The following is a 57,671-nucleotide window of genomic DNA, read 5'->3' as shown; positions in this document are numbered from 1 at the left end:
CTTACCTCATCAATCAAGTGAGTGGACAAGATAATGGTTCTGGGGTATTTACCGTAATCCTCTATCAATTGCTGGTAGAACAAGCTTCTAGCTACGGCATCAAGTCCCAAATAGGGTTCGTCAAACATGGTAAGAGGTGCTCGGCTTGCTAGTCCGACAACAATGCCTATGGATGATAACATTCCTCTTGATAATTTCTTGATTCTCCTTGTTAGAGGAAGTCCGAATAGTTCGATCAAAGTGTGAGCATAGTCACGATCCCAATTCGGGAAAAAGAACGAAGAGACTTCGAGTAAATCATTAATGCGATAGTTGTCCGGATATTTCTGACTTTCCTTGATGAAGCAACATTGGCTGAGCACCCGATTATTCTCATAGGGATGCTCACCAAAAACTTGTATATCCCCACTTGAAGCAAATTGTTGTGCGGTGATTAAATGCATAAGGGTCGTTTTACCGGCTCCATTTCTTCCAAGCAGCCCATATATTTTGTTCGATTCTATCGAGAAGCTAACGTCTTGAATCGCGTTTACATTTCCATAGGTTTTGGTAAGCCCTTTGACTTTCACTACAGTGCGCATTATGATTTATCCCCTCTCCGAATCATATTTGTCAATTCCTCTGCTGTGATTCCAAGCTTCTCAGCCTCCCGAATCATTGTCACGACATACTGTTCGAAAAATTGCTCTCTACGTTTCTCCATCAATTTCATACGTGATCCGGACGCAACGAACATGCCAATTCCCCGTTTCTTATACAGAATTTCTTGGTCTACTAACAGATTTACACCTTTTGCAGCTGTCGCGGGATTGATGAGATAGAAAGACGCGAATTGATTCGTTGAGGGGACTTGTGATTCTTCTGGTAATTGCCCTTGAATGATATCATTTTCAATTCGTTCGGCAATCTGCATATAAATCGGTCTGCTATCATCTATTGAGAATCCCATTACATCACAACCTCCATATTTGTTCACACCTAAGATCAGGTTAGTTACTTATGTAATTAACCATACAAGCAAATAAGGTGATTGTCAATACATTCCTTTTATATAAAATTAGACCGAAAGTTAACTAACCGCTGAATTCCTTCTATTTGATGGAGTGACGATTATTTTATTTCTGTACTTATAAAATGACATAATTCATCCGATATCTATTAAAAGCGTGATGATTATCACATCTATCAATATTTAGACACAGCAGAGGGGTTATATCGGATGAAGAGATTTAGAGAATGGAATCAGAGAATGAGGAATGTATCTTTAAGAATAAAGCTTCCTCTGTATGTCAGTATGCTTGTTCTTATTGTACTAGTTGGAACAAGTTCCGTATTATATTTGGCGGGATCAAATTTACTTCTTAATAAAAGTAAAGATGAAATGAATGCGAATGCGGATCGTATTGGGGAGAATTTATTCTCAACGGTAAAATTAGAGAAACAGTCAACATATGTACTATCTCTTCATAATTCGTTTAAAGATTTACTGAAAGCAAGAAATGAGAGTAAACTACCTGACAAGGAATTCCTGTCATCACAAAATGAATTATTCACGAAATCGAATGACATTCTAACGAAAAGTATAAAAGGAACTACGGGTATTCAGACATTAGTTCTTTTGGATAAAAAAGGTATTGTCGTTGCAAGTAATAGTCCGAAGTCGATTGGGATTAACGCCGTTGAACGGGAATATTTTCAGAAAGCGATAAAGGGGGAATCCTTTGTTAGTGATGCACTTTTATCTAAGTCGACTAATAGTTTAATCGTTGTATTCGCACAACCCATTAAAGATGATGATGGTACAATATTAGGTGTATTAACTTGTAATATAGACGCATCCCTTTTCGTTAATGAGCTCGAAGGTATTAGCATCAACGAAGAAGGAATTATATATATCCTAAGTCGCGAAGGAACTGTAGTATATCATTCCAAAGATGAATCAGCTGTAAGTAAGAAAGTGGAAGCAACCGAAATAGTAGATTTAATGAAAGAAAAGGCAACGGAAACCATATTACGAGATAATATTGATCACCCTGATAAATATATGCGCTACTCCAAAATCCCGATTGCAGATTGGACGGTTGTCGTCGAGGATAGTTATCAGGATATTGAAAAACCATTACAGCAATTGTTCCGACAGATTGCTGTAGTCACTATATTTGCTCTTATACTTGCTTGTATAGTTGGAACTATCATATCTAGGATCGTTACTAAACCGATCGTAAGACTTACGAACTTATTCAAAAAATTAGCTTCTGGGGATTTAACGATTTCAGCAGAGGGAAGGTACAACAGTGAGTTCAAGGAGCTAGCTGATAGTTTCAATGTGATGGTGAATATGAATAGACAGCTCATTTCTAACATGAACAGTACAATAGATGTTCTAAATATGAGCACGCAAGAGTTGGAGAGAGCATCCAAGCAAACTGCGAATTCCATTGAAGAGACGGCTACAACAACGATGGAGATTGCCAAAGCGACTGAATCTCAATCTAATGACACAGAGCAAATCGTAGATAGATTTAATGAGATAGGTGACAAGATCAATAATATCAATACGAGATCACAGTCTGTTAAAGATAGTGCAGAGGATATTATTGATGTCTTTAACCGCAATAAAGAGGTTATCGGTCACTTGATTCAGAATAATCAGAAGAATGAAGAAGAAGTACGTAAGATTTCTTCTATTACATCTAAGCTTGAAGAGAGCTCAAGGAACATCAATGACATCACAGGGGCGATACAGAATATCGCAGCTCAGACCAATCTACTCGCACTAAATGCATCGATTGAAGCAGCAAGAGCAGGGGAGTACGGAAGAGGTTTTGCGGTAGTTGCTACAGAAATTCGTAAGCTGGCCGAACAGAGCTCGAAGCAGTCGGGTGAGATTAATGCAATTATCGAACAAACACTTCAGTACGTTGTTGCGAATAATCGAAGTGTGGTAGAAATTAGAGATATCTCAATCAAGCAGAATGAATTTGTTAGTCAAACGGAAACGGCATTTGATACGATATGGCGCAATGTTACTGAGATTACAGATCAAATCAGACCGATGGCTGAAGAAATGACTGATATTGAGAATAACAAGAACACGGTGTTAGAATCTGCACAAAGTCTATCAGCTTCGGGAGAAGAAGTGTCTGCATCCGTAGAAGAAGTAACAGCTACGATCAAGGATCAATCAGCTATGGTACAAAATTTATCAGATATGGTCGTAACCATTGACAAAATGAGCCAAGAATTGATGGAAGCAGCGTCTCGATTTAAAATAAAGTAACTTGATGAGACAAGTGTAAATGTAAAAAGGTTTACAAAAATATAAGTTTTCCTTATAATTAGAACATAAGCTTAATTATATGTTTGTGTTGATTTACGGAGGAGCCTGTCACCAAGGGCTCCTCCTGTTTATTTTTGAGGAGCCTTGGTTTTAAGGGCTCCTCTTTTTTGTTGTTTCCAACCTCATAAGAAGCAATATTTGAGGGCATTTTAGTTATAGAGAGGGAGATGGAGTATGGAATTTGTTTTGTATCTTGTACTTATTTTATTCTTTACGAAAGTAGCGGGAGATCTATCTGTTCGATTAGGTCAGCCATCTGTATTGGGTAAACTGATTATTGGTGTTGTATTAGGGCCAGCGTTATTAGGTTGGATTCCAAATGATAGTAACTTTATTCATTACATGTCGGAAATCGGTGTGTTGTTGCTGATGTTTATAGCCGGGCTAGAAACGGATGTGGATCAACTTCGGAAGGATTGGAAATCAGCTCTTGCTGTTGCGGTAGGGGGGATATTCCTTCCCTTTGTCGGAGGGTTTGCTGTCGCTGAACTATTTGGGTTCCCAAGTAGCTATGCGCTCTTTATGGGGGTCATATTTAGTGCTACGTCCGTTAGTATTTCAGCTCAAGTACTAAAAGATATGAATAAGCTGAATTCCCGTGAAGGTACGACCATACTGGGAGCTGCGGTAGTAGATGATGTGCTGGTTGTTATTCTGTTAGCCGTAATGATGAGCTTACTCGGAACGGGAGCAGATGTGAACCTAGGTTTACTTATCGGTAAGAAAGTATTGTTCTTTGTCATTATTATTGTCGTTGGCGCATTCCTTGTGCCGAAGATTATGAAGTTACTCTCAAAGCTGAAAGTAACGGAAGCCACGATTACAGCAGCTTTAGTGATTTGTTTTGGTTTTGCTTATTTTGCAGAAATGATGGGTATGGCAGGTATTATAGGTTCATTTGCAGCAGGCATAGCGATTTCACAGACATCATTTAGACACGCTGTGGAACAGAAAATAGAACCCATCGCGTATTCCATATTTGTCCCTGTCTTCTTCGTAAGTGTTGGACTTAATGTATCCTTTGTAGGTGTTGGACAACAAATTGGATTTCTAATTCTTCTCTCATTGGTTGCTATTATGACCAAATGGATAGGTGGAGGACTTGGAGCACGTATCACTGGATTCAGTAGACAGTCTTCGATTGCCATAGGAGCAGGAATGATATCAAGAGGTGAAGTAGCTTTAATCATAGCGGCAACAGGCTTGGAGGCGGGTCTCCTTTTACCGGAATATTACACTTCAGTCATCATCATGGTTATTCTCACCACGTTGGTAACTCCTCCATTATTGAAATACTTTTTTCGTGAGCCGGTCACTGTAAAAGAGAAATAAGTATCGCATACTGTATCCAATGTTCCAGAAACAACCTCAATCTGATCTTTAGATTGAGGTTGTTTTTTATAGTTCTTCAAGATTGCTATCGCAATCAAAATGTCATTTTTTACATTCTGATGATGTATTTCACTACAATAGAAACTATAATATTAACGATAGTTAATTACGATATATGGGGGTACGGAGGATGAAGAAGGTAATCAACTATGCGCATCGAGGTGCATCAGCAGTATGTCCTGAGAACACAATGGCCGCCTTTGTTAAGAGTCTTGAACTTGGGGCAACAGGGATCGAAACGGATGTTCAAATGACCAAAGACGGACATTTGGTGCTCATCCATGATGAAGCGATCAATCGAACTACAAATGGGTCAGGTTATGTGAAAGACATGACATTTGAACAATTATCTGTATTAGATGCTGGTTCTTGGTTCGGAGAGTCCTTTGAAGGCGAAAGAATACCTACACTAGAAGAATTGTTGAGATTGCTTCATCAACGTGACACCATATTAAATATTGAATTAAAAAACGGCATTTTCATGTATCCAGGCATGGAGGAAAGGGTCATCGATCTTGTACGGAAATATGAGATGTCTGATCAGGTTGTGTTCTCAAGCTTTAATCATTACTCTTTAGCGTTCTGTAAAAGTATTGCACCAGAAATTCGGACAGGAATTCTATATATGGAAGGGTTATTCCGTCCGTGGGATTATGCTGCCACATTAGGTGCAGATGCCCTTCATGCCTATCATTATGCCGTGTTACCTGAGTTTGTGTTGGAAGCTACGGAACATGGTAAAGAATACTGTCCTTTTACTGTCAATGAGCCAGAGCGGATGAAATTATTGATTGAAGCTGGTGTCTCAGGGATCATAACAGACTACCCTGAACGATTAGCTGAATTATTATCCACTAAAGGAGAGTGAGCGTATGAAGAAAACGTGGCTCCTGGGTTTTGGATTCTTTAGTATTAGTATTACATGGGCATTATATAATGCCTTTGTTCCTTTTTTTCTTGAACATTACGTACAAAGCGTAGCTGTCGTCGGGTTCTTGATGACCATCGATAACTATTTTGCGTTATTTCTACAACCATGGATAGGGAACAGAAGTGATCGTACAACAACGCGATATGGTAGAAGAATGCCATATTTACTCATCGGAATGCCCTTGGCTGCGATCTTCACAGCTATTATTCCCTTCCATACGGGACTCTTCACGCTCTTACTATTTATGATACTGATGAATCTGTCCATGAGTTTGTATCGATCGCCTACGGTGGCATTGATGCCAGATACTACATTAGAGGATAAGCGTACCAAAGCAAATGGGATCATTAATTTCATGGGTGGTGTAGGTGCTGTCATTGCATTTGGAGTAGGCTCCATATTGTATGACTACCATCGATCGTTACCCTTTATTGTTGCCGGATTGTTGACCCTTATCTGTCTATTGATTGTCTCGCGCACGATACGGGAATCAAGAGATTCTGTGATAACACCACCTTTGGATACACCTGTCCTTGGAAAAAAACCTCGTATATCATTGAAGGGGCAACTCGACCGCACAACGTTATTTTTACTAGCAGCGATCTTCTTCTGGTTCGTCGCCTATCAAGGGGTTGAAACGCTATTTACACTCTATGGAAAAAATTATTTAGGACTTAGCGAGAAGGCTTCTTCTTTCTCTCTGACCTTCTTCTCATTAGCATTTGTAGTGTTTGCTATTCCAAGTGGCTTTCTAGGTAATCGATTTGGTAAATTTAAAATGATTATTACGGGCATATGTGGTCTGTTTGTTGTCTTTGGTCTCGTGATATTTGTGAAAGATTTGCTACTCCTTCGTCTTCTATTGGTCCTTGGGGGTATGTTCTGGGCATGCATTAATATCAATTCGTATCCTTTCATCATTTCAACGGGCAAAGAAGAGAGTATTGGTACGCGGACGGGGCTGTATTACTTGGTATCCTCTTTAGCAGCAATATCCTCTCCACCACTGCTAGGGTTGATGATTGATAGCTTTGGATACGCCATATTATTCTATTGTGCATCGGCAAGTATGCTGGTAGCGTTAGGGTTTATACTTATGGTTAGACATCCAGAAGAATCCTTGAATATGCCAAGCAATGAACTACCTACAAAGGCTGTTTAACTATTTTTAAATTATTCACTGTAAAGGAATTGGATTAAGAAGGATTTGAAGTTATAATTAAATAACAGGACAATCATGCTTGCATATTCTTATATTGACCACGAGAGGGAGAGAATAATTATTATGACGAAGGTTCTTATTTTTGGACACAAAAATCCAGACACAGATACAATTTGCTCGGCAATTGCCTATGCTGAACTAAAGAAAGCATTAGGTGTAGATGCGGAACCCGTACGCTTGGGTACGATTAATGGCGAAACACAATATGCACTCAATCAGTTCAATGTGGAAGCACCTCGCCTTGTTGAGACGGTATCTAATGAAGTAGAAGAAGTTATTCTAGTAGATCATAACGAGCGCCAGCAAAGTGTTGGTGATATTGATAATGTTCGTGTAATTGAAGTTATCGATCACCATCGTATTGCGAACTTTGAGACGAGTCATCCTTTATATTACCGTGCAGAGCCAGTAGGCTGTACAGCAACCATTTTAAATAAAATGTACAAAGAAAAGGGTGTAGCGATCCGTAAGGAAATCGCAGGATTAATGTTATCTGCTATTATTTCAGATTCCTTACTCTTGAAATCCCCAACTTGCACAGATGAAGATGTAACAGCAGCGAAAGAACTAGCTGAAATTGCTGGTGTGAACTTGGAAACGTATGGTCTGGAAATGCTTAAAGCAGGTGCAGATCTTAGTGAAAAGACAATCCAAGAATTAATCTCACTTGATGCGAAAGAATTTCAAATGGGTAACTACAAAGTTGAGATCGCTCAAGTCAATGCGGTGGATACAAATGATGTATTGGTGCGTCAAGCTGAATTAGAAGTTGCGCTAGCTAGTGTAGTGTCTGAGAAGGGCTTGGATCTATTCGTATTTGTTGTTACAGATATTCTTAATAACGATTCCGTAGCATTAGCAATCGGAAGTGTAGCACATGCGGTTGAACAAGCGTATGATGTCCAATTGGTTGATAACAAAGCCTTACTTAAAGGTGTCGTATCACGAAAATTACAAGTTGTACCTGTGTTAACTGAAATTTTAAATAAATTGTAAGCAAAAAGAAGAAGAAGCGTAGTCATAGCCCTTTCAGGGTGTGATTACGCTTTTTTGTGTGCTCTAAAATGAGTAGAAAGCCAAAGAGTTGGGTTGGGATTTATCGTTATGGAGCATACTGAGTTTGCAAAAGGATAAATAATCGGTATGATAAAGTAAATATGTTGTGATCATGTGAAATTTGTCATTGCATAATTCATAATAAAATGATTCATACTTAGGGGGAGCGACAAAATGGAAAGAATCCAAACAGAAGAACAGTACCGTCAACTGACACAAGGTGATGAATGGACTGTCATTAAATATGATGCAACGTGGTGCCCAGATTGTAAAACGCTAGATAAATTTATGGACGGCATTATTGAGAATAATCCCGACAAAAAGTTCTATGCACTGGATGTTGAACAATTCCCTAATATTTCTGAAGAAAATGATGTTCGTGGAATTCCAAGCTTGTTAGTGTACCGAAATGGCGAGAAGAAGGCGCACTTACATAGTAAATTCGCCAAAACTCCGACTCAGATCACAGAATATTTAGATTCAATTGAGTAAGCTTAACGTCTAGATATATGATACCCCTATCCTATGGATAGAGGGTATTTTCGTTTATTGGTACATAATATAGAGGGTATTTGAAGGACAAGAATAATGGTGAAACTATAGGAGGCTTTAATTATGAACCAACAATCTATTTCAAGAATGATTGACCATACGTTATTAAAGCCTGATGCAAAGAAGGAAGATATTCAGAAATTAGCTGAAGAGGCCAAAATTCACAACTTTGCTTCCGTGTGTGTGAACCCGACGTGGGTTGCAACCGCTCATGCCATATTGAAGGATACACCTGAAGTGAAAGTATGCACAGTCATTGGGTTTCCACTGGGCGCTTCTACACCTGAGGTTAAGGAGTTCGAAACATCCAATGCGATCGCAAATGGCGCAGGTGAAGTGGATATGGTGATTAACATTGGCGCTTTAAAAAGTAACGATGATGCATTAGTGGAACGAGATATTGCGGCGGTTGTTCAAGCGGCGAATGGAAAAGCACTGACGAAGGTCATCATTGAGACCTGTTTGCTTTCGGATGAAGAGAAGGTACGTGCCTGTAAGTTAGCTGTTAAAGCGGGTGCTGATTATGTCAAAACCTCTACAGGTTTTTCTACAGGTGGAGCGACAAAAGAAGATATCGCATTGATGCGTGCTACGGTAGGCCCTGATATAGGTGTTAAGGCATCAGGTGGTGTGAGAAGTGCTGAAGATGCGCAAATCATGATACAAGCTGGTGCAACGAGAATTGGTACAAGCGGGGGCGTAGCTATCGCTAACGGAGAACAATCGCAAGGAAGTTATTAATATTTGGATGTACAGTGTACAAAATTAAACTGTTTTCCTGCTCATATGAGAAGGAAGCCAGTTTTTTTGTTTTGCGAATGTGATGTAGCTTATTGTATGGAAAGAATAATCTAAGTTTATCTGATGTGTTTAGTATGAATTTGTCTGTTCAAATCTACTTATTTATGAGAAAATGTGGAAGTGTACAGTAAGTGTATTATACCATCATTACTATGATAGATAAGGGAGGATTCATCATGTCCGAAGAAAAAAGCTTATCGTTTGAAACCTTGGCAGTTCATGCTGGCCAGCAGATTGACCCTACTACGTTATCGCGTGCAGTTCCATTGTACCAGACGACATCTTATGGATTCCATGATAGTGAACATGCTGCGAATTTATTCGCGCTTAAGGAGTTCGGTAATATTTATACTCGAATCATGAATCCTACAACGGACGTGTTCGAGCAACGGATTGCTGCTCTAGAAGGCGGCGCAGGTGCATTAGCTACAGCATCGGGTCAAGCAGCGATTACATTCTCGATTCTTAACATTGCTGGAGCAGGTGATGAGATCGTTTCTTCGTCTAGTCTATATGGAGGAACGTATAATCTATTTGCTAATACATTAGCGAAATTGGGAATCAAGGTTCATTTTGTAGATTCTAATGATCCAGAGAACTTTCGTGCAGCGATTACGGATAAGACCAAGGCTCTTTACGCAGAGACGGTAGGTAATCCTCAAGGAAATATCCTTGATGTAGAAGCAGTTGCGAACATCGCTCATGAACATGGTCTTCCGCTGATCGTTGATAATACATTCCCGAGTCCTTACTTGCTACGTCCAATTGAACATGGCGCCGATATTGTTGTTCACTCAGCAACGAAATTTATTGGAGGTCATGGTACATCTATTGGTGGTGTCATTGTTGACGCTGGTAAATTCGATTGGAAAGCTAGTGGTAAATTTCCAGGTCTTACTGAACCAGACCCAAGCTATAATGGCGTAGTCTATACAGAAGCTGTAGGTCCTATTGCTTATATTATCAAAGCTCGTGTTCAATTGCTAAGAGACTTGGGTTCTTCGATATCCCCATTCAATTCTTGGTTGTTGGTACAGGGTCTTGAGACGCTTCATTTACGTATGGAACGTCATAGTGAGAATGCGCTTAAGGTAGCGCAATATTTAGAGAATCATGCTGACGTATCATGGGTCAGCTACGCAGGACTTGAAAGTCATCCTTCACATGAACTCTCTAAGAAATATTTACCTAAAGGTCAAGGCGCAATCCTAACATTTGGAATTAAGGGTGGTACAGAAGCGGGTCGTAGATTAATCGAGAATGTAAAACTATTCTCCCATCTGGCGAATGTAGGAGATTCGAAGTCACTGATCATCCACCCTGCAAGTACGACACACCAACAATTGTCTGAGCAAGAACAAGTAGCAGCTGGTGTTAAGCCAGAAATGATTCGTTTGTCCGTTGGAACAGAAAATATTAATGATATTCTGAATGATTTGGAACAGGCCATTCAAGCTAGCCAGAAATAAGTGAGTGTCACTTAGGCAATGCAGTCTGGTGTTCATTCATAGAAATTAATTCATATATGTTGGCGCTTTTCCTCTCCGGAAGGAGTGGGAAGTGCCTTTTTTTATGTATAAATGGGGAATGGCTGTATATTTTTAATATTGGCTTAATACGCTTATGTATGTTCGTTATTTCGATGTGAAAAGAGGGTGGACAGCGATTATGAACGGTAAAGAGGATCACTATCCTTACAGGGGAACAACAGGATGTTCAAGTATCGGCAATATGAAAGCGCTATACTCCCTAAGTGGTCAGGAGCAAGCTGTGGCTGAGAATGAACAGGGTTGGGTGCAAGTCGATGATTTGTTCCGAAGTGAAGGGGACCTTTACAGTACACTTGCTGATCATCTAGCTGTCAAAGCAAGTTCATTATCCGAGATGCGCTCACTTGTTGAGCTCGTTGAGATAGGAACTATATCTCGGGAAGAAGCAATAATGTGTATAGATACTGATTGCATTCGTACGATTGTAGGAGATATCGTCAATTCTGATCAAGGTTATGAAGACATGTCGCCCTTTCAGAAGTTACTCATATGGAGTGATCAAGTAAGAAGGTTGAAGGTATTTACTGAAGGGATAACTCTGAAGGAGATGTGGGTAGGGAAATTCAGGGGCGTTAGTGGGTTAGGATTAGTACGTTGTGAAGAATTATTGAAGGTAGAACACTTAAAGAGCATTGTTCCCAACGGATGGATAAATGATGAGAGAATCGCTGAGCCTCTGCAACGACGATTATTATGTCTGCTTCAAGAACAGTGGGAATCGATATTGCATGAACTTCAGGGTGTACCCGTGTCAATAAGCTTGATGCCGACATTCAATTTCCCAACCTACTCGTATTCTTCTGTTGGTATTCAAGATATTCAGATCGAAGCTTTATTTCGGGCGATGCGCGTGTGTGAACAACAGGGAATCGATTGTAACGTGGATATATTAGTGACACATCCAGCTAGTGCGGAACAATTTGCGAATGGTATTTATTTCATTGATCAAGTTGCAGAACAGACACTCGGACATATGCGCCGTTCAATTAAATATAGAGTAGGGGCATTAATCCCTTGGAATATCCGATCAGCCATTGCGTCAGATCTGGCACGTGTTACGAACTTATTGGTAGTGGAATGGGACGAAAGACAAGGGACCTCTCTGGTTGATTCAACAAACATAGGAATCTTTCATCATATTCGGCAGATTCATCCGTGTATTCATATTAGAGCCGTAGGGCATTTAACGAGTGGGGATCTTCCTGCGATCTATGCTCTCGGAATGGATCAGATTAGTTGTGATCCTCAGGAAGTACCGGTTATGCGCATAGCTGCGGCACAATTTGAATTAATGGTGAAAGTGATAGGAATTCATTTATAGATCTATAAGAGGGACCTGAAGGTGAGAACGTTGTCTGTGACACGTTGATCAACTTCAGGTTTTTTAGAACATATGAACAAATTTATGTTACATGGATATATTACTGCTTCTTGCGAGCGTAGAATGTTGCCTATTTACTTGGCATCTATAAAGGAATATAATACAGCTATAAAGTTGCCATAGGGAAAAATAATTGTATGTGTACAAGAAATGATTTTCATTCTCATTTACCATGCTGCTCCGGATACCCGGAGCAGCATGTGTCATTTTTAGGGAGATAATAATGCAATTCATTCTCAAGTGAAAGGTGATTAATATGGACAATACTCTGAAAGTTTTAACAAGGAAGGTGCCGTTTGTTGCGCGGAAAATGGGTAATCAGCCGAATCCTCATAAAAGGGGAAGATTTGATCTACGTAGTATGCTGCGCAATAAGGAGATGCTTGCTGCATTAGGAAGTGGATTGCTTACTTTATTAGCATGGTCAATCGGACATTGGGCCGAATACCTATCCGTTCTTATGTATGTTGCAGCCTATGCAATAGGCGGATGGACGACAGCACGAGAAGCGGTTCATACGTTAGTCAAGGAACATGAACTCGATGTGAATCTACTTATGATTGCCGCAGCATTGGGTGCAGCTACAATCGGTTACTGGAATGAGGGTGCTTTGCTTATCTTTATATTTGCATTAAGCGGCGCATTAGAGAGTTACACCATGGAGCGGAGTAAGAAAGATATTTCTTCGCTAATGGCACTGAAACCAGAGACCGCTCTAAAGATTGAGAATGGTGAGATGATTCAGGTAAATATTGAAGAGCTACAGATTGGAGATTTGTTTCTGGTTAAGCCCGGCGAATTGGTTCCAGCAGATGGTTGTATTCAACGGGGATTCTCTGCGGTTAATCAAGCATCTATCACAGGTGAAGCTATTCCTGTCGATCGAACGACTGGGGATATTGTCTTTGCCGGTACGCTCAACGGCGAAGGTGTATTGTATGTCGAAGCGACACAATCGGCTGAATCTACGGTGTTTGCCAAAATCATCAGACTTGTCGAGGAAGCGGAAAGTGAAGTACCTCAATCTCAGCGCTTTATTAAACGATTTGAATCGTTCTATGCACGTGTTGTAGTTACGGTAACGTTAGCGATCATCGTGCTACTACCTATCGTGCTTGGATGGAGCTTTGGAATGGCATTCTATAAAGCTATGGTGTTCCTTGTCGTGGCCTCTCCATGTGCATTAGTCTCATCGATTATGCCAGTTATGTTATCGGCGATCTCCAATCGTGCACGTAAAGGGATTCTCTTTAAAGGTGGAGCTCATGTGGAGAACATGGCGCTGACATCTGTGGTAGCTTTTGATAAGACAGGGACATTGACGATGGGAACGCCACAGGTGACAGATTTTATTGTGGATGAGCGTTACGAACGTGATGATTTACTTGCCATATGCGCCTCTGTAGAACAGTTATCTGAACATCCGCTTGCAAAGGCAATATTGCGAAAAGCACAGGGAGAGGGACTCCAATTGAAAGCTGTTGATAACGCTCAATCGTTGACGGGTTGGGGAATGTCTGCCGAGGTCGATGGAAGCCTGTGGAGAATTGGCAAATGTGATATTCTAGATGGTTCTACAGATAAATTGAACTCGATCTGGATAGATCAGAGAAGTCGCCTCATTGCGCAAGGGAAGACCGTATCTATTATAATGGAGGGTGATCAAGTAGCGGGGTTGATCGCATTACAGGACACGATACGACCACAGGCGGTACGAACTGTGCAATCACTGCAATCATTAGGTATTCGTGTAGCTATGCTTACGGGAGATCACCGAGATACAGCACAAGTCATTGGTGAGCAGATTGGTGTAGATTGGATTTATGCAGATCTTCAGCCGGAAGAGAAAGTTGCCCATGTCAAAGAATTAAGGGTGAGATATGGGCATGTGGTTATGGTAGGAGATGGCGTTAATGATGCTCCAGCGTTGGCTACGGCAACCGTTGGGATCGGTATGGGAATGAACGGAAGTGGTACAGCTTTAGAAGTAGCAGATGTCGTTCTTATGAATGATAACATTGAGGAGATTGCTAGTACCATCAAGCTTGCACGACGTGCCCAAAGGGTAATTAAGCAAAATATGGTGTTCTCGATCAGCATCATTCTAATTCTTATTATTAGTAACTTCATAGGAGATATTGCTCTTCCGCTAGGCGTGATAGGACATGAGGGAAGCACTATATTAGTGATTCTGAATGGGTTACGACTTCTCAGATGATCTGTAACAAATATGTTGACATATTGGTGTTTTTGAAACATAATAGTTACTAGATAATAATTATTATAATTAAGAATTTGAAATATATTTTACACACACTATTATTTTATTGGGGGAAGCCTATATGTACAAATCTATTATTGTTGGAACAGGTCCAGCAGGATTAACCGCTGCCATTTACTTGGCTCGTGCGAATATGAAACCACTCGTTATTGAAGGACCACAACCAGGTGGACAATTAACTACAACGACTGAAATTGAGAATTTCCCAGGCTTCCCTGATGGTATTATGGGTCCTGAATTGATGGATAACATGCGTAAACAAGCCGAACGTTTCGGTGCAGAGTTCAGAACAGGATGGGTCAATAGTGTAGAGCTAGAGAATCGTCCATTTAAGCTGAATGTAGAGGGAATCGGAGAATTAGTGACAGAAACGCTTATTCTTTCCACTGGAGCGACAGCTAAGTATCTAGGTATTCCTGGTGAGCAGGATAATATCGGACGTGGCGTAAGTACATGTGCAACGTGCGACGGATTCTTTTTCCGTGGGAAAGAGATTGTAGTTATCGGTGGCGGTGATTCTGCACTTGAGGAAGCCAACTTCCTGACTAGATTCGCATCCAAAGTAACCCTAGTTAACCGTCGTGAAGAATTACGTGCTTCGAAAATTATGCAGGATCGTGTTCGTGCTAACGATAAAGTAGAGTGGTCTCTGAATCGTACGCCACTTGAAGTATCTGCAGGTGAGAAGGGTGTCAATGGTCTTAAAGTGCTCAACAATCAGACAGGTGAAGAAGAACTGATTGAAGCAAGTGGAGTGTTTGTAGCGATCGGTCACCATCCGAATACAGCATTTCTAGGTGGGAAAATTACAACAGATGCGAATGGATATATTGTTGTGACACCAGGGACATCTGAGACAAATATCCCAGGCGTATTCGCTTGTGGTGATGTTCAGGATACGAAGTACAGACAAGCGATTACGGCAGCTGGTAGTGGCTGTATGGCAGCAATGGACTGTGAAAAGTATATTGAAAGCCTTGAATATAGCGAGGTTAAGATTTAATATAGCGAATGAGAGTACGTATGTTAGGCAGTATAAGGTTTGAAGAAGTAAGAACAGCACAAATAAAGGAGAGATTATCATGGAAAATGTTATCGTGTACACAAGTTCGAATTGCCCTCATTGTCGTCAGGTGAAAGGATATTTGGCTGACAAAGGGATTCAATATGAAGAACGTAATATTGAGACAAATGATGACTTCGCTCAACAAGTATGGGATATGGGACTTAGAGCTGTTCCCGTTACTGTTATTGGTGAACATAAGATCGTGGGTATGAATACGACACAGTTCAATAAAGCATTGAATCCAGAAGCTTAATTAATAAATGGAGAAAGGCTTCACCTTCCAATTAGAGGAGGGTGAAGCCTTTTTTTGTGTACCATAATAAGATAAGTTAGGTTAGGTTAAGATGTCATATGTTATATGACATCACTAGATGTGAAAGCTTGAATTTTAAGATGACCAACTATTCATTTAGCCTTGTCAAAAAAATATCAGCATGCTGGCTTGGAATACTACATACGTAAGTACACCTGCAAAGATTAGCGTAAATCCGGACTTACGCTTGGCTTGGAAGAATCGCAAGATGGCGAGGCTGAATAATGGAGCAATCACCAGCAAAAATAATAATACAGTGATGAACATTTGTGCCGAGATATTAGAAGTATCAACGTAGGTCAAGGAACCTCTCTCCATTTCATAAATAATATGACTAAAATCACAATCGTTATTTCTATTATAACGAAATTCTTCCGTCGTGACGCTATAAAAGAAGGCGAAAATGCGAATTATAGTTAAGTCATTCCTGCAAATGGGCAACGGTGGAGAAGTGAAAACGGTCGGATAAGGTAGCAAGGGGAATTTTCATTTATTCTACGCATATATTTAAATATTGGAGATCGAGGATTGTGTTATGGAAGGAGAGACGACGTATGTTACAATATTTGTGTGAATTCAGTAGAGAAAGGCAGGGTATGCATGAGAGAAGGTCGCTATCGACTTGTAAAAGTGCTGCTAATCGGAATGTTAATGGCGGTTGCAGTTCCACGAACCGTGAACTTTGAGCAGGCCTTTGCTGCTACCAAATCTACTGTGGTGAGATCCGTAAGTGACATTCAACAGATATTACTAGAAGCTATGAATAACACTCAAGTGAATGTTACCTTTGTATACAAAGGCAAGACGAAGGCGCTTAAATCGCAATTGAAACAAGCATTAGATCAGGCGATGGAGAGCGATCCATATATTAATTATACGATTTCAAGTTATGGTTATTCATATCGTGGTAGCCCTAGTGCCGCAGATGTTACGGTTAAACTCAGTTACCGCGAGACGGCCCAAGAAACGGCATATGTGGAGAATCGGGTAAAGAGTGTACTGAAGGAAATCATTGTTCCAGGTATGAATGATCATGAGAAAGTCAAAGTAATCCATGACTGGATTGTTACCCATCTTCAATATGATAAGACGTTGCAGAAATATACCGCATATGAGGGACTCAGTACGGGAAGTGCAGTGTGTCAAGGTTATTCCCTTTTGACGTACAAAATGCTGAAGGAATCGGGTATACAGAATAAAATCGTAGAGGGGACTGCTACACCAGAGGGTAGTCGCACTAGCCAGCTACACGCATGGAATTTAGTCCTCATCTCGGGTAGTTGGTATCACTTGGATACAACTTGGGATGATCCGGTTCCTGATCAGAAGAACGTTGTGGGCATAGAATATTATCTGCGTAATGATAAACAGATGCGTAAAGACCATACATGGTCTAAGCCGTATCCAGAAGCTACCACACTATATAGAAATACACTAGCGGCACTTGTTCAAAAGGGAGGAAATAAAACATCCTTTTATAAGAAGTTGGTGAAGGATCTTCAGTATCAGCTCTATGAGAAAAGTGAGATTGTATCTTCTTCTTTGCAATTGAAAGCGAAAGCTAAGGACACTATACAACAAGGCGACAAGTCGATCGTATTCCGGTTTCATGGTGATGAAGCTACATTGATCGAAGCTCTCCAACAGTTATACACGCTTAATATCAAGGGGATATCCTATAATCACAGCCCCTTCGAAGAGACCGGAGATTTGAAGGTCGTTGTTACTTGGAAGTGAAAGAGAGTTATATGTGAATATGCAAAGAGAGAAGGGCATAGATTCTGCTCTTCTCTCTTTGTGTATTATTGAAAAAGGTTCATCAATTATTTGCTCTTCTTAATCCATGCTGCAATATCGTCAATAATATTCGATGATACGTTAGAAGGCAGCGCATATTCTTGACCTGTAGAAACACCACTGTATGAGTTAAGAAGATGTGTCACGTTAGGATAAGATTTATATTCCACGTCATGCCTATTCTTCAACTCACTTTTCCAAGCATTAAATTCAGAAATAGGGACCTGAACGTCATTCTCCCCTTGTATCACTAGCATAGGCCCACTTTGTTTCTTGGCGAGATCAGTTGGTTTATAATCTCTTTGTTCGAACCACCAATAGGCAGGCTGAATTGGGAAATTCTCAGGTAAATGGTCGACTGAATATTGTGGGTCGTTTACGGTTGAAATAATGGATGACCACATAGCAACTTGGGCTTCATAAGGTGCAGTATCTTGGCCTAATACTTTCATACGACTAGTGATTTCTTTAAGTTGAACCGCTAATACATCAACATATTTTGAACTTGGTCCAGCTAAAAGAATAGTACCTGCGATATCACCACCAGTATCGGCGGCAACAATTAGTGGCATCGCGAATCCACCTTGGCTATGACCTGCGACATAGATGTCAGAAGATGCAATCATAGGATTTGATTTCAATAACGCCACAGCAGAGATAGCATCATCTACAGTTTCATTCTTTAACGTAAATTTAGGGTTGGTTGCGACCTTAAAGGTATGCTCATAAGTTACCTTATCATATCGGAGAACAGCTATCCCCTTCGCAGCGAGGCCGACGGCAAGATCACGTAGTGGCTTGGCACCGCCAGTTGACGAATCTCGATCGCTAGATCCAGAGCCGTGTACCAGCACAAGCGCAGGAAAGGGACCTTTGCCTACTGGCATAGACAGCGTTCCTGGTAGTGCCAACGTACCACTTCCAACGGTGACTTCTTGTTCCGTATAGGTTGCTGGATTGTCATAAGAAGGCTTCTGATAAGTTGATGGGGTTGCTGGAGCAATATTCAAATCATCGATTTGTCCTACTTGGTTCAGGCGTAATGTGATACTGAAGGGAATGATGTTGGACTTGATGTTGTAAGTTACATTTCTATGAACAGCATTTGTTTTCTCCGACTTAAGTGGCTCTTCAATCGATTTACCATACGCTTTTTCAGAGCTTGCCCATAACGTATCTAGCATTTGTGTAGGTAAGGTCTGTTTCAACGTGGGACTCAGATGTTCAGCAGCTTTGGCACCATTTCCGGCTTGTAACTGATTGAAGAACAGATCTGCGGTATCGGTAGATACTGTTTCTTTACTAACGAATACGTTCGTAATGAATTCCACAGGCATAACGGCTTGATTAGAAACAATGCGAAGGGGTCCAGTTAAGGCGACAGATTTACCATTCACGATTGCTTGTGAATTGCCTATGGTAAGTATCAACGTTGTTGTGTCCTTGGTGAGAGTGATTTTGTGAGAAGTTTGATCCCATTTCACTTCAGCGCCAAGATTCTTCGCTGTTTCACGAACAGGTGCGATTGTTTCCTTCTGCTGTGACGCGGCTGAGACCGATGCCATAGGAATTGCTAAACTTAATGCGATAGAAGCAAGTGTGATGGAACGTATTACTTTGTTTTTCATAATCATTCTCCTTGTTATAATATCAAGCCACACTTAGCTAATAAATAAAGAGACAACAATGATGATAGCTGTAGTAGCGAGTAAGATGATCCAAGCCATAGGTCTAGCGAAATTGACTGTCCAACCGATACCCATACGTTTCTCAATCCAGATGGATGGATCCTGAGGATTATAATAAATGCCACCGAGCTTCCAGTGGGAGTCATCGTTGATATGTTGTGTACTTGAACCCATGGAAGGTTTGCCAATACGGCTACCTCCTTGACCCGTTGTGAATGCAAGGACCAATGCACCTATGATAATGATCGCAGTTATGAAAAAGCTGACTAGGGAGAGTATCTGTACATTGAGCTCGAATAACATATTCAGTTGGATGAAAGAGAATAACAGCACCATAAGAAGTCCAGTGATGATCATAAATAGTGACGATCTACGACGGAATGCTGTATTTTGTTTGATTGAGTTCTCTGGATGATCAGAGCTAAGTTGCTGTTTACTCTGCAGAATAGTCACGTTAATGAACATAAATAAACATGTCATCACGAATTGCATGAGGTTAAGACCCATTACGCTTGTATAGGATTTAGCTACACTACGGGTCACGTTACCTTGAAAGTCGAACTTCATTGCTAATGTATCTGGGAATAGGTTGTAATACTTAAAGGCGAGTATGGCACTTAAGATGGTTATCAAGAAATGAATGATAAACCACTTATTGGAGAAGATTAGTTTGTTGCGTCTAAATCCGGTATCGACAGCGAGGATGGTTGATTTAGGGATGGAAGCTATCGGATGTTCCAATTTATATTTCTTCATCTTGTAGTAAAACATTAGATTAATGATCATTGAAATCACAACAAGGGATATGACAGAGATTCCGATGATCGTTTCTTGTTGTAAAGCATCACTGAGAGAAGATCCGACGAGACAGAAGAAAAGTAACAGCGTGTAAAGGATGGAACTAATGAAGACATACCTTTTGCGTAACGCACGTAAAGGTTCACTATAGTACATATCTGTACTGACCGATATGCCGAAGCTTACGGTATCTCGAGTGAAATAAGGCATGAAGATGAGAGACACTGAAATCGGAAGAAACATGAGAATCAGAATAAGATTGGAGATCCAATACATTAGGCATTCCCCTTTTCATTATGCATAATTTCTTTGTGAATTTGTTCGGTAACTTGAAGCAGTTGTTCCTTGGTCATTCCACGACATATGGCTTCGGCGATGATGGGTCTTAATTGGTTATGTTGTTTCAATTCATACTCTGGCGTTACTAAGGGCATAGCATCTGGTTGAATAACGACACCCTTTTGACGATGAATTTGGATGAAACCCTCTTGTTTGAGAAGATTATAGGCTTTGTTCACCGTATGTAGGTTGACGCCAATATCGGAAGCTAGACCACGGACAGAGGGGAGAGCTTCCCCAAGCTTTAGATCTCCACGGGCAATACCTTCAATAATCTGATTCATAAGTTGCGTATAGATTGGAACATCGGACTGCATATCTAGTTGAATAATCATGTAAGTTCCACCTCCTGCATCTGTTATAATACAAATATAACAGATAGTACTTGGGTTGTGAATTGTGAATGTAATAAATATACAATTAGCACCTCTGCATAGATACAGAGGTGCTAATTAGTCGTTTATTTGTGAGTGCATACTTTAGTTCACTCTATGTAGTTGGTTACGTTTGTTTGGCCATTTGCTGATTGAGAATATCTTGGAAGCTCTTCTTGGGTTCGTTAGAATTTTCTTTCTTAGAGGGACTCATTATCTGTGGGCGGTGGTATTGAGGATGGTAAGGCATAATGTAATTAATGTTCAGCATAGTGATGATTCCTCCTATGTGTTCATGATAAACGATTTTTACGCTATATCTTTCTATACCCGATTCAACCATTCTCAAACAGTTATTTGTGATTGTATGTGAGTACTCTAAGTAGTCGAATTTTGGTTTGTCTAAAGATAAGCTTAAGACTGCCGCAGCCTACATGAAGTGCACCCCTTAATAGGCATTGGATAAAACCTTGGTTTTTCTTATGTGTAGCGGTTATAAGAACCTTTTCCAAACTTCGTATGATGCTTCTATTTTTATTGTAAAATGAAAAATTGACAGAAATAATACAGGTCTGTATAATACTGAATAATAAATTAAAACTTGATTAGATATAATTTTAAGAAACGCAAAGATTAGGAGTAGTAAAAGCTCATTATTTGGTGGAGAGAGCTGCGGGTTGGTGCAACGCAGTCCGATAATACTTTGAACTTGCCTAGGAGTGGTAAGGTAAATAGAATTGACGGACTATTATTCTATTTGCTTTAACGATTAACCTTCGTTACAAGGTTTTTAAGTAGGGTTCATGTAGAACCAATTAGAGTGGTACCGCGGTTTGCTAAGGGCATATCGTCTCTTCTTTCATTTGATGATGAAGGAAGAGACGATATGCCCTTTTTGATTTTAGGAGGTAAGAGGATGGAAAACGACAACCAGAAATTACAGAGAACAATGACCTCACGTCATATTACGATGATGGCATTAGGTGGAGCCATTGGTGCAGGATTATTTAAAGGAAGTAGTGCAGCCATTGATATGGCGGGTCCATCAGTAATTATTGCATACTTACTTGGTGGTATTATTCTGTTATTTGTTATGCAAGGTCTAGCGGAAATGGCAGTCCGCAATAGCGATGCAAGAACCTTTAGAGATTTAGTGCAATCGATTCTAGGGAAATACCCCGCTTATTTTCTAGATTGGATTTATTGGAAGATGTGGGTTTTAAATATTGCAGCTGAATCAGTGGTTGCGGCAATTTTTCTTCAATATTGGTTGCCAGATTATCCGATTTGGATACTTGCATTATCCGTTTCCATATTAGTTACAGCTATTAACTTGTTATCAGTGAAAGTTTTTGCAGAAACGGAATATTGGCTTGCGTTAATTAAAATTACCGTTATTGTGGTGTTCATCATAGCAGGATTAGCATTGTTACTTGTAACCCTTGGTAATCATACAGCTGTTGGTTTTTCTAACTTAACGGATCACGGTGGGTTCTTACCGAATGGACCAACAGGCTTAATTACTGCAATGCTTGTTGTTATCTATTCTTATGGGGGCACGGAAATTATCGGTATTACGTTAGCTGAAACGAAAAATCCTGAAAAAGTGGTGCCAAAAGCTGTTCGCAGTACATTAGTACGAATTATTTCCTTCTATTTATTGCCTTTCTTAATTATCGTTAGCTTAATTCCTTGGAATGAAGTAAACGGGGTACCAGAGAGTCCGTTTGTGATGGTATTTAAAATGATCGGGATTCCAGGTGCAGACCATATTATGAACGCTGTTGTTTTACTCGCGATTATTTCATCAATGAACTCTGGATTATATGGCTCATCACGTGTTCTGTATACACAAGCTGTGGACGGGCGTATTCCTAGAATCTTTGCACATTTATCGAAAAAGAAAGTTCCAGTGTATGCCATATTGATGTGTACGTTAGCTTTATATATGGGTGTAATTATTTCTTTATTTGCAGGAAGTAAAACCTTTGATTTCCTAATGGGTTCACTAGGATACACCGTATTATTTATTTGGTTAATCATTGCGGTTGCGCATCTGAAATCACGTAAAAAAAATCCAGAAAGAACAAGTGTTTATGTGGTAAAATGGTTCCCCTATACAACTTGGGCAGCTATTATTGCTTTGAGCGCGATCCTTATTGGTATTATTTTTACAACATCTATTATCGTAACAGGTATTACGTTAGCTATTTATATCTTCATTACGTTAACTTATATATATAAAGGTCGTTTTCATGAAGATGAAGCTAAATAGTAAATTATCTAAACACTTTTTATTGCAAAAACGGAGCCCCATGAAGATATCTTCATGGGGCTCCGTTTTATATTTTATAAAAGATAAAAGATAGATTATTAATGAATTACCCGTTCTTAATCATTTCACGTAGAACGGTTTGAAGAATTCCACCGTTATGGTAGTAATCCACATCTACGGTACTATCAAGACGAGCTGTAACTGTGAAGTCAAACTTCGTACCATCTTCACGTGTTGCTGTAACCGTAACTTCTTGGTTAGGTTTAATATCATTGTTCACGCCAAGGATATCGAAGGTTTCACGACCATTTAGACCAAGGCTCTTCCAGCTGGAACCATCTTGGAATTGTAATGGTAGAACACCCATACCGACGAGATTGCTACGGTGAATACGTTCGTAACTTTCAGCGATAACAGCTTTGACGCCAAGGAGAGTAGTTCCTTTAGCAGCCCAGTCACGTGAACTACCAGTTCCATATTCTTTACCTGCGATGACGATCAGGTTCTGTTTATGGACTTGATAATCCATAGATGCATCATAGATGGACATAACTTCGTCCGTTAATAGATTTGTAGTTACGCCGCCTTCTGTGCCTGGAGCAACAAGGTTGCGAATACGAATGTTGGCAAATGTTCCTCTCATCATCACTTCATGGTTACCACGACGGGAACCGTATGAGTTGAAATCTTTACGATCTACGCCATGATCTTTCAAGTAAAGACCTGCAGGGCTAGATGGTGAAATATTCCCCGCTGGTGAGATATGGTCAGTTGTAACCGAGTCACCAAGAAGTGCTAATACGCGAGCAGAGCGAATTTCTTGAATGTCCGTTAGATCACTGCCAAGATTCTCGAAGAACGGTGGATTCTGAATGTATGTGGAATTATCATCCCATTCATACAGTTCACCTTCTGGTACAGGAATGTTGTTCCAACGCTCATTGGCAGTAAATACATTCTCATATTTCTGACGGAACATTTCAGGAGTAACTGCCATTGCAATAGCTTCCTTAATTTCCGCTGAAGTAGGCCAGATATCTTTCAGATAGACAGGCTCATTATTCTGATCGTAACCAATAGGATCATTTTGTAGGTCAATATTAACTGTACCTGCAAGAGCGTAAGCTACAACCAATGGTGGAGATGCTAGGTAATTCGCTTTAACTTGAGCATGTACACGACCCTCAAAGTTACGGTTACCTGATAGTACAGCAGCTACAGTTAGATCGTTATCTGAAACCGCTTGGGCCACCTCATCTGGTAGCGGGCCAGAGTTACCGATACATGTTGCACATCCGTACCCAGCAAGATAGAATCCAAGAGCTTCGAGTGATTCAAGTAGTCCAGCTTTCTTCAAGTACTCGGTTACAACGAGTGAACCTGGTGTTAAGCTGCTCTTCACATAACCTGGTTTCTTCAAGCCACGTTCAACGGCTTTCTTCGCAAGTAGTCCAGCACCTAACATAACGCTTGGGTTGGAAGTGTTCGTACAACTTGTAATTGCAGCAATAACGACTGCACCCGTTCCAAGTTGGCTCACTGAACCATCGGTATGTTGAATGCTTACAGTTTGCTCGATTTTGCTATCGCTAAGGCCGTATCCACCTTTATCAACAGGTGTACGCATGATGTCATTGAAGGCATCCTTCATGTTCGTCAATTCAATACGGTCCTGTGGACGTTTCGGTCCAGCTAAGCTAGGTACGATAGAAGCCAAATCTAGTTCAATAATTTCTGTGAACTCAGGGTCTACTGTATCTACCGTACGGAACATATCTTGTGCTTTATAATAAGCTTCAACAAGCTCAACTTGTTCATCAGGACGTCCAGTAGTTCTTAGGTATGCCAAAGTTTCATCGTCTACTGGGAAGTAACCAATGGTAGCGCCATATTCTGGAGCCATATTAGCAACGGTAGCACGGTCAGCTAGGCTAATGTTAACTAAGCCTGGGCCAAAGAACTCAACGAATTTACCTACAACACCTTTTTTACGCAAGATTTGAGTTACAGTAAGAGCTAAATCTGTTGCAGTTGCACCTTCAGTTAGGCTACCTGTGAGCTTAAATCCAACGACCTCAGGCATAATGAAATACAACGGTTGCCCAAGCATTCCAGCTTCTGCTTCAATTCCACCTACACCCCAACCAACAACACCAAGTCCGTTGATCATCGTTGTGTGTGAATCCGTTCCTACAAGGGAATCAGGATAGACTACAGTCTCACCATCAATAGTCTTAGTTGCAGCTACAGAAGCAAGATACTCAAGATTGACTTGGTGAACAATTCCAGTTGCTGGTGGAACAGCACGGAAGTTATTGAAAGCAGTTTGAGCCCAACGCAAGAAGCGATAACGTTCCTCATTACGTTCAAATTCAACTTCCATATTATATTCTAGTGCGTCCGGCGTTCCGAATGCATCTACCATAACGGAGTGATCGATTACGAGGTCCACGGGTACAAGTGGATTGATCTTCTTAGGGTCTCCGCCAGCTTTCTTCACGGTGTCACGCATGGCAGCAAGATCGACCACGACAGGTACACCCGTGAAATCTTGAAGTACAATACGAGCGGGAATAAACGGAATCTCTTTACTTTCGTCACTACCCTTATTCCAATCAGCAAGCTGTTGGATATGCTCTTCTGTAATTGCTCGTCCATCGAACTGACGGACAGCAGCCTCTAGTAATACTTTAATGGAGTAAGGGAGGGTTGAGATACTACCTATTCCTTGTTCTTGTAAAGATTGTAGGCTGTAGTAACGATAGTTCTTGTCACCAACTGTTAGATTGCGAGCGGTAGAGAAATGATCTTTTCCTGACATACACATGATCCTCCTTGTTTGTATAAAACGCTTCTTGTTTCACTAGGTGAAACGCAATTTCATAATTTGATATTTGATTTAATTATACCGTTTACATAGAAGCTAGTAAAGAAGTTTTTGACTCTATTTGGAGTTCAGTTCTCAAAAATACGCAGGTGTGAACTACGTAGTTCATAACGTATTTCTGATACATCATTAATGAAGCAAGATCTAAATCCAAATCGAATGCAAAGCGTTTATATAGGCAAGAGAATAAATGGATAGTGCAAGGATTACGCTCATATATTGAAATATATAGGTGTGTACAATTTGCAATAAAGGGAGAATTGATCTTATGGAGCAGGAATGGAAGCAAGTCCTTTTTACTTTTGTTAATCAACACAATCAATTTCAGATCGATGATCGGGCAGAGACGAGGTACCAGATCGTAACGGATTTAACATATTTAATGGAGAGATCGGAACGAACACAAAGACTGGGTGATTGGTATAAGTTACGAGATGCTCAGCCAGTACGAAGTGAGACAAGGGCGACACTGTTACGAACGATTCATGAATCGCCTCAAGAAGTGGTTGTAGATATACAACTTCATTCGCATCTTTTTTATACGAAGGGTGGGATGACTCATCGAGAAGATACAATACAGCGGCAACGACTTACATTTATTCGGGATGGAGAGGAATGGGTCATTGTTTCGGTAGAACAGTTGACTACTGAACATCACCCTCTCTCACAGAATGTATTATCTTCTAAGGGAACGGAAGAAATGTATGGCGGAGCTACGGGACCCTATTTAAATGCAAATATATTGGGAGGTGGAGCAGGGCGTCGTTCTTCGAAGTATCGCAGAGAGGATGCTGTTGCTTATGCCGATCAGTGGTGGGATTCAGAGAATCCAGAATTCACAGCTTTTGATGTCAATTGCACGAATTATATCTCGCAATGTCTCTTTGCAGGGGGGGCTCCAATCCACTATACTGGTAACAGAGCTACAGGATGGTGGTACAAAGGATATCTTAGTGGCAAGGAATGGTGGAGTTATAGTTGGGCGGTATCAAACAGCTTAGAACAGATGCTAAGAACGAGCACTTGGGGACTGAGAGCAGAAGTCGTTGATCGGGCGGAACAACTTATGTTGGGTGATGTCATCGTCTATGATTGGGATGGCAATGGCAACTATGAGCATAGCACTATTGTGACAGCCTATGATGCGGGTGGAATGCCCTTAGTAAATGCTAATACCGTAAGTAGTCGGCACCGTTATTGGGATTACAAAGATTCCTATGCGTGGCAGGAGAATACGAGGTATCAGTTCTTACATATTCCAGATGTGTTCTAGGTATATAGATTGAACTAAAGTGTGCGCTCACAAGTTCAATCTTTTATAAAGAGAATCATGGGGGCTCGTCTTTAGTTCAATCTATATAGATGAGATAAATTAAATTATATATGGCAGAAAGAGGTTAGGCATGAGTAAATCTACAGTAGGTGTTGTATATGGCGGTAAATCGGGGGAACATGAGGTTTCATTACAATCGGCTTTTGCGGTGATGAACGCTTTTGATTACAATAAATATGAAATTATTCCATTCTATATTACGAAGCAAGGCGAGTGGCGCAAAGGGGAGCTAAGACAGGCCCCTTTTGAACGGATTGAAGAGCTTAAGCTTGAGAATAATGTTGAGGGAACACAGGCTGCATTAAGTGTGTTATTCGCTCGATTAAATGGAAACGGCGAATCTGCCGTGAAATTGGATCTTATGTTCCCAATCCTTCACGGAACCTTTGGGGAAGACGGTACGATTCAAGGATTATTCGAAATGGCTAATATACCTTATGTTGGTGCAGGGGTATTAGCTTCTGCTGCAGGGATGGATAAGGTTGTTATGAAGAAGTTGTTTGGCGAAGCGGGGTTGCCGCAATGTGGTTATCGTTATTTCACACGTAGCCAATGGAAGCGTGATAGCTATGATCTTGTCATAGGTGTGGAAGATCATTTGGGATATCCATGTTTTGTTAAGCCGGCTAATTTAGGATCTAGCGTAGGCGTTTCTAAGGCGAAAGATCGTGAAGAACTCACAAAAGCTGTTGAATTCGCTTTCCGTTATGATACTAAGGTCATTGTTGAAGAATTTGTAGATGCTAGAGAAGTTGAAGTTAGCGTTCTAGGAAATGATGAACCTATGGCTTCTGTTCCGGGTGAGATTGTATCCTCAAGTGAGTATTATGACTACGCTGCTAAATACACGGATGGTCAATCACAGATGCTGATCCCAGCACCACTAGATTCAGAAATGGCTGATCGTATTAGAGAAGCTGCTATTGTGGCTTTTCAAGCGATCGAAGGTTCTGGCATTAGCCGTGCTGACTTTTTCGTTCGTAAATCAGATGGGGCTATCTTCATCAACGAATTGAACACGATGCCTGGATTTACGCCTTACAGCATGTATCCGCTATTGTGGCGGGAGACAGGATTAAGTTATGCTGCTTTGCTAGATCGTATGATTGAATTGGCATTAGAACGTTACGCCAGCAAGCAGGCACTGGATTACAATAACTAATCTGTAGTTCAGCCCCTTGATCTTGATAATAGAAAAGAGGAATCTGGTATGGGTTTTCAGACGGAATTCAATTCAGTATGTAAGTTTAAGAGCGAGCAAGAACTATATGAATTAATGGAGTATGGACGCGGTAAAATGGTAAAGAAGGGCTTTCGCGTTTATCCTACAGGACAGAAAGTTATTGCTTACACGCCTGATAATGTAGCCATAGCCATCGTTAAGCTTGTTGGATGCATCGCTGAGATTAACTTTCAGGGAGACGAAGTCACGGAAGTAGAGATGGAATTCATTCGCAAATTGAATCCGGAAGAATCCCGTATTCAGACAGATCTGGCGTATGAGATGTTCTTTAGTGAACAAAAAGTATGATTGTCCGTTTCGGATATGTAGCTATGTCTATGGTGGTGCAGAATGCATCGCCTTCCAAGACGATGACAATGGCAAGCTTTATTAAGTTAGCGGATCGTGACGCGGCGCTTCGAAAGTTGGAACGAATTGCTCAGGAGAATTTACACAATACGTTAAGGCTTCTGAAACATTCTGTTGCGCACGATATCAAAGTATATCGATTCTCTTCTAAGTTAGTTCCTTTAGCGACTCATCCGGACCTTGCGGATTGGAATCCTATGGCTATACTACAGGATTCATATGCTGAAATAGGAGATTTTGTACACAAACATGGTATGCGGGTTTCCTTTCATCCAGACCATTTCACCGTACTAAGTACGCCACGTCCAGATGTATTAATTAGCTCCGTGCGTGATCTACAACATCATGTGGCTATGCTTAAAGCGATGGGACTGAGTGCCACTGCTAAGAATAATATTCATATCGGTGGGGCATATGGGGACAAGCTCACTTCGGCAGCACGGTTTGAAGAACATTGTTCACAATTGAGTCAGGATATTAAGGAACGGTTGACGCTTGAGAATGATGATAAGACATTCAATGCGATCGAGACGTTGAGGGTATGTCAGAACACAGGGTTACCTATGGTACTAGATATTCATCATCAATGGGTAAACAATGAAGGAGAACGTCCTTGGGAGTTATGGCCAGATATTCTTAAGACTTGGCAAGGTTCACTTGCACAAGCAGATACGCTACCAGGTATGCCACTTGCACCTAAAATTCACGTATCTAGCCCAAGGAGTGTTACGGATATAAGGAGCCATGCTGATGGTATAGAGATTGGCCCTTTGCTTGATTTCTTGAGGCATATCTCGAGGGATACTCAACATTTGGATGTTATGATTGAGGCTAAAAGTAAAGATGTTGCATTGTTTGATCTGATGAAAGATATGAAAGAGAACATATCTGAAGGGGTAACGATTCTGGATGAAGCAAGCATCGAGATTCTTACCTAACTTAATAAGGGAATCAAACACTTGAAACACTAGGTGAAATAAGGTATTTTGAAATAAAAATACAAATCTCGGTAATGATGATTACTTTGGGGTTCTTGAAGGGAGATAACGATAGATGGGTAAGTTGTTGGAAGGGAAAAATGTAGTTGTGATGGGTGTCGCTAATGATCGGAGCATCGCTTGGGGAATTGCTCAGAGCTTAGCAGCCGAAGGCGCGCGCCTTGCATTTACATATGAAAGTGAACGGGTAGAAGGACGTGTACGTAAATTAGCGGACACGATTCCGAACTCGTTGGTTCTTCCTTGTGACGTTACAAACGATTCAGATATCGATCAACTTACGGAGACGCTTAAAGGGGAATTCGGTGTAATTCATGGGATTGCGCACTGTATTGCTTTTGCCAAAGGTGAAGATTTGGCAGGTCAATTCTATGAGACTTCAAGAGATGGTTTCGCTCTAGCTCATGATGTTAGCGTGTATTCGCTCGTTGCTGTCGTACAACGGCTACAGGCCCTTATGACAGAAGGTGGTAGTGTCGTGACACTAACGTATATGGGGTCTGTACGTGTAATGCGTAATTATAACGTAATGGGTGTGGCTAAGGCTGCATTGGAATCTTCTGTTATGTATTTGGCTAATGATCTGGGGGAGCGTAATATTCGTGTCAATGCGATTTCAGCAGGTCCAATTCGTACTTTAGCAGCTAAGGGTATTGGAGACTTTAATGTTATGCTGAAGGTTGTTGAGGAGAAAGCGCCATTGCGTCGCGGAACAGATACAGCAGAAGTAGGAGACACAGCGATGTTTTTAATGAGTCATTTGTCACGTGGAATAACGGGTGAGGTTATATATGTTGATAGTGGATATCACATTGTTGGGGTATAGACCTTTGACTACATCAACCCTGAATCACTACATCACTTAAATGTGAACAATATCAAAGTTCGTTCTTGTTCCAAGCCCAAGAAAAGGCGCGGCTAAGGACGAACTTTTTATTTGATATTGATAATGGATGATATAATAGAATACGAAAAGGGCTATAAAAGCATCATTTAGGCGAAACTTTGAACAAGGAATGACGTATACTTGTAAAATGAAGATATGAACTGCTAGATTTATAATAGAAAGTAGATGATTGCTTTGAACCAAGAGGATAAAGTACCTTATGTCGTGACAAGCAAGGGCTACACTGCAGTTGCTATTAATGCGGCAGCAAAGGTTGGGGAATGGATCAAGAGTAGAGTAGGCACGATAAAAGAATTAGATACCAAATTCTCTCCTCAAGATTTAGTGACGGAAGTCGATAAAGGCGCAGAGCAAATGATTCGCAAGCTTATTCTGACGCATTTCCCGGATCATGCTATTCTTGGTGAAGAGGGTGTTGAGCCAGGACCGGAAGCTTCTGCTCTGGCTTTGAATGAGTCATTACAAGAAGAATACTTATGGATTGTAGATCCTTTAGATGGTACAACGAATTATGTACATGGTTATCCATTCTATGCGGTTTCGATTGCCCTTGCTCACAAGGGAGAAGTCATTGTTGGCGTCATTTATGACCCTAATAAGGATGAGTTGTTTGTGGCTGAGAAAGGCAAGGGAGCCTATGTACATGGTAGGACCACGAGCGTATCGAATGAAGAGACACTCGCAACAAGTCTTCTAGCAACAGGGTTTCCAGCGGATCAGAATTTTGCATTGCCTATTAATATGGAAGGACTTCAGCATTTAGCGCCGAAGGTTCGTAATATTCGTTGCAGTGGTTCAGCAGCATTACACTTGGCTTATGTTGCAACAGGAAGAATCAGCGGATTTTGGGAAATTGGACTGAATGCATGGGATCTAGCGGCAGGTGTGCTATTGGTGAAGGAATCTGGGGGGATCGTTACGGACACTCTTGGTCGTCCTTATGATTTAAGTGTAAGGCACGTTGTGGCTAGTAATGGACATATTCATAATGAGTTGGTTGGTTCTCTGAAGGAAGCGGGAGCAACCGGATTGTAGAATCATGGTATTGAGCCTAAAGAGCAATTTCCTTGAATTTGGGAAATGCTCTTTTTTTGTGTGCGTTAGTAATGGTAAAATAAATGAATCGGGATTCGTTGGAAAATAAAGGAATCGAATTAATGCAAAGGGAGTTGGGAAAATGCATCAATGGAAAAAGTGTATTTCGGTTGCGACCGTAGTAGTCATGCTATCAACTGTATTGATAGGTTCTGTAAGTGCGTCTGCAGTTACACAGGGACAGGAGGCTGAGTCGAAATCCTATCGGATTGTGGCACTAGGTGACTCTATTACGGTTGGCTATGAACCTAAAATGGATTTGAACAGCAAGCCCTACGGTTTCGTAGAGCGTTTATATGAGCAGGGGCTATTTCATGGCAGAACAACACTATCTAATTATGGAATATTAGGTTTGAAGGGCGCTGGGTTAGAGCATTTTGTTGAAGCAGCCAAACAAGGGCAACCTATCACCGCAGATGCCATTCAAGCAGAGCTTGTTGATCCTAGAGCTGGGGAGATTGGGGCTTCTGCAGTTCAATTGAAATCTGATATTGCCTCAGCAGACCTTATTACGATTACGATTGGTGGAAATGACCTTAGACCTATTGTTGAAAGTGCGTTAGCACCGGGAAGTGCTGACTTCACTTCAAGCATGGAGAACTTATTCACATCATATATCACTTCAATGACATCGGTTATTGGTAATTTACATGAATTGAACTCAGATGCTCTAATTGTGGTTGCAGATCAATATCAGCCGATACCTGCGATCGCAAATCAGGCGATGTATCCCAAGTTGCTTGCAGCTTCCGATAAATTCACAGGTGTTGTAGATAAAATGGCAGCCAATTATCAGAGTCAAGGGGTTAATGTGAAAATCGCGCATGTAGCCAAAGATTTTGTCGGCGGCGAGGGAACCATGACCCATATCATTGCGGACAGAGATATTCATCCTAATCAACTTGGATATGAGGCAATCGCTAAAGTATTCGCAGAGACGGTCTGGGGGGAATACCGTAAGCCTAGCATTATTGATAAAACCCTACCTATGACGATTGTGGTGAAGGGTAAGGAACTAAATACAGCTTATAAACCTGTTCTACGTAATAATCAGAATTTCGTAGCGATTCAAGATATTGTTACTGCTGTGGGTGCAACTTCTAAATGGGATAGTCTTACTTCCAGTGCTACAATTACCTATGGCACGCGAACGGTCATTATTAAGATAGGTTCCACAAGCGTAATGGTTAATGGTCAATCGGTGCCTACAGATACACCAGCATTTTTATACAAGATAGGCAAAGAGGATAAAACGTATGTTCCGTTAGCATTATTAGCATCAGGATTAGGTCTAGAAGTAGAATTCAGTTCTAAATTAAGAACAGCTTTTATTAATCTATAAGGGCTGACTTTTTTGAAAAGAACAGTAGGCATAAAGGTGAAATTATCCTTGGTCTACTGTTTTTTTATTTGTCGGGACTATTTCAGCACTCATCGTCGGTTTCGTACTATCTATTGTACCGCGCTTATTCCCAAGGAAGTTAGTGCCGAGCACACCTAGAATAATCATCACGGCACCAATAACATGATAGTAACGTAATTGCTCGTTCAGGAACAGGGCACCTGCTGCCATAGATACAAGTGTACAGAAATTACTGAATACGCTCATTTTAGAAGCTTCAATTCGTGAGAGTGCGAAGCTTGAGAGTAATGTTGTAACCATCGTTGAGAGTATGCCGAGATATAGTAATGCACCAATATAACGGATGTCTGCTAGTGGCTGAAAGAATTCATTCAAAGATCCATCAATACTATGTCTTCCTACAGCCATAATATTAAATAGGATAAAGCCAACGCCGAGCGTGATGTAAGTTAGTTCCATCGGTTTAAAGGTACGAGTCAATGGTCGTGCAAGTACACTGTAGCCAGCGAACGAAAGTGCTGAGAGGAGTAGCAAAGATATACCTTGGAAGTTACCCGAACCTAACAGAGAACCACCCTTCATAGCGAAGATGAAGATGACACCAGCTACGGAAATGAGCAGAGAAACCTTTTGTAGACCGCTGCTTCGTTCTTTGAGGAAGTATGAGGCAAGTAACAATGTAAAGACAGGCACGGATGCCTGAATAATTCCAGCCTCAGATGAGGATGCATTCATAAGTCCGAAAGCTTGGAATGCGAAGAATAAGACTGGAGACAACAAAGCAAGGCGAACAATTGGCCACAGGTCTTTCCGTTTAATACGTACAGGCATCCAGCCGAAGATTACAGGAATACTGGCAGCAAAGAAGGAAAGGGCGAATCGATGCGCTAACACATCTAAAGGATGTGCTGTGGAGACCGTCATTTTAACAAATAAAAAAGAGAATCCAATAATGATGGCATATAGAAATGCAGCCAGATAGGCTGGGCCATTCTCACGTGTAGTATTCATGTATAACCCTCCAATGTGTATAAGTGATTAACTAATGTATTCAATATACAGGAGCATTGGAATACGCTACAATAACAACAAAGCCTAAGTGTACCGGTACAGAAATGGCTATGGGAGGAACAATGAATAAATACTCACGACTAATTCTAGCGCTGGAAGAACGGATTCAAGAAGGTGAATTCTCTCAAGGAAAGAAATTACCCTCGATTAGAGATTTAGCTTTGATGTATGACTGTAGCAAAAGCACGGTCATTCGTGCTTATGAGGAAATGGAGAAACGTCATCTCATTTATTCGATCCCTCAGAGTGGATATTATGTTGTACAAAGGAAGAGCAAGAATGATAACAGCTTGCTTCAAGATAACAAAGAGTCCGTATTGGATTTTGCATCATCTGCACCAGATAAACATGTATTCCCATATGTCGATTTTCAACATTGCATTAATAAAGCTATCGATGCATATCAGGATGATTTGTTCACCTACGGGACACTTAAGGGGCTTCCTTCTCTGATCCAGGTTCTACAGAAACACTTAGACGGATATCAGGTATTTGCCAAAAGGGATCAAATTGTAGTGACATCGGGTGTTCAGCAAGCGCTAGCTATTCTTGTCTCTATGCCTTTTCCTAGTGGCCGGGACACGATTGTAATTGAGCAACCGGGTTACTTTCTACTTATTGAGATGTTAAACACCTTGAAAATTCCGGTAATAGGGATACCTAGAAATGAAGAAGGAATAGATCTGGAGAAGTTGGAGGGGATATTTGCTTCAGGAAAGATAAAGTTCTTCTATACCATGCCTCGGTTCCATAACCCTTTAGGAACATCTTTGACGATGACGCAGAAGCAGGAAATCGCACGACTTGCATATAAGTATGACGTATACATTGTTGAGGATGATTATCTAGCAGATTTAGAGAGCGATTCTAAGGCAGATCCTATTTATGCTTACGCTTCTTCACCTCATGTTATTTATCTCAAAAGTTACTCTAAAATTCTCTTTCCAGGCCTACGGGTAGGTGTTGCTGTACTCCCTCCGTTATTGATTGACACATTCAGTCGATTCAAAGTGATTTTGGACATCGATACTTCAACGTTATCTCAAGCAGCACTTGAAATATATATGAAAAGTGGCATGTTCGAACGCCACCGTGAACGAATTAAGGCTTCATATAATAAAAAAATAGAGCAGCTTAACGAAGCTCTAACAAGAAATTCTGATCATGAGTTATTCGCAGTTGCGCCGCACAATCGGTGCGTACATACGATTGTGCCTCTGCCTAGAAAACTCTCATTTGATACGCTGAGACTTGCACTAAAGAAGCGTAACATTATCGTGGATAGCACAGAAAATTATTATCTAGCTGGAGGATATACCGAGAAAACGTTACGATTGAACGTATCTAATGTTCCGCATACCAGCATAGCTACAGGAATCGGAATCATTCGTCAAGAGATTGATAGATTGAACATTTCGCGATAAAAAAACAATCCGACGCTATGAGCAGAGTCGGATTGTTTTTATTTGCTGATATAAGTTGAATACTATAGAGTCATTGCTCGAAGTGAATCATCGGCAGCCTCAAGAGTTTTATCGATATCTTCATCCGTGTGAGCTGTGGTAAGGAACCAGGCTTCATATTTAGATGGAGCCAGATTAATGCCACGATTCAACATATGGCGGAAGAATGAAGCAAACACTTCACCATCGGTATCTTGGGCTTCTTCATAATTCGTAACAGGATGATCACAGAAATGGGTAGAGAAAGAACCACGAATTTGATTAATTGTTAGTGGAATTCCATGACGATCTGCTGACGATTTAAGACCATCTGTAAGTCTCACTGCAAGACGGTTCATTTCTTCATAGACACCTTCGCCTTGTAATACCTCTAGACAAGCAATACCTGACATAATGGAAGCTGGGTTACCAGCCATCGTTCCAGCTTGGTAAGCAGGTCCGAGCGGCGCGACTTGTTCCATAACATGTTTTCTGCCACCGTAGGCACCGATAGGTAATCCACCACCAATGATTTTACCTAAAGCTGTTAGATCAGGTACGATAGCCTCATGATTCTTAAGACCAGCAAATGTCTGTGTTGATCCATAGTGGAAACGGAATGCTGTGATGACCTCATCATAGATAACAAGTGAGCCATTATCATGAGTCATCTTGCACAGACCTTCGAGGAAGCCATCTTGAGGCATGACCATTCCGAAATTACCTACGATAGGTTCAACCATAACGGCAGCAACATCATCGCCCCAACGTTCGAGTGCGGCTTTAAGTGCATCTAAGTCATTAAAAGGTACAGTAATAACTTCTTGTGCAATACTAGCTGGAACCCCAGCACTATCTGGAATACCGAGTGTAGATGGACCTGATCCAGCGGCCACAAGTACTAAGTCTGAATGCCCGTGGTAACAACCGGCAAATTTAATGATTTTGCTACGCTTCGTGTATGCGCGAGCAACTCGAATTGTTGTCATAACGGCTTCTGTGCCGGAATTGACGAATCTGACCTTATCCATGGAGGGAATTGCTTCTTTTAGCATTAGTGCTAATTGAATTTCCCACTCTGTTGGAGCGCCGTACAATACACCATTCTCAGCTGCTCTGGTTATAGCTGCTGTAATATGGGGATGGGCATGTCCTGTAATGATAGGACCATATGCAGCAAGGTAGTCAATATATTGGTTATCATCGGCATCGAAGAAATGTGCGCCTTTGGCCCGTTTCATAAAGACGGGCGCCCCGCCACCTACCGCTTTGAATGAGCGGGAAGGGCTGTTGACGCCTCCAACAATATGCTGCAATGCTTCTTGATATAAAAGTTCGGATTGTGTACGTTTCATGATCTGTTAAACTTCCTTTCGCTATTTCTTAGGGAGTAGGCGTACGCAGTAAATGGGTAACTGCGTACGCCTACTCCCTATAAGTAAGGTGATAGGTTCATAATACTGTTATTCTGTCGTCGGTCCAACTTTTCCATCATTCACTGTAGATGCAGGTGACTTAAATACATTCTGTACATATTCATGCAATTCATCTAAATCCTTCACTGTGATTACGGATGCGCCACCGACATTTTCTTCTCCGAGAAGACTCATTGGTGGAATCTGCTCGCTACCTGCCATCGTACTTTGATATCCGATATTAGCAAGTTTCCACATATCATTCGTGGAGAGATTGGTATCAACAAATTCACTAACGTCTTCTAAGATAGAGGGAAGTTTCATGATTGTCGTAGTGGACTTCATTTTATCAGCTACTGTTTTTAGAAAGGCTCTTTGCCTCTCAGTTCGTGTGAAGTCAGATAACGCATCATGTCGAAAACGAACATATTGTAATGCTTTATCCCCATCAAGATGCTGTTGTCCTTTTTTAAGATCAATATCGTATTCGTGCTTGTCTGCTTTACTGCTGTACTTCATGTCTTTTTCAACATAGAAATCAACACCACCCAAGGAATCAACAAGCTTAATGAATCCTTGAAAGTCTGTGTATACATAATATTGAACGGGGATTCCCAGAAGATCACCGATAGCTTTCATCGCTGTGTTAGGGCCGTGTGTAATGGCTGCATTAATACGGTCTTTCCGGTATTCAGGAATATCGGTATAAGTATCTCTTAGAATGGAGAAAAGATGAATTTTCTTCTGTAAGGGGTCTAATGTGACTACCATCATACTGTCAGAGCGAGGAATGTCCCCTTTGGTTAAACCACGACCATCCACACCCATGATTACAATACTGACTAGCTCAGTTCCTTCCCATTTGGGAGGCTCAGGTACTTTGGCTTCAACTTGTTCTAAATGACTGAACGGAGATGCTTCGCCTTCTTTGTGTAATCCTTCTAGAACATTATTAATGGATGTGAAATAATACACAGTATAACCAATCACTGCAAGTAAGAGTACAGCAAGAACCCACCAGATGGTTCTTTTCGTCTTTCTCGTCATTCAAGCGTCTTCCTTTCATAATTCCGGAAATAGGTACATTTTTCGACATTGAAGGAATAGTGTTCATTACATTATAATTTTTTTTGTAGCTACAATCAATTTAATAAGTAGAATAATGACATATAAAGGAGATAATAAAGCATGGAATTGTTACAAATAGGTCAGAGCGCTCCAACATTCACACTTATGGCTTCAAATGGAGAAAAGGTATCACTAAGTGATTATCTTGGTCGTAAGGTTGTACTTTATTTCTATCCCAAGAATATGACACCTGGGTGTACAACGGAAGCTTGTAACTTCCGAGATGCTAATTCAGATATTGAGAATCTAGGTGCAGTGATTCTTGGAATTAGTCCGGATGAGGTGAAATCACACGGTAAATTTATCGAGCGGAATGATCTACCGTTTCTTCTTTTATCGGATGTAGATCATGCGGTAAGTGAATTGTATGGCGTGTGGCAGCTTAAGAAAATGTATGGAAGAGAATACTTAGGTATCGTGAGATCTACGTTTCTTATAGATGAAGATGGAATACTCATGAAGGAATGGCGAAAAGTTAAAGTCGCTGGACACTCAGAAGAAGTATTGACGACACTGCAATTGTTAGGACAATAACTATTACAAATGTATGATAGCAAATCGACTGACATGCCTATAAGGTCAGTTGATATGCTGTTACGTGACGTCTATTCATGAAAACGCTTTGAAAATAATATATGTAATTATTATCTTATGTTTATATTGACATGCTGAGATAGTAAGGATTACAATGATTCGTATGCGAAATAATATGGATCATCATACGGAGCAGAGTGTTGAAGATATGGATATTGATTCAAAGGAACAGATTCGTGAATTATTACATTCCTTTAATCAAGTAAAATATTCACTGTTTAATTTGTTACGGAAGAATGCGGATGCTTTGGGCACCACATTTATGCAATATCACGTATTGCGAACGCTTCATGATCATCCTGATATTGGATTATCCGAACTGGCAGACTTCATCCTTCTTGGCAATAGTACGACAAGCGGAGTAGTGGATCGATTGGTGAAGTCAGGTTTAGTGAGTCGCAAGCGGCTAGAAAGTGATCGCCGATCAGTTACATTACGAATAACAGACGAAGGAGATGAATTGCAAGATCGAATGGAACGTGCATACATGCAGTCATTGTCTCCTCTGAATCAGCTGAATGTTAATGATAGACAACATTTACTTCGAATTCAGCATCAGATGAATGAGATACTACAACAACAAGGAGAGATAGTTTAAATTATGAATCTTGATAATATAAAAAAAGGGCCAATAGTAGTGGCACTCATGATTGGGGCGTTTGTAGCTTTTCTTAACCAAACATTATTGAATGTTGCCCTACCTAGTATCATGAATGATTTAAAGATTGATGCGACTACAGGACAATGGTTAACGACAGGATATATGCTCGTCAACGGGGTTCTTATCCCAGTCACAGCCTATCTTATCTCTAGGTTTACAACGAGACAGTTATTTATTTCTGCGATGAGTTTATTCACGATAGGGACATTAATTTGTGGATTGTCACCTAACTTTGGAATATTAATGGTGGGCAGAGTCATTCAAGCTTCTGGTGCAGGTATTATTATGCCTTTAATGATGGTTGTATTCTTAAATATCTTCCCGATTGAGAAGCGTGGCGCAGCCATGGGTTTGATGGGGATGTCTATGATATTGGCTCCTGCCATTGGACCAACGCTTTCGGGTTGGATTGTAGAGAATTATGATTGGCGTGTCCTTTTCTATATTATTTTACCGTTTTCTGCTATTTCTACATTAATCGGTGTGTTCTTCTTGAAAAATGTTACAAAAGTAACGAAGCCTAAGTTTGATATGTTATCTATTGTACTATCTACTATTGGATTCGGTGGACTTCTATACGGATTTAGTGATGCAGGTACTGATGGTTGGGGAAGTACGATGGTTCTTTCTTGTCTAGTGGTGGGTACATTATCATTGATTCTTTTTGTATGGCGTCAAATGACATCAAAAAGTCCTATGCTTGAGTTTAGAATTTTCAAATATAAGATGTTTACATTGACGACTATTATTAACTGTCTTATCACCATTTCCATGTACGCAGGGATGATATTACTACCTATCTTCTTACAAAATATTAGACAATTCACACCTATGGAGTCAGGGATAATGATGCTTCCAGGTGCGATCCTAATGGGTATAATGTCTCCGATTACCGGGAAAATATTCGATAAGGTGGGTGCGAGATGGTTGTCTGTGATTGGTCTGCTCATTACCGTCGTTACGACCTTTGAGTTTACCCGTTTAACGGATGCAACCACGTATACACATATGATCCTTATCTATACGATACGTATGTTTGGAATGTCGTTAATGATGATGCCTATCCAGACGGCTGGTCTTAATCAATTGCCACAAAGCATGAATGCTCATGGTACAGCCATGTCGAATACACTGCGTACCATCGCAGGATCGATTGGAACGGCGATTCTTGTTACTGTGATGACGACACAAACCAAAAGTCATGCTACCGATTTAGCTGTAGCAGGTGGGGTCTCTCCAAGCGATAAAGAAGCGATGGCTCATATCGTTACAGAGTCCACCATTCATGGTATTAATCAAGCGTTCTTAATAGCTACATCGTTAGCCGTTGTTGCTCTTGTCTTAGCTTTCTTCATCAAAAAAACGAAACCTGCAATAGAGATTTCTGCCGATGAAGTGAAACAAATGAAGGGTGAGCTTAAGCAAGCTCAATAATAATGCAGAGTAAAGTTGGAATTAGTAAATGAATAGGAACCCGAAAGATGAACGCTTTTGTTTTTTGAAAAAGTGATCATCTTTCGGGTTTTTTTGCGAAAAAAATCCAACACCTTAGGAATATAAAAGGTTGGATTGTTAATCTTTTTCATTACAAGGGGGAACAGACTACTTCATCGACAATTCCATATGACTTGGCTTCTTCGGCTGATAAGAAGTAGTCTCTTTCCATGTCCATGGTGACCTTTTCTAAGGATTGACCCGTTTTTTCAGCAAATAAACGATTTAGTTGGTCCTTAATTTTCAGAATACGTCGTGCGGATATTTCAATGTCTGTTGCCTGACCTTGTGCTCCACCCAAAGGTTGATGAATCATAATTTCACTGTGTTGTAATGCAAGCCGTTTACCTTTATGACCAGCCAACAGTAAGAGTGATGCAGCTGAAGCAGCAAGCCCAGTACAAATGGTTCTGACATTCGGTTTGATAAATTGCATCGTATCATACACTGCAAACGCAGCAGTAACGGATCCTCCGGGGCTATTAATATACAGAGAAATATCTTTGTCTGGATCATCTGCTGCTAGAAAAAGAAGCTGTGCAACAATGTTGTTAGCCGTAGCATCGTTAATCTCCGATCCTAGAAATACGATGCGATCCTTCAGCAAACGGGAATAAATATCATACGACCGCTCTCCCTGAGAGGTCTGCTCAACAACGTAAGGAATAATACTCATTTTTGGAACCTCCTAAAAGTTTTTCGAAGAAAAACTACTTCGTAAGCATGGGTGTTAAATTTTTGCGAAGCAAAAATACTTCGTAAGCATGGTGTTAAAGTTTTTGCGTAGCAAAACCTTATGCTGCCATTTGAATGGGTGGTAAGGTTTGAAGCATCATACAGTGCGGTGAACGGGAATTTGTTTGCACATGTTTCTGTGAAGATGTGATACCAATTGCAATAATGAGCTCTTCGAGAATAGCAGGGTTCTCATATTTAACAGCATGAAGTAGCCGACTTTTAAACCAATCCTGAGAAATATTGAGCCAGTGGTGGCTAAAGTCTCCAGTATGGTCTTGGGACTTCTGGCGAGCACGATACAATAGCGCTTTAACAGCCGTTTCCTTGATCTGTAATGTATTTGCGATGTCGGACAATGAATACAGGAAAGCTTCCTTCATAACGAAAGCTAGCAGCTGTTTGGGTGTTAATTTCTCGATTAGCTGATCCAACGCTTCTTGAAGATCCTCTGATCTCTTGTCTTCATGACCACATTCATCCACCGGACCAAGCTGTAACTTAGACTTTTTGCGCACTTCGTCAATCCAAGAATTACGCGCAATAGTGCGAAGTAAGGGCATGGTGATATTCGGTTCTCCTTTAGACCCATAGAAAGTTAAGGTCTTAGCAAGTGTCTCCTGTGTTAAATCGTCGGCGTCCCAACAATTATTGGTGATAGAGCGACAGTGTTGTTGCAATATTGTATATAGATCTTCACATTGTTTCTTTAGTTCAATTTGTGTTTCCGTTTTTGTGTGGATTAACATGTTAATCACTCCTTCAAGGCCTATGGTTATATAACGTATGAGCAGGGTTGAAAGATACGCCCTCGATTTAATTTAAATTATGACCCGTGATACTTAATGGGTCTTTATATAATCAGTATCTACAGAAAGAAAGGGTGTCCCTAGTCATTGTACTAATGATTGTTGGGGCACCCTATTTTAGCATATGTAAATTTCATGATGATCGCTTAACTTTTTTCTTGCTAGATTTAGCAGACACCGTAAGCCGTCCTTTTTTACGGAAACGATAGGTTATGAATGTAAGAACGATAATGATTATCCCTGCTACAATCCATAGAGAATACATTTCTGCTAAGTGAAATGCAACTTGCCATTGGGGACCGAATATTCTGCCCACGCTTATAAAGAGAATGACCCAGAATAGTGCTCCGCTATAGGCATACAAGGCGAACTTACGGAAGGGAAGGGCATTCAGACCCGAGAAATAACCTGTGAAATGTCGAATACCTGGAACGAAGTAGCCGATAAGTATTAAGTTGTGCCCATATTTACTGAACCATTTCCGAGTTTTCTCAAGTTTACGTGGAGATAGAAATATCCATTTTCCAAATCGATTCACAAAGGGGAGACCGGCCCTTAGCCCAATGAAATAAGTAATTGTCATACCTATTGTTGTACCAAGGAAACCCATAATGATAAGCCATCCGAAATGTAGTGAACCTAAATAGGAAAGATAACCTGCATAGGCCATCGTTGTTTCTCCAGGAAAGGGAAGAGCAATGAACTCCAATAACAAACCTATAAACAATACTAGATAACCGTATTCCTCGAATAGAAGTTGAATCCATCGTAGTACTTCCATTTTGTTCACTCTCCAGATATAGTCCTATCATAAAAAACAATTCACACTCTAGTCTTTTTTTATAACCTCCACCATATAATCTATCAGAAAAGTTGAATTCATAGAAACGGTGGAGGTAAAATTTATGATTAAATCATTTTTTATCGGCAATAAACAAAAATTCTTATTCGTATTCTTGATGTTGTTACTGGCGGTGTTAATCATCCCCTTACAGGGAAGACAAGATATTAACCCACCACTTGATATAACGTCTACTCCTTATACGACTTCGCTATCATCCTCAATTGGAACATCTACACCGAACCAAGAATCGAGTCTTTTAGACTATCAAGCAACAAGTTCGCCTACGTTAGAGTTACTGTCTTCAACAACAAAGTCTCAATCTGACACTTCACTCTCACAAAAAACAGTGTATCTTACATTTGACGATGGGCCAAGTAAATTGACAAGTGAAGTACTAGATATTTTAAAAGAGTCCAATATACATGCTACCTTCTTCGTACTAGGTGAGCAAGTAAAACGTTTTCCAGAATTGGTTACTAGAGTGATAGAAGAGGGACATGCGCTAGGTAATCACACATATAACCACAATTACGAAGAGCTATATAAAGGATTCTCCCCATTTTGGAGTCAGATCAAACAGACCGAGGAAGCAATGGCTTCCATTACGGGCGCACATACGTCCTTAATAAGGGCTCCAGGAGGTACTGCGGGACATTTTGACGATACCTATTTCAAGTTATTGAAGGAAGGTGGGTATCAGGTAGTGGATTGGAATGTAGATAGTGGAGATTCGAAGCGACGTGGTGTTCCACACAATGAAATTATCAAAGAGGCGACAACGGAGATACACAACAATCAGGTTGTGGTGTTGATGCATGACGGGAGTGGACATGAGGAGACTGTGAAGGCACTTCCTAAGATTATTTCTTATTATAAAGATAAGGGGTACAAGTTCGATATACTTACGCCGGATTTGCCTGAAATTCAGTCTTTCCAGTTCAAAGTTACTCAGAGTGCCAAAGCGCTTAAACGCCCTCAACCTAGTGAAGAGTGGATTGCTACAAATGTGACTCCTAACGCTGAACTATTCTCTCATGGCAAACGGTTAGTCATGGAAATTGGAAGAATGGAGACAGAGTTTAAGCAGGGAGAATATCGTATTTCTGATGGAAAAATTATGGTTCCACTTCGGACAATGATGGATAAGATAGGTGTCAGTGTGAGGTGGGATGTTAAGAATAAGTTGGCAATCATAGATACGGGTTTGAATACCCTTCAAATTAGTGTAACGACTGGTGAGTGGACTAGTAGCAAGAAGGATGCGATTGTTCGAACCATGAACGTGCCTGTTCAAATGAACGGGGATGCGTTATGGGTCCCACTTCGTGAAGTTCTAAGCGCAACAGGACATAATCCTATTTCAATCCAAGTAAACGATCAAGAGTGGAGAATAAGAACCCTATGATTAATACCATTTCTATGATAATTAAATAGTTGGATGTCTACTTCTCTTCTTTTATGGAAATAATAGTTGATAGATTTAAACAGAATCAATCCATGAGGAGAAGAGAGGTAATCATGTTGTCTACTCCATCTATGAATCACAAAGAGTTCGCGCCGGATCTGATAGATAGAATGATTTCACGCGTGAGTACAGTTATGATTGGAAAAGAGTCGGAGATTCGCCTTGTACTCATGTCTATGTTAAGCGGTGGGCATGTGCTATTAGAAGATGTACCTGGTGTGGGTAAAACCATGCTTGTTCGAACAATTGCTGCTTGTATGGGGGGATCTTTTGGTCGTATTCAATTCACTTACGATCTAATGCCTTCTGATATTACAGGTATTTCAGTATATCATCCACATACGGGGCATTTTGAATTCAGACCAGGACCCATCCTGTCTAATGTTGTATTAGCAGATGAGATTAATCGTGCCTCTCCACGTACGCAATCAGCTCTGCTGGAAGCGATGGAGGAGAGGAAGGTTACCGTCGATGGTTCAACGTATCTATTACCACGTCCTTTTTTACTGTTAGCTACGCAGAATCCACTTCAATTTGAAGGTACGTATAGGTTGCCTGAAGCGCAACTTGATCGTTTCCTTATACGGCTTAGTCTAGGTTATCCAAGCCCAGAGCAAGAGATCAATTTATTATCACGTATGCAAAGTAACCATCCTTTGGATCAAGTGAGGCCTGTGATTATGGCTGAAGAAATGGAAGCCATGCAGCGAGATGTGAAGAATGTGTTTGTAGATGATTCCATTAAACATCTGATTGTATCTGTTGCTGATGAGTCACGACGTCATCCTAGGATACAGCTTGGCATCAGTCCGCGCGGAAGCTTGTCATGGATGGTGGCTTCGCAAGCGGCAGCTTATATGAATGGTCGGATGTACGTCACACCAGATGATATTAAAGACACGGCTGTTGCTGTCCTTTCCCATCGTATTGTCATTCATGCTCGTAGCTTAATGGAAGGTATTTCGGGAGAAGAACTAGTGGTAGAACTGATGTCTAGAATCAGCGTACCTCCGTATCGAAGTCGGAGAGGAAGCAGATTATGAGGTCCAGGATATGGGATTGGTTGATTGCTATCGCTTGGTTAGGAGCACTCATTTCATTGTATATGTGGAATGGAGGAGCTTCTGTATGGTTTCTGATGATTGTTACGGTAATCTTTATGTTTGGGGGCTTAATGCTGCAATGGTTCGGCGCTCAAGCTATTGAGATTAAGAGGACAGTCAATCCATCAAAGATTACCGCGGGACAAGATGTTGAAGTAGAAGTGCATATTGAATTTCGGTCTGTACTTCCCCTTCCTTGGATGAGTATCACGGATTACTTCACAAACAGTAGTTATAGCAAGCTATTATTTCCGGGATGGCGTCGTTCATTTACCTATACGTACAGTTTAGAGAACATCCCTCGGGGAGTCATAACCTATCAAGTCTGCCAAGTGGAGTGGGGTGGGCTGTTTCGTTGTTTCAAGAATAGTTATCTACTGCCATGTGAAGAAGATATTATCGTACTACCGCTCCCTGCAATCATCTCCGTAGAACATGGATGGACAAGTCAGGAAGTTAGAGATGGAGAGCAAGTCGGGCATCAACCGAAACGTACTACAGGTGCTTGGGGGTTAGAGGTTCGCGACTATCATACGGGGGATCCATTGAGTGGGGTGCATTGGAAAAGCTCTGCACGACGAGGGAGATTACAGACGCGTCTACTTGAAGAGGCAGAGGATCTTGAGGTGTGTATTATTCTGGATCATTGTCCAGAGAGTTATACACTAATAACTTCTGATATAGAAAGCCAAAAGAAGGCTACACATGAGTTGTTCGAAGGCGCTGTTTCCGCTGCTGCTAGTTTACTTGAGAAGGCATTAGAAGAAGGGATTCAAGTGGATATAATTTGCGGAGAGGGTAGTCTGAAGAATCCCATGGTGTCTCCCGTGGATCCCACTATCCTTGCCTTCATCGAACCCAATGGAACGAAGAGAATCTCTGAGGTGATGGAGGGCACGGATCATTTACGACATGGAACAAGGGTTGCTGTCATTACAGGGAGCTTACATGATGATCTTACAAGAGCGGTTACCAATCTACAACGTAAAGGCCTGAAGGTAGATATATACTCCGTTGTTTCTTCTGTTCCTTCAACGATTAGAAATAGTACAGATGCCGAACGAACAAGACAAGACACGATTGCAAATTCACTCCGTTGCTTAGGTGTCAGGTTATTCAGGTTAAACATGGCACCAGCGAGAACAAAGACTTCAATAGAAGGCTTCGTTGGTAAGGAGGTGAATAGCTATGACGGTTCCTATACAGAACGGAGAAATCGCTACATATAATCCGATTGGTATTGCTCCTCAGAGAACCGATAACTCTCTTCATATATCTAAAAGAGGGGATACACTGTTGTATCGTTGTATATTGTCTTTGCCTATTATGGGATTATTCGCGGAGTGGCTGTTTCCACTCTCTAACGAATATTTCAGCTTAAGTGCTCCGTTAATAGAAGTCTTGTATGGACTAACGGCCTTGTTATTACTCGTGGGGATGTTTCATTCGAAGAAATGGATTTCTATCCCCTTGCATCTAGTCTTAACTGTTGGAGCATGGGCCCTTCTCTTTGGACAAGACGGAGGGTTAGATTGGTTTATTTCTTATGGGGCTATTGCACAGCATGATTTCACAGTCGTTATACAGGAAGGGAATTTAAACGTTATTGGACCAGAGACCCGTACACTGATCCTTATGATGGGCTGGAGTCTATTGGTATCAACGGTACAATCCTTGGCTCTTTATCGTGGGAGTATAGGACTCTTCGCTACAGCAACCTTAGTCTATTTACTCTGCCTAGAAAAGCTACTTGGATTAGAGGTCTATCCAGATATTATCCGCACGGCTCTATTGCTTGTTATTCTTTATGGCGGCATCTCTTTATCTAGACTCCTAGAAGGTTCTTCCTCTTCTTATGGAATAAGCAATCGCAAATATAGTGCGTGGTTTGTCATTGTTTGTGTGGTAGGTACGATGGTTGTTGGTGCAGCGTGGATGAGCGGTAAAGTGATCTCCGTTGAGCCTACGAAGCAGATTAGTATTAAAGCTGCTGTAGAGAAATTAAAAGATTGGTCGGGAGTCCAGTTTAATCAGCGGGACGCGCGCACAGCTGTCACTGGATATGGTTCAGGAGAGCAGGACTTGGGTGTGCCTCTTAAGCTTAGTAGTAAGACAGAATTCACGGCAGAATCACCTGTAAGGTCTTATTGGCGTGGGGAGACTTTCGGTTATTATGATGGTCGACGTTGGTCGGAACCACAGGCTTATTTCAACGCCGTTGATAAGAAAGCTAACTTGCAGAATGATAGTCTACTGAGTAAAGACAGCGAGCAGAAGTCCATTGTTCAGACAATACATTTCGATCAACCCATGAAGGGGGAGTTCCCTCTATTTAGTGGTGGGTTTGTTGGGCAAGTTACGAATATAACTACGATGGACGGAGACAGCGCGGTGTATCTGTTACATGATGAAATAGCCGACACCCTTAAATATCCAGGGACCGTAAGCTCTAGTCCTGTAGCAAGTTATCAAGTCGAAGTTACGCTTCCATCGATAAATGCTGTGTTATTGCGTAAAGCTTCGGGTAGTGATCCCGAGTCAATCACGAAACGATATTTACAGTTGCCAGAACAACTTCCGGTTCGGGTGAAGGAACTAGGTGTCCAAATGACATCTAATACGAATAATCGCTATGATGCGGTATGGGCAGTACAGACCTATCTACAGAACAATTATAAATATTCTCTTAATACGAGCGTTCCTCCAGCCAATCAGGACTTCGTTGACAACTTTTTATTCGAGACTCGACTCGGATACTGTAACCATTTCTCTACATCTATGGTGGTTCTTCTTCGAAGTCAAGGAATTCCATCTCGTTTGGTAAAAGGATACGCACCAGGAACACTCGAGGATGGTAGTAGTACGACCTATGATATTAAGTCGAGTGATGCACATTCTTGGGTAGAGGTGTATTTCCCTCAGATGGGATGGATTCCTTTTGATCCAACACCAGGAATTTCGGATCAGGAAGAGTTTTCAGAATCGGTTGCAATAACCAAACCGGAGGGGGATAATAAAGGGTCTATTGTGAATTTTATTACCGATCGTATGGATCAGCTCGTGGGAATGGTATCAGAGATGCGAATAGCGACAGTCGAAGCGGGGTACTTTATCCCAGGAATGATTGTTGTGACGACATTAATTACCGCTACGATTATTAGCATTTGGAAAAGTCGCCGATACCTTCGTTTGTGGAAGTTACGTTACATAACGAGGAGCAATTTCCCTCAAAAAGAACAATTGTTACAGGCTGCTCTTCTTATTTGGGACGAGGTTGGCAGGCGTTATGGTTTCATTCCCAAGGGAGTTACTATAAGAGAGTATGTCCATTCCCTCTCTATTACGGATGAGAACCTACGAGGGGAATTAGTTCAATTTGTGGATCAATGGGAAAGCATCGCTTACGACAAAGTGCTCCTCAACCGTGTTCAAAGTATATCCTTTTTACAACGTTGTACAACGTTAGCTCATTCACTGTCATAATCATCTAGGTCTAACTTTCTTGACGGTATGATTTACGTTTGCGTATAATTAGCAATAACAATTAAGGGAGGCACGAACAACATAATGAGTAAACCTAATGAAATCATCGTAGTCCTTGACTTTGGAGGACAATATAATCAATTGATCGCACGCCGCATCCGCGACTTGGGTGTATATAGCGAATTGTTGCCATACAACACACCAGCTGAGAAGATTCGCGAACTTTCGCCTAAAGGAATTGTATTCTCTGGAGGCCCATCCAGTGTGTATGCAGAGAACGCACCACACGTAGATCCAGCTATCTATGATCTGAACCTTCCGATCTTAGGTATTTGTTATGGGATGCAGCTTATGGCACATCAGTTGAACGGAAAAGTAGAACGTTCTTCTAAACGTGAATATGGTAAGGCTGATTTGCAATTCAATAACCAGACAACACTTCTTAAAGGTTTAGAACTGAATCAGACAGTATGGATGAGTCATGGAGACCACGTAGTGGAACTTCCAACAGGATTCGTTCTGGATGCTGGGACGGAATCTGCACCGATTGCAGCGATGAGTAACATTGAGAAGAAGTTGTATGCAGTTCAGTTCCATCCAGAAGTTCAGCACTCTGTGAATGGTAACGAAATGATTCGTAACTTCCTTTATGAAATTTGTCAATGTGATGGCAATTGGACAATGGAGTCTTTCGTTGAGGATAAAGTTCGCGAGATTCGTGAGCTTGTTGGAACGGATAACGTATTGTGCGCACTAAGCGGAGGAGTAGATTCTTCTGTTGTGGCAAGACTGATCCACAGAGCTATCGGTGACCAGTTGACGTGTATGTTCATTGATCATGGACTATTGCGCAAGGGTGAAGCTGAGAGTGTAATGGAGACTTTCGTAGGTAAATTCGATATGAAAGTTGTTAAAATCGATGCACGTGATCGATTTATGTCCAAGCTTGCTGGTGTAGATGATCCTGAGCAGAAACGTAAAATCATCGGAAATGAATTCATCTATGTATTTGAAGAAGAATCCGGTCAGTTCGATGAGTTCAAATATTTGGCGCAAGGAACACTTTATACGGACATCGTAGAGAGTGGAACGGCTACAGCTCAAACGATCAAATCACATCACAATGTGGGTGGACTTCCTGAAGATATGAAGTTCAAATTGATAGAACCTTTGAACACATTATTTAAAGATGAAGTTCGTAAAGTCGGAGAAGAATGTGGATTACCTCCTGAAATCGTATGGCGTCAACCTTTCCCAGGACCGGGTCTTGCGATTCGCGTATTGGGTGAAGTAACAGAAGAGAAGCTAACGATTGTACGGGAATCCGATTATATTCTACGTGAAGAAATTGCGAAAGCAGGATTAGATCGTGAAATTTGGCAGTACTTTACCGCTCTTCCTAATATGAAGAGTGTAGGTGTAATGGGCGATGCTCGCACCTATTCTTATACGGTAGGTATTCGTGCAGTTACTTCAATTGATGGTATGACAGCTGATTGGGCTCGTATCCCATGGGATATCTTAGAGAAAATCTCCGTTCGTATCGTAAATGAAGTGGATAATGTTAACCGTATCGTGTATGACGTTACCTCTAAGCCACCTGCAACGATTGAGTGGGAGTAGACTGGGGGATTTGATGATGTTAATCGCTCATAAACCCTTGATACATAAGGGGTTGTGGCATTAGCATAGGTGATGTTCCACGTACACCTGCAACAATTGAGTGCAAAAAATTACTCTCTTTTATTCGCGTTAATTCGCCAATAGAAGGGGGTTTTTTTATGACCAAACTCAATGAGTTGATTGAGGATTTCAAACTAAACCAAGAAGTTTTGGGAAGTGGGGAAAGCATTCCGTTGTCGATGCGAGCGTAATTCCCCGCCATCACAGTAGATACCGCGTCCATTAAGCTCCCGCAAATGTTCATTGATCTATTAGACAAATTGAATAAGGCTAATGAAGTACCCCTTTATCTGGATACCCATATGAAACCGGGCGCTTCCAGTATGCACATTAATCAGGTTCAGGCGATGTTCGGCAAAGCGGTCACTCAGGAAGACTTCATCAAGAAAAAGGACGCCAAGGCAGAAATCCCTTGAGTGTCCTTTTTTATGCCTTGCACGGAACAAAATCCAATCAAAGTGGAATTTTTCCCAATAGTAGGTCCTTATGCCTGAGAATCATAGAGTTTATAATTATGTATGCGGTTATAAAAAACCGAGGAATCAATAAAAGGGGAGGTTGAAGTATGAAAAGTATGAAACGTGTTTTAGTCGGGATCTCTACAATGCTCGTGATGTCATCTGCTCTCGCAGCGTGTAGTGGTAACTCAAACTCATCAAGCCCAAACTCAAGTCCAACTCCATCAACTAAGACTGCCGAGGCTCCATCAAAAGGGAATGACCCGAAAGTCACCATCAATCTCTGGAGCTTCACGGACGAGATTCCGAACATGACCAAAAAGTATATGGAAACCCACCCTGATGCGAATGTGGATTTCAAAACCACGATCATCGCAACCACCGATGGCGCTTATCAGCCTGCTCTTGACCAGGGCCTTGCCGGCGGCGGTAAAGATGCCCCGGACATTTATGCAGCTGAATCGGCGTTCGTGCTCAAGTATACGCAAGGCGACGCATCCACCTATGCAGCTAACTATGCTGATCTGGGTCTTGACGACCAAATGGTTAAGGATGCGGGCATCGCCCAATATTCGGTTGACATAGGTAGCAAAGATGGCGAACTGAAAGGCCTCGGCTATCAAGCGACCGGTGGCGCCTTTATCTATCGCCGTTCGATTGCCAAGGATGTCTTTGGAACGGACGATCCGGCTACCATCAAAAATGAAGTAGGGCCTGGCTGGGAGAAGTTCTACGATGCAGCCGCAAAGCTGAAAGCTAAAGGCTACGGCATCGTTTCCGGCGACGGAGATATTTGGCACCCGATCGAGAACAGTTCTGACAAGGGTTGGATTGTCGATGGTAAACTTCAGATCGATCCGAAGCGCGAACAGTTCCTCGATCTCTCCAAAAAGCTGAAAGACAATGGCTATCATAACGATACACAAGACTGGACGGAAGCATGGTACGCGGATATGTCCGGCGCCGGCGCCCAACCGATCTTCGGTTTCTTCGGTCCCGCTTGGCTCATCAACTACGTGATGAACGGTCAAGTGAAAGACACGGATGGCGACTGGGCTGTTACCGAGCCACCGACAGGCTTCTTCTGGGGAGGTACCTGGTTGCTCGCCAACAAGGACGTTACCAAGGATGATGCCAAGAAACAGGCTGTTGCGGACTTTATCAAGTGGGTTACGCTCGATAGTTCCGAAACAGGTCTACAATATTACTGGGCTAACGGCAAGATGACGACGGGCGAGCAAGGCACGAAGGACAGTGTTGCATCTTCCGTCGTTATGGAGAAATCAAACGGCGAAGTTCCGTTGCTCGGTGGACAGAACATGTTCGACGTGTTCGTTCCATCAAATGCTAACGCTTCAGGCAAGAACTTAACCCAGTACGACGAAACGATTAACAAGCTCTGGCGCGATCAAACACGTGAATACACTGCGGGCAACAAGCCCCGCGACAAAGCGATTGAAACCTTCAAGCAGCAAGTTAAAGACCAGCTTGGCATTGATAGCGAATAAGAAGGAGCAGCAAGGGGCGGGTGAGTTTTCCCGCCCCTTCATAATCAATTAATGAGGTGAGAGCATGCGCCGCAAAGGTGTTAACTATTCGAAATACGGCTATATTTTTACCTTTCCGTTTGTCCTTGCATTTCTGATTTTCTCGCTGTATCCCATTTTATATACTGCATTCATCGGGTTCACTGATATGCAGGGATTAATACCAAAAACAATCCATATTCTGGATGATCCTTTTAAAAACTTCAAAGATCTCCTCTTTGAGAACGCCTCGTTCAGGAAGTCCTTGCTCAACACTGGGTTGCTCTGGATTGTCAACTTCATTCCCCAGATGGTTCTCGCGCTATTGCTCACTGCATGGTTCACGAACCGGCGCCTCAACATAAGGGGGCAAGGTGCGTTCAAAGTTCTGCTTTATATGCCCAATATTATCACTGCGAGTACGATCGCCGTGCTTTTCAGCACTTTGTTTGCGTATCCAATGGGTCCCGTAAATAGTTTGTTTCATATGCTGGGATGGTCCGATGCTCCGATTTTCTTTTTACAGGATAAGACGACAGCGCGAGGTATTGTGGCGTTCATCCAGTTCTGGATGTGGTATGGCAACACCATGATCATTCTTATAGCAGGCGTTATGGGCATAAATCCCGCTCTCTTCGAGTCCGCGGCAATTGACGGAGCAAACGGGTTTCAAACCTTCTTTCGCATTACGCTACCGAGTCTCCGTACGATATTGCTTTTCACGTTGATTACATCGATGGTCGGCGGTTTGACCATGTTCGATATTCCGCAACTGTTCCTTGCAGGCGGACCGGACGACTCTACGCTTACCACGTCCATGTTTATTTACGGGCAAGCGTTCAAGGGTAGCTATATGTATAATCGCGCTGCAGCGGCGAGCATGATGATGTTCGTGATCGCGGCGGCATTGTCTGGAATGCTGTTCTACCTGATGCGCGACCGCGACGCGGCAAAATTGAAAAAAGCAGAAAAAGCGGAAAAAATGAATAATAGAAAAGCTGCTGCTCAAGCAGCCGTGAAGGAGGGGTAGCACATGGACAAAAATCAGAGAAGTGGAACAGCCAACCGAAAGATAAGCAAGACGATTATTTATATCGTCTGTATCTTTTTGGCGGTTCTCAGCATCCTTCCGTTTTGGATCATGTTTGTAAACGCTACGCGCTCTACACCGGAAATCCAAAACGGTCTCTCGCTACTTCCTTCAACTCATATGATGAGCAACCTGCGGGTGCTGCTCGACAAGAGCTTCGATCCACTTCAAGGGTTCTTGAATTCGTTCATTATCTCCAGTTCTGCAACTCTATGCACGGTCTATTTTTCGTCCTTGGCGGCCTATGGGCTCGTGACCTATAGTTGGAAGCTGCGCAGTTCATTCTTTACCTTCATCATGTGCGTGATGATGATTCCTTCCCAGGCAAGCGCAATCGGATTCTATCAGTTCATGTATAAATTGCATTGGACAAATAGCTTTCTTCCGCTAATTCTGCCCGCGATTGCAGCGCCTGCGGTGGTGTTCTTCATGCGCCAATACCTGCTTGCAACTCTGTCGATGGAGATCGTGGAAGCATCACGTGTAGACGGATCTGGTGAATTCTCCACATTCAACCGGATCATCCTACCGCTGATGATGCCGGCAGTGGCGACGCAGGCTATCTTTGCATTTGTGGCCAATTGGAACAACCTGTTTATGCCGCTGATTCTGCTGACACAGAAGGAGAAATATACGATGCCGATCATGGTAAGCTTGCTTCGCGGTGATATCTACAAAACGGAGTTCGGCTCGATCTATATGGGGCTGGCCTTGACGGCTTTACCACTGTTTGTAGTTTACTTCCTGTTGTCCCGGTATATTATCGTGGGCGTAGCGCTGGGAGGCGTGAAAGAATAACCCCGTCAAGCTGGCATTCGAAGATAAGACAAGGAAGAGCAACCCGTTATATTAATGGGATTTGCTCTTCTTTTTTTACCTTATCAACTTGATGAATACGTTAGTTAGTAAATATCTTATCCATTGTATGGGAAATATAAGGAAACTAGATCATGCTAAATCGACTTATTCACGAACAATAATATAATAAAATATAATAATGTACGGATTTATGATTGACAAGTAAAGTTGTTTAGACATAAAATGATTAAGCACAACAACACATAATATTTCGTATAATTCCGAGGATTGGCTTGGAAGTCTCTACGAGGTCACCATAATGACCTGGCTACGATTATAAAAGAAACGTACGTTTACAATAGCCATCAGGCTGTCAACATACGGGTTATTCTCTTTTTTATTCAGGCTGGAGTCACTATGACTTCAGCTTTTTGTTGCTGTTCAACATATCTAAGGGGGAAGTATTTTAATGAATCGATTGAATCGGTTTTTTAAACTGAAACAGAATGGTACGACAGTACGCACAGAGATTATGGCTGGTTTGACGACATTTATGGCAATGGCTTATATCTTGTCTGTCAATCCGAACACGCTAACGGCTTTTGGTCAAATTGATATGGGATGGTATTCTGTATTTTTGGCTACAGCATTAGCAGCAGGTATTTTTACAATTGCAATGGGTTTGTTCATTAATTTCCCGGTTGCGTTAGCACCTGGTATGGGTTTGAATGCTTATTTCGCTTCTGTTGTATTGTCTTCAGCATCGACGGATCATCCGTTTACTTGGCAAATGGGCTTAACAGCGGTATTTATTTCTGGGTTGATCTTTATTCTCTTGACGATTACTCATGTGCGTCAAATGTTACTGGATGCAATTCCAGATAGTTTGAAACATGCAATTACAGTAGGTATTGGTTTATTCATTACCGTACTCGGATTGAAGAACAGTGGACTTATGACAATCGGTGTTGAAGCTGGTAAGGACATTCCAGCACATACATTTACGGATGTGCTCGGGTTTGAAACAGTCATTCATTTAGGTAGTCTAAATAATACAGATGTTCAATTAGCACTTGTTGGCGTGATTCTAATTGCTATTCTTATGGTACTCCGTGTTAAAGGTGCGATTCTGTTCGGTATCCTTGGTACAACAGTTGTAGCTATGTTGATGGGTGTAGTAAATTTCAATTCACTACAAAGCTCGGATATTCATTGGGTTCCTGACTTCACACAGATGAACTTTATGTCCTTCGATTGGGAAGGGATTATGCATACAGGTCTTATCTCTGCAATCGTGACGTTTACCTTTGTAGAATTGTTTGATACGTTCGGTACATTGGTTGGTACTGCAACACGTGCAGGTATTATGAAAGATCCGGTAGAAGGTAAGAAACGTGTAGGTAAAGCAATGTTTGTAGATGCAGTTGCTGTAACAGGTGGTGCAATGCTAGGTACTTCTACTACAACGGCATTTGTTGAAAGTGCAGCAGGGGTAGCGGAAGGCGGTCGTACAGGTCTTACTGCAGTAACAACAGGGGTATGTTTCTTATTAGCATTGTTCCTAGCTCCAGTAGTGGCACTGATTCCAGGGTCCGCTACTGCAGCAGCACTTATTATCGTAGGTGTACTCATGGTGCAATCCATTAAAGAAATCGACTTTCAGGATATGGTTATTGCTATTCCGGCTTTCTTAACGATTACATTGATGCCTTTCACTTACAATATCGCTAACGGGATTTCATTCGGTATTGTGACTTATGTTATTCTGGCTACTTTCGGTAATCTTGTAGAGAAGAAGAAATATAACATTCACTGGTTGATGTGGGTGTTGGCAGTTCTGATCATTCTACGTTATGTATTCCTCGGTAGCGCAGGTTAATAAATAATGTAGGGAATTGAAAGCATGGCCACGTCAGGTGGCCATGCTTTTTTTTGGTTATATATATAGAAGAGAGAGCATTCGGGGGGAATCTTCTATATAAGATAAAAGCGTGTATAAATATATCCTATTTGGGGTAATTATAATTTCTACAAACATATTATAAAAAAATACTTGCTATTCCTTTTAGCCCGTGATATATTATTAGTCCGGCCAACAAATAACACATTTATTGAATCGGCAAGCCAATATCGAATGAAACTCAAATCGAAAAAAAAGCTTGCACAAACGAACCGGACATGATATGATATAAAAGTTGTCACCGAGACACAGTGGTAACAACAAAACGAAATAATTGGTCTTTGAAAACTGAACAACGAGTGAGTAGATTTCACGAAAGTGAAATCAAAACAAATGAGAAATCATTTGATAGAGAATGAAAATTCTCGCCAGTTTGTTTCAAAATGAGCATTCGCTCTTTCTAAATACCAATTTGGAGAGTTTGATCCTGGCTCAGGACGAACGCTGGCGGCATGCCTAATACATGCAAGTCGAGCGGAGTCGTTTTGAAAGCTTGCTTTCAAAACGACTTAGCGGCGGACGGGTGAGTAACACGTAGGTAACCTGCCTGTAAGACTGGGATAACTACCGGAAACGGTAGCT

48 protein-coding genes, 1 rRNA gene, 1 riboswitch and 1 other annotated feature (1 of these 51 running past the window's edge) are annotated in these 57,671 nt (G+C 41.4%); of the genes, 36 read left to right on the top strand and 13 right to left on the bottom strand.

Going from position 1 to position 57,671, the window contains the following annotated elements; translation table 11 throughout:
• Together BW961_RS24305 and BW961_RS24300 are read right to left on the bottom strand one after the other, a co-directional pair.
• A protein-coding gene (locus BW961_RS24305) for an ABC transporter ATP-binding protein (RefSeq protein ID WP_068590814.1) crosses the window boundary here: on the bottom strand, positions 1–581 show its 5' portion. It extends 316 nt beyond the left edge of the window; only the first 581 of its 897 coding nucleotides appear in the window; it begins with the start codon at positions 579–581; its stop codon lies beyond the left edge, outside the window.
• Positions 581–949 (bottom strand): GntR family transcriptional regulator, encoded by a 369-nt coding sequence (locus BW961_RS24300; RefSeq protein WP_068590812.1) that lies wholly within the window; start codon positions 947–949, stop codon positions 581–583. The genes BW961_RS24305 and BW961_RS24300 overlap by 1 nt, the downstream gene beginning before the upstream one ends.
• A gap of 270 nt (positions 950–1,219) precedes the next feature.
• On the opposite strand from BW961_RS24300, the gene BW961_RS24295 reads away from it, so the two are divergent.
• The 13 genes from BW961_RS24295 to BW961_RS24230 all read left to right on the top strand — a co-directional run bounded on the left by BW961_RS24295 (position 1,220) and on the right by BW961_RS24230 (position 17,622).
• On the top strand, positions 1,220–3,280 hold the full coding sequence (locus BW961_RS24295) for a methyl-accepting chemotaxis protein (RefSeq protein ID WP_068590810.1): 2,061 nt from the start codon (positions 1,220–1,222) through the stop codon (positions 3,278–3,280).
• 234 nt (positions 3,281–3,514) lie between these two features.
• Positions 3,515–4,672 carry a cation:proton antiporter gene (locus BW961_RS24290; protein WP_068590808.1) on the top strand — a complete coding sequence of 386 codons (1,158 nt, stop codon included), beginning with the start codon at positions 3,515–3,517 and terminating at the stop codon, positions 4,670–4,672.
• Between the two features lie 190 nt (positions 4,673–4,862).
• On the top strand, positions 4,863–5,600 hold the full coding sequence (locus tag BW961_RS24285; RefSeq protein WP_068590807.1) for a glycerophosphodiester phosphodiesterase: 738 nt from the start codon (positions 4,863–4,865) through the stop codon (positions 5,598–5,600).
• Positions 5,601–5,604: 4 nt separating this feature from the next.
• Complete coding sequence (locus tag BW961_RS24280) at positions 5,605–6,825, top strand: SLC45 family MFS transporter (RefSeq protein ID WP_068590805.1); 1,221 nt, start codon at positions 5,605–5,607, stop codon at positions 6,823–6,825.
• 123 nt (positions 6,826–6,948) lie between these two features.
• Positions 6,949–7,881: a manganese-dependent inorganic pyrophosphatase gene (locus BW961_RS24275; protein ID WP_068590803.1), complete on the top strand. Its 933-nt coding sequence runs from the start codon at positions 6,949–6,951 to the stop codon at positions 7,879–7,881.
• A 234-nt stretch (positions 7,882–8,115) separates the two neighbouring features.
• The gene (locus BW961_RS24270; protein WP_068590801.1) at positions 8,116–8,433 is read left to right on the top strand and encodes a thioredoxin family protein; all 318 of its coding nucleotides are present in this window, start codon (positions 8,116–8,118) and stop codon (positions 8,431–8,433) included.
• 123 nt (positions 8,434–8,556) lie between these two features.
• Entirely contained in the window at positions 8,557–9,234 is a 678-nt protein-coding gene (gene deoC / locus BW961_RS24265) for a deoxyribose-phosphate aldolase (RefSeq protein ID WP_068590798.1), read from the top strand.
• A gap of 236 nt (positions 9,235–9,470) precedes the next feature.
• Positions 9,471–10,763: a homocysteine synthase gene (locus BW961_RS24260; protein WP_068590797.1), complete on the top strand. Its 1,293-nt coding sequence runs from the start codon at positions 9,471–9,473 to the stop codon at positions 10,761–10,763.
• 199 nt (positions 10,764–10,962) lie between these two features.
• The gene (locus BW961_RS24255; RefSeq protein WP_068590795.1) at positions 10,963–12,165 is read left to right on the top strand and encodes a hypothetical protein; all 1,203 of its coding nucleotides are present in this window, start codon (positions 10,963–10,965) and stop codon (positions 12,163–12,165) included.
• Positions 12,166–12,535: 370 nt separating this feature from the next.
• Positions 12,536–14,443: a heavy metal translocating P-type ATPase gene (locus BW961_RS24250; protein ID WP_394327649.1), complete on the top strand. Its 1,908-nt coding sequence runs from the start codon at positions 12,536–12,538 to the stop codon at positions 14,441–14,443.
• A 124-nt stretch (positions 14,444–14,567) separates the two neighbouring features.
• Positions 14,568–15,509 carry a thioredoxin-disulfide reductase gene (gene trxB / locus BW961_RS24245; protein WP_068590793.1) on the top strand — a complete coding sequence of 314 codons (942 nt, stop codon included), beginning with the start codon at positions 14,568–14,570 and terminating at the stop codon, positions 15,507–15,509.
• Between the two features lie 79 nt (positions 15,510–15,588).
• Positions 15,589–15,825 carry a glutaredoxin family protein gene (locus BW961_RS24240; RefSeq protein ID WP_068590790.1) on the top strand — a complete coding sequence of 79 codons (237 nt, stop codon included), beginning with the start codon at positions 15,589–15,591 and terminating at the stop codon, positions 15,823–15,825.
• 660 nt (positions 15,826–16,485) lie between these two features.
• Positions 16,486–17,622: a transglutaminase domain-containing protein gene (locus tag BW961_RS24230; RefSeq protein ID WP_068590786.1), complete on the top strand. Its 1,137-nt coding sequence runs from the start codon at positions 16,486–16,488 to the stop codon at positions 17,620–17,622.
• A gap of 86 nt (positions 17,623–17,708) precedes the next feature.
• Here the strand turns inward: BW961_RS24230 and BW961_RS24225 are convergent, their stop codons facing one another.
• From BW961_RS24225 to BW961_RS24210, 4 genes are all read right to left on the bottom strand, one after another.
• The gene (locus BW961_RS24225; protein ID WP_244556051.1) at positions 17,709–19,310 is read right to left on the bottom strand and encodes an alpha/beta fold hydrolase; all 1,602 of its coding nucleotides are present in this window, start codon (positions 19,308–19,310) and stop codon (positions 17,709–17,711) included.
• Between the two features lie 33 nt (positions 19,311–19,343).
• Positions 19,344–20,444, bottom strand: coding sequence for a DUF1648 domain-containing protein (locus BW961_RS24220; protein WP_068590780.1), 1,101 nt, complete (start codon positions 20,442–20,444; stop codon positions 19,344–19,346).
• Positions 20,444–20,842 carry a GntR family transcriptional regulator gene (locus BW961_RS24215; protein WP_068590778.1) on the bottom strand — a complete coding sequence of 133 codons (399 nt, stop codon included), beginning with the start codon at positions 20,840–20,842 and terminating at the stop codon, positions 20,444–20,446. Before BW961_RS24215 ends, BW961_RS24220 begins: the two co-directional genes overlap by 1 nt.
• Positions 20,843–21,008: 166 nt before the next feature.
• On the bottom strand, positions 21,009–21,152 hold the full coding sequence (locus BW961_RS24210; RefSeq protein WP_169810344.1) for a hypothetical protein: 144 nt from the start codon (positions 21,150–21,152) through the stop codon (positions 21,009–21,011).
• 349 nt (positions 21,153–21,501) lie between these two features.
• Positions 21,502–21,739, top strand: a binding site (T-box leader).
• 58 nt (positions 21,740–21,797) lie between these two features.
• Here BW961_RS24210 and BW961_RS24205 point away from each other — a divergent pair.
• Positions 21,798–23,156 (top strand): amino acid permease, encoded by a 1,359-nt coding sequence (locus BW961_RS24205; protein WP_068590774.1) that lies wholly within the window; start codon positions 21,798–21,800, stop codon positions 23,154–23,156.
• A gap of 106 nt (positions 23,157–23,262) precedes the next feature.
• Here the strand turns inward: BW961_RS24205 and acnA are convergent, their stop codons facing one another.
• On the bottom strand, positions 23,263–25,977 hold the full coding sequence (gene acnA, locus BW961_RS24200; RefSeq protein WP_068590772.1) for an aconitate hydratase AcnA: 2,715 nt from the start codon (positions 25,975–25,977) through the stop codon (positions 23,263–23,265).
• 334 nt (positions 25,978–26,311) lie between these two features.
• Between acnA and BW961_RS24195 the strand changes: the two genes are divergently transcribed.
• The 7 genes from BW961_RS24195 to BW961_RS24165 all read left to right on the top strand — a co-directional run bounded on the left by BW961_RS24195 (position 26,312) and on the right by BW961_RS24165 (position 33,309).
• Positions 26,312–27,316 (top strand): amidase domain-containing protein, encoded by a 1,005-nt coding sequence (locus BW961_RS24195; protein WP_068590770.1) that lies wholly within the window; start codon positions 26,312–26,314, stop codon positions 27,314–27,316.
• Positions 27,317–27,446: 130 nt separating this feature from the next.
• A complete protein-coding gene (locus tag BW961_RS24190; RefSeq protein WP_068590768.1) occupies positions 27,447–28,538 on the top strand; it encodes a D-alanine--D-alanine ligase in 1,092 nt (363 codons plus the stop codon).
• Between the two features lie 48 nt (positions 28,539–28,586).
• Positions 28,587–28,907: a hypothetical protein gene (locus BW961_RS24185; protein ID WP_068590766.1), complete on the top strand. Its 321-nt coding sequence runs from the start codon at positions 28,587–28,589 to the stop codon at positions 28,905–28,907.
• Positions 28,904–29,905 carry a UV DNA damage repair endonuclease UvsE gene (gene uvsE / locus BW961_RS24180; protein WP_068590764.1) on the top strand — a complete coding sequence of 334 codons (1,002 nt, stop codon included), beginning with the start codon at positions 28,904–28,906 and terminating at the stop codon, positions 29,903–29,905. The genes BW961_RS24185 and uvsE overlap by 4 nt, the downstream gene beginning before the upstream one ends.
• A 115-nt stretch (positions 29,906–30,020) precedes the next feature.
• The gene (gene fabI, locus BW961_RS24175; protein WP_068590761.1) at positions 30,021–30,791 is read left to right on the top strand and encodes an enoyl-ACP reductase FabI; all 771 of its coding nucleotides are present in this window, start codon (positions 30,021–30,023) and stop codon (positions 30,789–30,791) included.
• A 246-nt stretch (positions 30,792–31,037) separates the two neighbouring features.
• Positions 31,038–31,907: an inositol monophosphatase family protein gene (locus BW961_RS24170; RefSeq protein ID WP_068590759.1), complete on the top strand. Its 870-nt coding sequence runs from the start codon at positions 31,038–31,040 to the stop codon at positions 31,905–31,907.
• Positions 31,908–32,049: 142 nt separating this feature from the next.
• Complete coding sequence (locus BW961_RS24165) at positions 32,050–33,309, top strand: stalk domain-containing protein (RefSeq protein ID WP_068590757.1); 1,260 nt, start codon at positions 32,050–32,052, stop codon at positions 33,307–33,309.
• Positions 33,310–33,351: 42 nt separating this feature from the next.
• On the opposite strand, the gene BW961_RS24160 is transcribed toward BW961_RS24165, so the two are convergent.
• The gene (locus tag BW961_RS24160) at positions 33,352–34,341 is read right to left on the bottom strand and encodes a DMT family transporter (RefSeq protein WP_068590755.1); all 990 of its coding nucleotides are present in this window, start codon (positions 34,339–34,341) and stop codon (positions 33,352–33,354) included.
• Positions 34,342–34,463: 122 nt separating this feature from the next.
• Here BW961_RS24160 and BW961_RS24155 point away from each other — a divergent pair, with 122 nt between their 5' ends.
• The gene (locus BW961_RS24155) at positions 34,464–35,825 is read left to right on the top strand and encodes an aminotransferase-like domain-containing protein (RefSeq protein WP_068590753.1); all 1,362 of its coding nucleotides are present in this window, start codon (positions 34,464–34,466) and stop codon (positions 35,823–35,825) included.
• A 62-nt stretch (positions 35,826–35,887) separates the two neighbouring features.
• On the opposite strand, the gene BW961_RS24150 is transcribed toward BW961_RS24155, so the two are convergent.
• Both BW961_RS24150 and BW961_RS24145 read right to left on the bottom strand, forming a co-directional pair.
• Positions 35,888–37,198: a glutamate-1-semialdehyde 2,1-aminomutase gene (locus tag BW961_RS24150; protein ID WP_068590751.1), complete on the bottom strand. Its 1,311-nt coding sequence runs from the start codon at positions 37,196–37,198 to the stop codon at positions 35,888–35,890.
• A gap of 108 nt (positions 37,199–37,306) precedes the next feature.
• Positions 37,307–38,305: an LCP family protein gene (locus BW961_RS24145; RefSeq protein ID WP_082867658.1), complete on the bottom strand. Its 999-nt coding sequence runs from the start codon at positions 38,303–38,305 to the stop codon at positions 37,307–37,309.
• A 141-nt stretch (positions 38,306–38,446) separates the two neighbouring features.
• Here BW961_RS24145 and bcp point away from each other — a divergent pair, with 141 nt between their 5' ends.
• The 3 genes from bcp (at position 38,447) to BW961_RS24130 (ending at position 41,075) form a co-directional block, all read left to right on the top strand.
• On the top strand, positions 38,447–38,920 hold the full coding sequence (gene bcp / locus BW961_RS24140; protein WP_068590750.1) for a thioredoxin-dependent thiol peroxidase: 474 nt from the start codon (positions 38,447–38,449) through the stop codon (positions 38,918–38,920).
• 163 nt (positions 38,921–39,083) lie between these two features.
• Positions 39,084–39,578 carry a MarR family winged helix-turn-helix transcriptional regulator gene (locus BW961_RS24135; RefSeq protein WP_170878606.1) on the top strand — a complete coding sequence of 165 codons (495 nt, stop codon included), beginning with the start codon at positions 39,084–39,086 and terminating at the stop codon, positions 39,576–39,578.
• A gap of 3 nt (positions 39,579–39,581) precedes the next feature.
• On the top strand, positions 39,582–41,075 hold the full coding sequence (locus BW961_RS24130; RefSeq protein WP_068590748.1) for a DHA2 family efflux MFS transporter permease subunit: 1,494 nt from the start codon (positions 39,582–39,584) through the stop codon (positions 41,073–41,075).
• A gap of 151 nt (positions 41,076–41,226) precedes the next feature.
• Here BW961_RS24130 and clpP read toward each other — a convergent pair whose 3' ends face one another.
• From clpP to BW961_RS24115, 3 genes are all read right to left on the bottom strand, one after another.
• A complete protein-coding gene (clpP, locus tag BW961_RS24125; RefSeq protein ID WP_068535909.1) occupies positions 41,227–41,811 on the bottom strand; it encodes an ATP-dependent Clp endopeptidase proteolytic subunit ClpP in 585 nt (194 codons plus the stop codon).
• Between the two features lie 118 nt (positions 41,812–41,929).
• Positions 41,930–42,619 (bottom strand): sigma-70 family RNA polymerase sigma factor, encoded by a 690-nt coding sequence (locus tag BW961_RS24120; RefSeq protein ID WP_068590746.1) that lies wholly within the window; start codon positions 42,617–42,619, stop codon positions 41,930–41,932.
• Between the two features lie 193 nt (positions 42,620–42,812).
• Entirely contained in the window at positions 42,813–43,460 is a 648-nt protein-coding gene (locus tag BW961_RS24115; RefSeq protein WP_068590744.1) for a DedA family protein, read from the bottom strand.
• Positions 43,461–43,584: 124 nt separating this feature from the next.
• Here BW961_RS24115 and BW961_RS24110 point away from each other — a divergent pair, with 124 nt between their 5' ends.
• From BW961_RS24110 to BW961_RS24060, 11 genes are all read left to right on the top strand, one after another.
• Entirely contained in the window at positions 43,585–44,928 is a 1,344-nt protein-coding gene (locus BW961_RS24110) for a polysaccharide deacetylase family protein (RefSeq protein ID WP_244556050.1), read from the top strand.
• Positions 44,929–45,041: 113 nt separating this feature from the next.
• Positions 45,042–46,031 carry an AAA family ATPase gene (locus BW961_RS24105; RefSeq protein ID WP_244556049.1) on the top strand — a complete coding sequence of 330 codons (990 nt, stop codon included), beginning with the start codon at positions 45,042–45,044 and terminating at the stop codon, positions 46,029–46,031.
• Positions 46,028–47,320 (top strand): DUF58 domain-containing protein, encoded by a 1,293-nt coding sequence (locus BW961_RS24100; protein WP_068590742.1) that lies wholly within the window; start codon positions 46,028–46,030, stop codon positions 47,318–47,320. The genes BW961_RS24105 and BW961_RS24100 overlap by 4 nt, the downstream gene beginning before the upstream one ends.
• Positions 47,280–49,574 (top strand): transglutaminase-like domain-containing protein, encoded by a 2,295-nt coding sequence (locus tag BW961_RS24095; RefSeq protein WP_068590740.1) that lies wholly within the window; start codon positions 47,280–47,282, stop codon positions 49,572–49,574. The genes BW961_RS24100 and BW961_RS24095 overlap by 41 nt, the downstream gene beginning before the upstream one ends.
• An 84-nt stretch (positions 49,575–49,658) precedes the next feature.
• Positions 49,659–51,197, top strand: a complete 1,539-nt coding sequence (gene guaA / locus BW961_RS24090; protein WP_068590738.1) for a glutamine-hydrolyzing GMP synthase — start codon at positions 49,659–49,661, stop codon at positions 51,195–51,197.
• Between the two features lie 296 nt (positions 51,198–51,493).
• Entirely contained in the window at positions 51,494–51,673 is a 180-nt protein-coding gene (locus BW961_RS24085) for a hypothetical protein (protein WP_068590736.1), read from the top strand.
• 149 nt (positions 51,674–51,822) lie between these two features.
• Positions 51,823–53,223 (top strand): ABC transporter substrate-binding protein, encoded by a 1,401-nt coding sequence (locus tag BW961_RS24080; RefSeq protein WP_082867656.1) that lies wholly within the window; start codon positions 51,823–51,825, stop codon positions 53,221–53,223.
• 64 nt (positions 53,224–53,287) lie between these two features.
• Complete coding sequence (locus BW961_RS24075; RefSeq protein WP_068590734.1) at positions 53,288–54,271, top strand: carbohydrate ABC transporter permease; 984 nt, start codon at positions 53,288–53,290, stop codon at positions 54,269–54,271.
• 3 nt (positions 54,272–54,274) lie between these two features.
• Positions 54,275–55,129: a carbohydrate ABC transporter permease gene (locus tag BW961_RS24070; RefSeq protein ID WP_068590733.1), complete on the top strand. Its 855-nt coding sequence runs from the start codon at positions 54,275–54,277 to the stop codon at positions 55,127–55,129.
• A 251-nt stretch (positions 55,130–55,380) separates the two neighbouring features.
• Positions 55,381–55,480: riboswitch (purine riboswitch) on the top strand.
• 127 nt (positions 55,481–55,607) lie between these two features.
• Entirely contained in the window at positions 55,608–57,008 is a 1,401-nt protein-coding gene (locus BW961_RS24065; protein ID WP_068590929.1) for an NCS2 family permease, read from the top strand.
• A gap of 490 nt (positions 57,009–57,498) precedes the next feature.
• A 16S ribosomal RNA gene (locus tag BW961_RS24060) occupies positions 57,499–57,671 on the top strand; the annotation flags it as partial.

Origin of the sequence: Paenibacillus macquariensis (assembly GCF_900156375.1) — a bacterium.
Lineage (GTDB): Bacteria > Bacillota > Bacilli > Paenibacillales > Paenibacillaceae > Paenibacillus_AQ > Paenibacillus_AQ macquariensis.
This window is presented reverse-complemented; position numbering and strand designations above follow the sequence as displayed.

Coding starts and splice junctions, on each gene's coding strand:
- BW961_RS24085 (WP_068590736.1), top strand. CDS start 51,494: ATGTTCATTGATCTATTAGACAAATTGAATAAGGCTAATGAAGTACCC.
- BW961_RS24195 (WP_068590770.1), top strand. CDS start 26,312: ATGGAGCAGGAATGGAAGCAAGTCCTTTTTACTTTTGTTAATCAACAC.
- fabI (WP_068590761.1), top strand. CDS start 30,021: ATGGGTAAGTTGTTGGAAGGGAAAAATGTAGTTGTGATGGGTGTCGCT.
- trxB (WP_068590793.1), top strand. CDS start 14,568: ATGTACAAATCTATTATTGTTGGAACAGGTCCAGCAGGATTAACCGCT.
- BW961_RS24165 (WP_068590757.1), top strand. CDS start 32,050: ATGCATCAATGGAAAAAGTGTATTTCGGTTGCGACCGTAGTAGTCATG.
- BW961_RS24170 (WP_068590759.1), top strand. CDS start 31,038: ATGATTGCTTTGAACCAAGAGGATAAAGTACCTTATGTCGTGACAAGC.
- BW961_RS24240 (WP_068590790.1), top strand. CDS start 15,589: ATGGAAAATGTTATCGTGTACACAAGTTCGAATTGCCCTCATTGTCGT.
- BW961_RS24100 (WP_068590742.1), top strand. CDS start 46,028: ATGAGGTCCAGGATATGGGATTGGTTGATTGCTATCGCTTGGTTAGGA.
- bcp (WP_068590750.1), top strand. CDS start 38,447: ATGGAATTGTTACAAATAGGTCAGAGCGCTCCAACATTCACACTTATG.
- BW961_RS24300 (WP_068590812.1), bottom strand. CDS start 949: ATGGGATTCTCAATAGATGATAGCAGACCGATTTATATGCAGATTGCC.
- clpP (WP_068535909.1), bottom strand. CDS start 41,811: ATGAGTATTATTCCTTACGTTGTTGAGCAGACCTCTCAGGGAGAGCGG.
- BW961_RS24130 (WP_068590748.1), top strand. CDS start 39,582: ATGAATCTTGATAATATAAAAAAAGGGCCAATAGTAGTGGCACTCATG.
- BW961_RS24270 (WP_068590801.1), top strand. CDS start 8,116: ATGGAAAGAATCCAAACAGAAGAACAGTACCGTCAACTGACACAAGGT.
- BW961_RS24230 (WP_068590786.1), top strand. CDS start 16,486: ATGAGAGAAGGTCGCTATCGACTTGTAAAAGTGCTGCTAATCGGAATG.
- BW961_RS24080 (WP_082867656.1), top strand. CDS start 51,823: ATGAAAAGTATGAAACGTGTTTTAGTCGGGATCTCTACAATGCTCGTG.
- BW961_RS24220 (WP_068590780.1), bottom strand. CDS start 20,444: ATGTATTGGATCTCCAATCTTATTCTGATTCTCATGTTTCTTCCGATT.
- BW961_RS24190 (WP_068590768.1), top strand. CDS start 27,447: ATGAGTAAATCTACAGTAGGTGTTGTATATGGCGGTAAATCGGGGGAA.
- BW961_RS24135 (WP_170878606.1), top strand. CDS start 39,084: ATGCGAAATAATATGGATCATCATACGGAGCAGAGTGTTGAAGATATG.
- BW961_RS24155 (WP_068590753.1), top strand. CDS start 34,464: ATGAATAAATACTCACGACTAATTCTAGCGCTGGAAGAACGGATTCAA.
- BW961_RS24105 (WP_244556049.1), top strand. CDS start 45,042: ATGTTGTCTACTCCATCTATGAATCACAAAGAGTTCGCGCCGGATCTG.
- BW961_RS24120 (WP_068590746.1), bottom strand. CDS start 42,619: ATGTTAATCCACACAAAAACGGAAACACAAATTGAACTAAAGAAACAA.
- BW961_RS24255 (WP_068590795.1), top strand. CDS start 10,963: ATGAACGGTAAAGAGGATCACTATCCTTACAGGGGAACAACAGGATGT.
- BW961_RS24075 (WP_068590734.1), top strand. CDS start 53,288: ATGCGCCGCAAAGGTGTTAACTATTCGAAATACGGCTATATTTTTACC.
- uvsE (WP_068590764.1), top strand. CDS start 28,904: ATGATTGTCCGTTTCGGATATGTAGCTATGTCTATGGTGGTGCAGAAT.
- BW961_RS24185 (WP_068590766.1), top strand. CDS start 28,587: ATGGGTTTTCAGACGGAATTCAATTCAGTATGTAAGTTTAAGAGCGAG.
- BW961_RS24285 (WP_068590807.1), top strand. CDS start 4,863: ATGAAGAAGGTAATCAACTATGCGCATCGAGGTGCATCAGCAGTATGT.
- BW961_RS24110 (WP_244556050.1), top strand. CDS start 43,585: ATGATTAAATCATTTTTTATCGGCAATAAACAAAAATTCTTATTCGTA.
- BW961_RS24250 (WP_394327649.1), top strand. CDS start 12,536: ATGGGTAATCAGCCGAATCCTCATAAAAGGGGAAGATTTGATCTACGT.
- BW961_RS24205 (WP_068590774.1), top strand. CDS start 21,798: ATGGAAAACGACAACCAGAAATTACAGAGAACAATGACCTCACGTCAT.
- BW961_RS24070 (WP_068590733.1), top strand. CDS start 54,275: ATGGACAAAAATCAGAGAAGTGGAACAGCCAACCGAAAGATAAGCAAG.
- deoC (WP_068590798.1), top strand. CDS start 8,557: ATGAACCAACAATCTATTTCAAGAATGATTGACCATACGTTATTAAAG.
- BW961_RS24295 (WP_068590810.1), top strand. CDS start 1,220: ATGAAGAGATTTAGAGAATGGAATCAGAGAATGAGGAATGTATCTTTA.
- BW961_RS24150 (WP_068590751.1), bottom strand. CDS start 37,198: ATGAAACGTACACAATCCGAACTTTTATATCAAGAAGCATTGCAGCAT.
- BW961_RS24275 (WP_068590803.1), top strand. CDS start 6,949: ATGACGAAGGTTCTTATTTTTGGACACAAAAATCCAGACACAGATACA.
- BW961_RS24145 (WP_082867658.1), bottom strand. CDS start 38,305: ATGACGAGAAAGACGAAAAGAACCATCTGGTGGGTTCTTGCTGTACTC.
- BW961_RS24215 (WP_068590778.1), bottom strand. CDS start 20,842: ATGATTATTCAACTAGATATGCAGTCCGATGTTCCAATCTATACGCAA.
- BW961_RS24160 (WP_068590755.1), bottom strand. CDS start 34,341: ATGAATACTACACGTGAGAATGGCCCAGCCTATCTGGCTGCATTTCTA.
- BW961_RS24210 (WP_169810344.1), bottom strand. CDS start 21,152: ATGCTGAACATTAATTACATTATGCCTTACCATCCTCAATACCACCGC.
- BW961_RS24115 (WP_068590744.1), bottom strand. CDS start 43,460: ATGGAAGTACTACGATGGATTCAACTTCTATTCGAGGAATACGGTTAT.
- BW961_RS24280 (WP_068590805.1), top strand. CDS start 5,605: ATGAAGAAAACGTGGCTCCTGGGTTTTGGATTCTTTAGTATTAGTATT.
- BW961_RS24225 (WP_244556051.1), bottom strand. CDS start 19,310: ATGAAAAACAAAGTAATACGTTCCATCACACTTGCTTCTATCGCATTA.
- BW961_RS24095 (WP_068590740.1), top strand. CDS start 47,280: ATGACGGTTCCTATACAGAACGGAGAAATCGCTACATATAATCCGATT.
- BW961_RS24260 (WP_068590797.1), top strand. CDS start 9,471: ATGTCCGAAGAAAAAAGCTTATCGTTTGAAACCTTGGCAGTTCATGCT.
- BW961_RS24290 (WP_068590808.1), top strand. CDS start 3,515: ATGGAATTTGTTTTGTATCTTGTACTTATTTTATTCTTTACGAAAGTA.
- guaA (WP_068590738.1), top strand. CDS start 49,659: ATGAGTAAACCTAATGAAATCATCGTAGTCCTTGACTTTGGAGGACAA.
- acnA (WP_068590772.1), bottom strand. CDS start 25,977: ATGTCAGGAAAAGATCATTTCTCTACCGCTCGCAATCTAACAGTTGGT.